The organism is Streptococcus cristatus (genome assembly GCF_003944225.1).
Classification (GTDB): domain Bacteria; phylum Bacillota; class Bacilli; order Lactobacillales; family Streptococcaceae; genus Streptococcus; species Streptococcus cristatus_K.
In genome coordinates, this window is the sequence record NZ_RJPN01000003.1 from 57,672 (window position 1) to 115,342 (window position 57,671).

The 57,671-nt window shown below is 41.3% G+C and carries 58 protein-coding genes and 2 pseudogenes (1 of these 60 only partly in view); 43 read left to right on the forward strand and 17 right to left on the reverse strand.

Annotated features, from left to right (window positions below):
• The 4 genes in view from D8797_RS04715 to D8797_RS04730 are tightly spaced (at most 56 nt apart) and all read left to right on the forward strand, a layout consistent with a single transcriptional unit that may run on beyond the window.
• Nucleotides 1-761, forward strand: partial view of an RluA family pseudouridine synthase gene (locus D8797_RS04715; protein WP_125379458.1) — the 3' portion only. Its footprint begins 133 nt before the window's first position; only the last 761 of its 894 coding nucleotides appear in the window; its start codon lies off the left edge, out of view; it ends in the stop codon at nucleotides 759-761.
• Nucleotides 762-779: 18 nt separating this feature from the next.
• Entirely contained in the window at nucleotides 780-1,754 is a 975-nt protein-coding gene (gene pta / locus D8797_RS04720; RefSeq protein ID WP_125379459.1) for a phosphate acetyltransferase, read from the forward strand.
• A gap of 56 nt (nucleotides 1,755-1,810) precedes the next feature.
• Nucleotides 1,811-2,974 (forward strand): A/G-specific adenine glycosylase, encoded by a 1,164-nt coding sequence (gene mutY / locus D8797_RS04725; RefSeq protein WP_125379460.1) that lies wholly within the window; start codon nucleotides 1,811-1,813, stop codon nucleotides 2,972-2,974.
• A 56-nt stretch (nucleotides 2,975-3,030) separates the two neighbouring features.
• Nucleotides 3,031-3,657, forward strand: a complete 627-nt coding sequence (locus tag D8797_RS04730) for a DUF4014 domain-containing protein (RefSeq protein ID WP_125379461.1) — start codon at nucleotides 3,031-3,033, stop codon at nucleotides 3,655-3,657.
• 107 nt (nucleotides 3,658-3,764) lie between these two features.
• On the opposite strand, the gene D8797_RS04735 is transcribed toward D8797_RS04730, so the two are convergent.
• From D8797_RS04735 to D8797_RS04755, 5 genes are all read right to left on the reverse strand, one after another.
• Nucleotides 3,765-4,112 (reverse strand): DUF6568 family protein, encoded by a 348-nt coding sequence (locus D8797_RS04735; protein WP_062005312.1) that lies wholly within the window; start codon nucleotides 4,110-4,112, stop codon nucleotides 3,765-3,767.
• A gap of 116 nt (nucleotides 4,113-4,228) precedes the next feature.
• Nucleotides 4,229-5,947, reverse strand: a complete 1,719-nt coding sequence (locus D8797_RS04740) for a phospho-sugar mutase (protein ID WP_125379462.1) — start codon at nucleotides 5,945-5,947, stop codon at nucleotides 4,229-4,231.
• A 194-nt stretch (nucleotides 5,948-6,141) separates the two neighbouring features.
• Nucleotides 6,142-6,705, reverse strand: coding sequence for an ECF transporter S component (locus D8797_RS04745; protein WP_125379463.1), 564 nt, complete (start codon nucleotides 6,703-6,705; stop codon nucleotides 6,142-6,144).
• Nucleotides 6,689-7,240, reverse strand: a complete 552-nt coding sequence (gene coaC, locus D8797_RS04750; protein WP_125379464.1) for a phosphopantothenoylcysteine decarboxylase — start codon at nucleotides 7,238-7,240, stop codon at nucleotides 6,689-6,691. Before coaC ends, D8797_RS04745 begins: the two co-directional genes overlap by 17 nt.
• On the reverse strand, nucleotides 7,237-7,929 hold the full coding sequence (locus D8797_RS04755) for a phosphopantothenate--cysteine ligase (RefSeq protein ID WP_125379465.1): 693 nt from the start codon (nucleotides 7,927-7,929) through the stop codon (nucleotides 7,237-7,239). The genes coaC and D8797_RS04755 overlap by 4 nt, the downstream gene beginning before the upstream one ends.
• A 207-nt stretch (nucleotides 7,930-8,136) precedes the next feature.
• On the opposite strand from D8797_RS04755, the gene D8797_RS04760 reads away from it, so the two are divergent.
• The 38 genes and pseudogenes from D8797_RS04760 to D8797_RS04945 all read left to right on the forward strand — a co-directional run bounded on the left by D8797_RS04760 (nucleotide 8,137) and on the right by D8797_RS04945 (nucleotide 45,692).
• Nucleotides 8,137-9,807 (forward strand): formate--tetrahydrofolate ligase, encoded by a 1,671-nt coding sequence (locus tag D8797_RS04760; RefSeq protein ID WP_125379466.1) that lies wholly within the window; start codon nucleotides 8,137-8,139, stop codon nucleotides 9,805-9,807.
• Between the two features lie 133 nt (nucleotides 9,808-9,940).
• Nucleotides 9,941-10,483, forward strand: coding sequence for a hypothetical protein (locus D8797_RS04765; RefSeq protein ID WP_125379467.1), 543 nt, complete (start codon nucleotides 9,941-9,943; stop codon nucleotides 10,481-10,483).
• Nucleotides 10,483-11,091 (forward strand): DUF5052 family protein, encoded by a 609-nt coding sequence (locus D8797_RS04770; protein ID WP_185780842.1) that lies wholly within the window; start codon nucleotides 10,483-10,485, stop codon nucleotides 11,089-11,091. The genes D8797_RS04765 and D8797_RS04770 overlap by 1 nt, the downstream gene beginning before the upstream one ends.
• A 3-nt stretch (nucleotides 11,092-11,094) precedes the next feature.
• Entirely contained in the window at nucleotides 11,095-11,748 is a 654-nt protein-coding gene (locus D8797_RS04775; RefSeq protein WP_125379469.1) for a DNA alkylation repair protein, read from the forward strand.
• Nucleotides 11,745-12,269: a GNAT family N-acetyltransferase gene (locus D8797_RS04780; RefSeq protein ID WP_125379470.1), complete on the forward strand. Its 525-nt coding sequence runs from the start codon at nucleotides 11,745-11,747 to the stop codon at nucleotides 12,267-12,269. Before D8797_RS04775 ends, D8797_RS04780 begins: the two co-directional genes overlap by 4 nt.
• 184 nt (nucleotides 12,270-12,453) lie before the next feature.
• A complete protein-coding gene (locus tag D8797_RS10375; RefSeq protein ID WP_260471209.1) occupies nucleotides 12,454-12,579 on the forward strand; it encodes a hypothetical protein in 126 nt (41 codons plus the stop codon).
• A 242-nt stretch (nucleotides 12,580-12,821) separates the two neighbouring features.
• Nucleotides 12,822-13,898 carry an aspartate-semialdehyde dehydrogenase gene (locus D8797_RS04795; RefSeq protein WP_125379471.1) on the forward strand — a complete coding sequence of 359 codons (1,077 nt, stop codon included), beginning with the start codon at nucleotides 12,822-12,824 and terminating at the stop codon, nucleotides 13,896-13,898.
• Nucleotides 13,899-13,977: 79 nt separating this feature from the next.
• The gene (dapA, locus tag D8797_RS04800; RefSeq protein WP_125379472.1) at nucleotides 13,978-14,913 is read left to right on the forward strand and encodes a 4-hydroxy-tetrahydrodipicolinate synthase; all 936 of its coding nucleotides are present in this window, start codon (nucleotides 13,978-13,980) and stop codon (nucleotides 14,911-14,913) included.
• A 53-nt stretch (nucleotides 14,914-14,966) separates the two neighbouring features.
• Nucleotides 14,967-15,566 (forward strand): hypothetical protein, encoded by a 600-nt coding sequence (locus tag D8797_RS04805; RefSeq protein ID WP_125379473.1) that lies wholly within the window; start codon nucleotides 14,967-14,969, stop codon nucleotides 15,564-15,566.
• Between the two features lie 225 nt (nucleotides 15,567-15,791).
• Nucleotides 15,792-16,028 carry a hypothetical protein gene (locus tag D8797_RS10380; RefSeq protein ID WP_260471210.1) on the forward strand — a complete coding sequence of 79 codons (237 nt, stop codon included), beginning with the start codon at nucleotides 15,792-15,794 and terminating at the stop codon, nucleotides 16,026-16,028.
• Nucleotides 15,977-16,291 carry a GNAT family N-acetyltransferase gene (locus D8797_RS10385; RefSeq protein WP_260471211.1) on the forward strand — a complete coding sequence of 105 codons (315 nt, stop codon included), beginning with the start codon at nucleotides 15,977-15,979 and terminating at the stop codon, nucleotides 16,289-16,291. Before D8797_RS10380 ends, D8797_RS10385 begins: the two co-directional genes overlap by 52 nt.
• Nucleotides 16,292-16,306: 15 nt before the next feature.
• A complete protein-coding gene (locus D8797_RS04815) occupies nucleotides 16,307-16,645 on the forward strand; it encodes an ATP cone domain-containing protein (RefSeq protein ID WP_005590355.1) in 339 nt (112 codons plus the stop codon).
• Between the two features lie 301 nt (nucleotides 16,646-16,946).
• Complete coding sequence (gene fadE / locus D8797_RS04820; RefSeq protein WP_005590354.1) at nucleotides 16,947-18,155, forward strand: acyl-CoA dehydrogenase FadE; 1,209 nt, start codon at nucleotides 16,947-16,949, stop codon at nucleotides 18,153-18,155.
• 94 nt (nucleotides 18,156-18,249) lie between these two features.
• Nucleotides 18,250-19,098: a 3-hydroxybutyryl-CoA dehydrogenase gene (locus D8797_RS04825; RefSeq protein ID WP_061908982.1), complete on the forward strand. Its 849-nt coding sequence runs from the start codon at nucleotides 18,250-18,252 to the stop codon at nucleotides 19,096-19,098.
• Between the two features lie 17 nt (nucleotides 19,099-19,115).
• Nucleotides 19,116-20,294 (forward strand): acetyl-CoA C-acetyltransferase, encoded by a 1,179-nt coding sequence (locus tag D8797_RS04830; RefSeq protein WP_125379474.1) that lies wholly within the window; start codon nucleotides 19,116-19,118, stop codon nucleotides 20,292-20,294.
• Nucleotides 20,295-20,577: 283 nt separating this feature from the next.
• Nucleotides 20,578-21,357 (forward strand): enoyl-CoA hydratase/isomerase family protein, encoded by a 780-nt coding sequence (locus tag D8797_RS04835; RefSeq protein ID WP_125379475.1) that lies wholly within the window; start codon nucleotides 20,578-20,580, stop codon nucleotides 21,355-21,357.
• Nucleotides 21,358-21,373: 16 nt separating this feature from the next.
• Nucleotides 21,374-22,099, forward strand: coding sequence for a CoA transferase subunit A (locus D8797_RS04840; RefSeq protein ID WP_125379476.1), 726 nt, complete (start codon nucleotides 21,374-21,376; stop codon nucleotides 22,097-22,099).
• 1 nt (nucleotide 22,100) lies between these two features.
• Nucleotides 22,101-22,754 (forward strand): 3-oxoacid CoA-transferase subunit B, encoded by a 654-nt coding sequence (locus D8797_RS04845; RefSeq protein ID WP_125371975.1) that lies wholly within the window; start codon nucleotides 22,101-22,103, stop codon nucleotides 22,752-22,754.
• A 184-nt stretch (nucleotides 22,755-22,938) separates the two neighbouring features.
• On the forward strand, nucleotides 22,939-23,853 hold the full coding sequence (locus D8797_RS04850; RefSeq protein ID WP_185780843.1) for a LysR family transcriptional regulator: 915 nt from the start codon (nucleotides 22,939-22,941) through the stop codon (nucleotides 23,851-23,853).
• Between the two features lie 11 nt (nucleotides 23,854-23,864).
• Entirely contained in the window at nucleotides 23,865-24,977 is a 1,113-nt protein-coding gene (locus D8797_RS04855; protein ID WP_125379478.1) for an acyl-CoA dehydrogenase family protein, read from the forward strand.
• Between the two features lie 3 nt (nucleotides 24,978-24,980).
• Nucleotides 24,981-25,895: an MBL fold metallo-hydrolase gene (locus tag D8797_RS04860; RefSeq protein WP_125379479.1), complete on the forward strand. Its 915-nt coding sequence runs from the start codon at nucleotides 24,981-24,983 to the stop codon at nucleotides 25,893-25,895.
• Nucleotides 25,896-26,000: 105 nt separating this feature from the next.
• A complete protein-coding gene (gene ylqF / locus D8797_RS04865) occupies nucleotides 26,001-26,852 on the forward strand; it encodes a ribosome biogenesis GTPase YlqF (protein WP_125379480.1) in 852 nt (283 codons plus the stop codon).
• Entirely contained in the window at nucleotides 26,839-27,606 is a 768-nt protein-coding gene (gene rnhB, locus D8797_RS04870; RefSeq protein WP_125379481.1) for a ribonuclease HII, read from the forward strand. Before ylqF ends, rnhB begins: the two co-directional genes overlap by 14 nt.
• A gap of 28 nt (nucleotides 27,607-27,634) precedes the next feature.
• Nucleotides 27,635-28,198 (forward strand): sugar O-acetyltransferase, encoded by a 564-nt coding sequence (locus D8797_RS04875; RefSeq protein WP_125379482.1) that lies wholly within the window; start codon nucleotides 27,635-27,637, stop codon nucleotides 28,196-28,198.
• A gap of 105 nt (nucleotides 28,199-28,303) precedes the next feature.
• Nucleotides 28,304-29,146 carry a DNA-processing protein DprA gene (gene dprA / locus D8797_RS04880; protein WP_125379483.1) on the forward strand — a complete coding sequence of 281 codons (843 nt, stop codon included), beginning with the start codon at nucleotides 28,304-28,306 and terminating at the stop codon, nucleotides 29,144-29,146.
• A gap of 84 nt (nucleotides 29,147-29,230) precedes the next feature.
• On the forward strand, nucleotides 29,231-31,324 hold the full coding sequence (topA, locus tag D8797_RS04885; RefSeq protein ID WP_125379484.1) for a type I DNA topoisomerase: 2,094 nt from the start codon (nucleotides 29,231-29,233) through the stop codon (nucleotides 31,322-31,324).
• A 70-nt stretch (nucleotides 31,325-31,394) separates the two neighbouring features.
• A complete protein-coding gene (locus tag D8797_RS04890) occupies nucleotides 31,395-31,889 on the forward strand; it encodes a phosphoribosylanthranilate isomerase (RefSeq protein ID WP_125379485.1) in 495 nt (164 codons plus the stop codon).
• A 93-nt stretch (nucleotides 31,890-31,982) separates the two neighbouring features.
• The gene (trmFO, locus tag D8797_RS04895; protein ID WP_125379486.1) at nucleotides 31,983-33,317 is read left to right on the forward strand and encodes a methylenetetrahydrofolate--tRNA-(uracil(54)-C(5))-methyltransferase (FADH(2)-oxidizing) TrmFO; all 1,335 of its coding nucleotides are present in this window, start codon (nucleotides 31,983-31,985) and stop codon (nucleotides 33,315-33,317) included.
• Between the two features lie 115 nt (nucleotides 33,318-33,432).
• Nucleotides 33,433-34,257, forward strand: a complete 825-nt coding sequence (locus tag D8797_RS04900) for an alpha/beta hydrolase (protein WP_125379487.1) — start codon at nucleotides 33,433-33,435, stop codon at nucleotides 34,255-34,257.
• Nucleotides 34,258-34,283: 26 nt separating this feature from the next.
• Nucleotides 34,284-35,024 (forward strand): esterase family protein, encoded by a 741-nt coding sequence (locus D8797_RS04905; protein ID WP_125379488.1) that lies wholly within the window; start codon nucleotides 34,284-34,286, stop codon nucleotides 35,022-35,024.
• A 27-nt stretch (nucleotides 35,025-35,051) separates the two neighbouring features.
• A complete protein-coding gene (locus tag D8797_RS04910; protein WP_125379489.1) occupies nucleotides 35,052-36,218 on the forward strand; it encodes an ATP-grasp domain-containing protein in 1,167 nt (388 codons plus the stop codon).
• A gap of 392 nt (nucleotides 36,219-36,610) precedes the next feature.
• Nucleotides 36,611-37,579 carry a thiamine pyrophosphate-dependent dehydrogenase E1 component subunit alpha gene (locus D8797_RS04915; protein ID WP_125379490.1) on the forward strand — a complete coding sequence of 323 codons (969 nt, stop codon included), beginning with the start codon at nucleotides 36,611-36,613 and terminating at the stop codon, nucleotides 37,577-37,579.
• A 19-nt stretch (nucleotides 37,580-37,598) separates the two neighbouring features.
• Nucleotides 37,599-38,591, forward strand: a complete 993-nt coding sequence (locus D8797_RS04920; protein WP_048764424.1) for an alpha-ketoacid dehydrogenase subunit beta — start codon at nucleotides 37,599-37,601, stop codon at nucleotides 38,589-38,591.
• A 453-nt stretch (nucleotides 38,592-39,044) separates the two neighbouring features.
• Entirely contained in the window at nucleotides 39,045-40,088 is a 1,044-nt protein-coding gene (locus D8797_RS04925; protein ID WP_125379491.1) for a dihydrolipoamide acetyltransferase, read from the forward strand.
• Between the two features lie 46 nt (nucleotides 40,089-40,134).
• Nucleotides 40,135-41,838 (forward strand): dihydrolipoyl dehydrogenase, encoded by a 1,704-nt coding sequence (gene lpdA / locus D8797_RS04930; protein WP_125379492.1) that lies wholly within the window; start codon nucleotides 40,135-40,137, stop codon nucleotides 41,836-41,838.
• 60 nt (nucleotides 41,839-41,898) lie between these two features.
• Nucleotides 41,899-42,888, forward strand: a complete 990-nt coding sequence (lplA, locus tag D8797_RS04935; protein WP_061414054.1) for a lipoate--protein ligase — start codon at nucleotides 41,899-41,901, stop codon at nucleotides 42,886-42,888.
• 159 nt (nucleotides 42,889-43,047) lie between these two features.
• A pseudogene (locus D8797_RS10530) lies at nucleotides 43,048-45,058 on the forward strand (DUF1430 domain-containing protein).
• A gap of 1 nt (nucleotide 45,059) precedes the next feature.
• Nucleotides 45,060-45,692: an ABC transporter ATP-binding protein gene (locus tag D8797_RS04945; protein ID WP_125379493.1), complete on the forward strand. Its 633-nt coding sequence runs from the start codon at nucleotides 45,060-45,062 to the stop codon at nucleotides 45,690-45,692.
• Between the two features lie 77 nt (nucleotides 45,693-45,769).
• On the opposite strand, the gene xerS is transcribed toward D8797_RS04945, so the two are convergent.
• The 6 genes from xerS to D8797_RS04975 all read right to left on the reverse strand — a co-directional run bounded on the left by xerS (nucleotide 45,770) and on the right by D8797_RS04975 (nucleotide 51,143).
• Entirely contained in the window at nucleotides 45,770-46,840 is a 1,071-nt protein-coding gene (xerS, locus tag D8797_RS04950) for a tyrosine recombinase XerS (protein ID WP_125379494.1), read from the reverse strand.
• A gap of 181 nt (nucleotides 46,841-47,021) precedes the next feature.
• Nucleotides 47,022-47,465, reverse strand: a complete 444-nt coding sequence (locus D8797_RS04955; protein WP_125379495.1) for a MepB family protein — start codon at nucleotides 47,463-47,465, stop codon at nucleotides 47,022-47,024.
• A 54-nt stretch (nucleotides 47,466-47,519) separates the two neighbouring features.
• Entirely contained in the window at nucleotides 47,520-48,308 is a 789-nt protein-coding gene (locus D8797_RS04960) for an alpha/beta hydrolase (RefSeq protein ID WP_125379496.1), read from the reverse strand.
• A 60-nt stretch (nucleotides 48,309-48,368) separates the two neighbouring features.
• On the reverse strand, nucleotides 48,369-49,937 hold the full coding sequence (gene ffh / locus D8797_RS04965; protein WP_125379497.1) for a signal recognition particle protein: 1,569 nt from the start codon (nucleotides 49,935-49,937) through the stop codon (nucleotides 48,369-48,371).
• A gap of 55 nt (nucleotides 49,938-49,992) precedes the next feature.
• Nucleotides 49,993-50,325, reverse strand: a complete 333-nt coding sequence (locus D8797_RS04970; RefSeq protein WP_005590307.1) for a putative DNA-binding protein — start codon at nucleotides 50,323-50,325, stop codon at nucleotides 49,993-49,995.
• 119 nt (nucleotides 50,326-50,444) lie between these two features.
• Nucleotides 50,445-51,143, reverse strand: coding sequence for a GntR family transcriptional regulator (locus D8797_RS04975; RefSeq protein WP_061422862.1), 699 nt, complete (start codon nucleotides 51,141-51,143; stop codon nucleotides 50,445-50,447).
• Nucleotides 51,144-51,386: 243 nt separating this feature from the next.
• Between D8797_RS04975 and guaA the strand changes: the two genes are divergently transcribed.
• Complete coding sequence (gene guaA, locus D8797_RS04980; RefSeq protein WP_125379498.1) at nucleotides 51,387-52,946, forward strand: glutamine-hydrolyzing GMP synthase; 1,560 nt, start codon at nucleotides 51,387-51,389, stop codon at nucleotides 52,944-52,946.
• A 61-nt stretch (nucleotides 52,947-53,007) separates the two neighbouring features.
• Here guaA and D8797_RS04985 read toward each other — a convergent pair whose 3' ends face one another.
• The 6 genes and pseudogenes from D8797_RS04985 to D8797_RS05010 all read right to left on the reverse strand — a co-directional run bounded on the left by D8797_RS04985 (nucleotide 53,008) and on the right by D8797_RS05010 (nucleotide 57,633).
• Complete coding sequence (locus D8797_RS04985; RefSeq protein WP_048763876.1) at nucleotides 53,008-53,988, reverse strand: DUF1002 domain-containing protein; 981 nt, start codon at nucleotides 53,986-53,988, stop codon at nucleotides 53,008-53,010.
• 169 nt (nucleotides 53,989-54,157) lie between these two features.
• On the reverse strand, nucleotides 54,158-55,009 hold the full coding sequence (locus tag D8797_RS04990) for an alpha/beta hydrolase (protein WP_125379499.1): 852 nt from the start codon (nucleotides 55,007-55,009) through the stop codon (nucleotides 54,158-54,160).
• 181 nt (nucleotides 55,010-55,190) lie between these two features.
• Nucleotides 55,191-55,772 (reverse strand): GrpB family protein, encoded by a 582-nt coding sequence (locus tag D8797_RS04995; RefSeq protein ID WP_125379500.1) that lies wholly within the window; start codon nucleotides 55,770-55,772, stop codon nucleotides 55,191-55,193.
• Nucleotides 55,773-55,846: 74 nt separating this feature from the next.
• Nucleotides 55,847-56,584: pseudogene (locus tag D8797_RS05000) on the reverse strand (DUF3307 domain-containing protein).
• Nucleotides 56,581-57,246, reverse strand: a complete 666-nt coding sequence (locus D8797_RS05005; RefSeq protein WP_125379501.1) for a SatD family protein — start codon at nucleotides 57,244-57,246, stop codon at nucleotides 56,581-56,583. Before D8797_RS05005 ends, D8797_RS05000 begins: the two are co-directional and overlap by 4 nt.
• Nucleotides 57,247-57,315: 69 nt before the next feature.
• A complete protein-coding gene (locus D8797_RS05010; protein ID WP_125379502.1) occupies nucleotides 57,316-57,633 on the reverse strand; it encodes a TfoX/Sxy family protein in 318 nt (105 codons plus the stop codon).
• Nucleotides 57,634-57,671: the final 38 nt, after the last annotated feature.

Genomic DNA, 57,671 nt, shown 5'->3' on the forward strand with positions numbered 1-57,671 from the left:
ATGCCATTTATTTGCTGGGTATTGGCGATAAGGTGACAGTAGATATCCCTTCTGAGAAAGGATTTGAAAGCCTAGAAGCTGTGGATCGTGATTTGTCGATCTTGTATGAAGATGAGCACTTTCTAGTTTTAGATAAACCTGCCGGAGTAGCTAGTATTCCTAGTGTCAACCATTCGAATACGATGGCAAACTTTGTTAAGGCTTACTATATTCGGCAAGATTATGAAAATCAGCAGGTTCACATTGTAACGAGATTAGATCGCGATACCAGTGGACTCATGCTCTTTGCAAAACATGGCTATGCTCATGCAAGACTGGATAAGCAACTGCAGAAAAAAATGATTGAAAAGCGCTATTACGCGCTTGTTCAGGGGAGCGGTGAGCTTAAACTGGAAGGAGATATAATTGCGCCAATCGGGCGCGATCCTGACAGCATTATTACTAGATGTGTGACAAAGGATGGCAAGTATGCCCATACCAGCTACAAGGTTGTGGAGCAGTTTGGCGATATCTATCTGGTAGATATTCGCTTGCACACTGGACGAACCCATCAAATTCGTGTGCACTTTGCCCATCTTGGATTTCCGCTCCTCGGAGATGATCTTTATGGCGGGACATTGGAAGCGGGAATTACGCGTCAGGCCTTGCATTGCCACTCTTTATCTTTTTATAATCCATTTTTGGAAAAGCAGCTCCAATTGGAATCCCAGTTGCCGATTGATTTCCAAAACACCATTACATCGTTAACAAAAAATAATTAATTTTTAAAGGAGAAACTCATGGAAGTTTTTGAAAGTCTAAGAGACTCAGTTGTTGGTAAAAATGTTCGTATTGTATTGCCAGAAGGACAAGAACCACGTATTCTTCAAGCGGTTAAACGCATAGTAAAAGAATCAGAAGTTACACCAGTTCTTTTGGGAAATCCAGATAAGATCCGTATTTACTTGGAAATCGAAAACATTATGGACGGATATGAAATCATAGATCCTAAAAACTATGACAGAATGGAAGAAATGGTAGCTGCTCTTGTGGAACGTCGTAAGGGCAAAGTCAGTGAAGAAGAAGCTCTTGAGCTTTTAAAAACAGACGTTAACTATTTTGGGGTGATGCTAGTCTATCTCGGTATCGTAGATGGTATGGTTTCCGGCTCTATCCACTCTACAGCTGCTACAGTGCGTCCAGCCTTGCAAATCATTAAAACACGTCCAAATGTAACAAGAACTTCAGGTGCCTTCCTCATGGTGCGTGGTTCAGAACGGTATCTTTTCAGCGACTGTGCCATTAATATCAATCCTGACTCAGAAGCCTTGGCGGAAATCGCGATTAACTCAGCTGTGACAGCTAAAATGTTTGGCATTGATCCTAAGATTGCTATGCTGAGCTATTCAACTAAAGGTTCTGGCTTTGGAGAAAGCGTTGATAAAGTGGTTCAAGCGACTAAGTTGGTCCATGACTTACGCCCAGACTTAGAAGTTGACGGGGAATTGCAATTTGACGCTGCCTTTGTACCAAGCACAGCAGCCTTGAAAGCTCCAGGAAGTAAGGTTGCAGGTAAAGCGACTGTCTTTGTCTTCCCAAGTATTGAAGCTGGAAATATCGGCTATAAAATGGCAGAGCGTTTAGGTGGGTTCTCAGCTGTCGGTCCAGTTCTTCAAGGATTGAATAAGCCAGTAAACGACCTTTCACGCGGATGTAATTCAGATGACGTTTATAACTTAACACTGATTACAGCTGCACAAAGTGTTGACCAATAAAATAACTAAAAAAGATGAGTGATTCATCTTTTTTAGTCTGTTTAAGTATGAGAAAAATGTTAGATTTAAAAAAATTTGGAATTGAAATGTGGGAAGAGGAGAAGATTGCCTCTTTTCGCAAGAAATTATTGACTTGGTATGATGAACATAAACGTGATTTGCCTTGGCGCCGAACAAACAATCCTTATCATATCTGGGTTTCTGAGATTATGTTGCAGCAAACACGTGTGGATACGGTGATTCCTTACTATGAGCGTTTTCTTGACTGGTTTCCAACTGTTGCCGACTTAGCTCAAGTGCCAGAGGAGAGACTGCTCAAAGCTTGGGAAGGTTTGGGCTATTATTCGCGGGTGCGAAATATGCAAAAAGCAGCCCAGCAGATAATGACGGATTTTGCTGGAAAATTTCCTGATAGCTATGAAGGAATTGCTAGCCTCAAAGGGATTGGACCTTATACGGCTGGTGCCATTGCTAGTATTGCCTTTGGTCTAGCTGAGCCTGCGGTAGACGGCAATGTCATGCGGGTGCTGAGTCGATTATTCGAAGTGGATTTAGATATTGGCCAACCAAGCAATCGCAAGGTCTTTCAGGCTATGATGGAGATTTTGATTGATCCAGACAGACCTGGTGATTTCAATCAGGCGTTGATGGATTTGGGATCGGATATTGAAGCTCCTGTTAATCCCCATCCAGAAGACAGTCCTGTAAAGGAGTTCAGTGCAGCCTATTTACATGGAACTATGGATAAATATCCTATTAAAGCGCCTAAAAAGAAGCCTGTTCCGGTCTATCTTCAAGGCTTGATTATCGAAAATGAGCAAGGACAATTCTTGCTTGAAAAAAATGAGGCTGCTGGCTTGTTATCTGGTTTTTGGCATTTTCCCTTGATTGAAGTCGAGGAATTTCAATCAGATAATCAGATGTCTCTCTTTGAGGTGGCTGAAAATCAGCCTAGTCTGGATCTGTCTCCTCAAGAAAGTTTTGAGCAGGATTATGATTTGACTGTCGATTGGCAGCAGCAGTCTTTCCCAAAGGTGCAACATGTCTTCAGCCATTGCAAGTGGCATATCCAGCTAGCTTATGGACGAGTCAAAGATAGTCGGCATGCAGCAGACGGAGAGGTCTTGTGGCTACATCCAGAGGAATTTGAGAAGTACCCCTTTGCCAAGCCCCAGCAGAAGATGTGGGAGGCTTTTAGGAACGTAAAAGATGGAAACTAAGGTCAATAGTCTGTTGTACTCGATTAAATTTACGAAGAATAGGAAATCACTAAAATATGTCCCATACCTCTAGTCCTCCAGATAAAACTTTTATTGGACGTCGTAGCAAACTTGCTGGTGTCATTTATTTTATATTAGGCGCTTTGAATCTCTTACATTGCCTTCTTTATTTTCAGTGGGTATTTTCTCCAACGGTGAAACCTGATTTCGTCATTATTCCAATTTTTATAGGCTTAAATATTTATTTTTTGACTCGCGAGTTCATCTATAAATGCTTCCATTGGTGTGGCTATCATGCCTTACCTGAGTTAGTTGAGTTCGGGAGCGGACGTTATTCCTTTCACTTGCCTGTCTTCGAAAGACATACCGAAAACTATAAAGTCTATTACAGTAAAAGATCGAAGAAACATCAATTTCTCTTCTTAGTGAGCTATATCTTATATGTGAATTTAATTTTAGGAGTTCTTTTGCTCTTCTCATGTGTATACTGGGCTATGTTTATTGAAAGTTCCTCGAAATTTCAAGATTGGCACGCTTTTCTATTTATTTTTTCACTAATCATCCTGTATCTCTGTATTGAAGCTTTATTTAAAAAATATAAACATTGGTTTAAAAATTATTTTAAACTAGATGATGAAATAGTAGAACACGGCTTTCCGATATATACTTTGAAAGAAAAATAAAAGACAAACAATATAGTTTGTCTTTTTTGTTTTTAAAATAGCTTATAGTCCTTCTCGTTTTGTAAGGCGTGAGACAAATAAACTACCCTTTAGATGGAGACTTGTGATTAAATCCCAGCAAAAGCTTTAATTTCATCTGCAGTCATAGAAGAATCACAACGAACAGATACTTGGCCGTCTTGAACATGAACAAAACCAGGGACCGTCGGAATGCTGTATTCAGAGCGGAAGGCTTGCAGTTTCTCTAATTCGCTAGCTTCTTCGCTATTGATAAAGAAAATATGCGCCTTGGTATCAGCGACAACGCCTGCAAGAGTAGCAGCGAATTTACGGCAGTAAGGGCAAGTTTTGCGACCAACGAAGAAAGTTGCTGTCTCTTTGTCAGCAATCGCTTGACGAGCTCGGTCAACAGTTGTGACTTCTAGGTCTTTAATATTTTGAGCAAATTGTTCCATAAATAATCCTCATTTCTTTTGATAAAACTAGTATGCCATAAAAAGTAGAAAAATGCATGATTTGGAAACGAAAAACCAGAGAATCTGAACTTTATTCTCTGGTTAATAAGATTATTTTATTTGATAAAGGCGTTAATTTCTGCTTCAATAGCAGCAATTTTTGCTTGAGAATCCTCATTGCTATCGCCGACAACGGCAATGTAGAACTTGATTTTTGGTTCAGTACCAGAAGGACGAACAGCGATCCATGAACCATCCGCAAGTGTGTATTTCAAGACGTCGCTTGGAGGAGTTGTCAAGTTTGTAACAGTACCATCTGCAGCAGTAGCAGTTTGAGCCTTAAAGTCTTCTACGACAGTAATAGCTGTTGCGTTCCATTCTTTTGGAGCATTGTTACGGAACTTAGCCATGATAGCCTTGATTTGCTCAGCACCGTCAACACCAGACAAGGTTACAGAGATAGTCTTTTCTGCGTAGTAACCATACTCTTTGTAGATTTCTTCGATACCGTCAGCTAATGTCAAACCACGAGAACGATAGTAAGCAGCAAGCTCAGCAACGACAAGAACGGCTTGGATAGCGTCTTTATCACGTACGAATGGTTTAATCAAGTAACCGAAGCTTTCTTCAAATCCCATCATGTAAGTGTGATTGTGTTTTTCTTCGAATTCTTGAATCTTTTCAGCGATAAATTTGAAACCAGTCAAAACATTGAACATGGTTGCGCCGTAGCTTTCAGCAATCTTCGTTACCAAGTCAGTTGATACGATGGATTTGCAGAGAGCTGCATTTTCAGGAAGAGTTCCAGCATTTTTATGGGCTTCCAAGATGTATTTAGCCATGATAGCACCGATTTGGTTACCTGAAAGGTTGAGGTAGCTACCATCTTTTTGAAGCACTTCCACACCAACACGGTCAGCGTCAGGGTCAGTTGCGACAAGAACATCTGCACCAACTTGACGACCAAGTTCTTCAGCAAGGGCAAAGGCTGCTTGGCTTTCTGGGTTTGGAGACTTAACAGTAGAAAAGTCAGGGTCTGGAGTTGCTTGCGCTTCAACAACTTGAACAGAATCAAATCCTGCTTGAGCAAGAGCACGACGAGCCAACATTTCACCCGTACCATGAAGTGGTGTGTAGACAATCTTCATGTCTTTACCAAATTCTTCAATCAAGGTTGGGTTGATGTTAACATCTTTGACTTCTTTGAGGTATTCAACATCGACAGCTTCACCGATCACTTCAATCAAGCCAGAAGCTTTTTCAGCTTCAACATCAGCAACTTCAATAGCAAAAGGATTTTCAATCGCACGGATATAGTCGGTCAATGCATCTGCATCATGTGGAGGCATTTGTCCGCCATCTTCACCATAGACCTTGTAGCCGTTAAATGGAGCAGGGTTGTGGCTGGCTGTAATCATAATACCAGCAAAAGTTCCTAAGTGACGTACCGCAAATGAAAGTTCTGGAGTTGGGCGCAGGCTTTCAAAGACATAAGACTTGATGCCGTGCTTAGCCAAAACAGCAGCAGATTCAAAAGCAAACTCTGGTGAGAAGTGGCGAGAGTCGTAGGCGATTGCTACACCACGTTTTTTGAACTCATCTCCTTTTTCGTCAATCAAACGAGCCAAACCTTCCGTTGCCTGACGGACAACATAAATATTAATACGGTTGGTACCAGCGCCAATTAAACCACGCATACCAGCAGTACCGAATTCAAGGTTTGTATAAAAGGCATCTTCCTTAGTTTTTTCGTCCATACCTTCTAAATCTTTCCGAAGATAATCAGGAAGTTCAGCAAAATCAAGCCATTTTTGGAAGTTATCTTGATAGGTCATAGGTAGAGTCTCCTTTATATTTAAGATAGAAAATCACTGTGTGTTTTTAAGAAAGGGCACAAGATTTCCTTGTTTGTTCAATCGCTTTCATTGTAACATATTTTCATATTTTTTGAAAGTACCGACCTAAAAAATAGTGAAATACTTTGAAAAAATGAACATGCTTGGATCAAAAAAATAATCACGCTAGGTGATTATTTTTTAAGTTTTTCAAGTGCTGGAACGATTGCAACTGTAAGGATAGCAGAAATAATCATTTCTGAGATTGCATTAGCTGAAAAAATCAATGCAAGCATGGCTTTGATATCTCCATTGTAAACAGATGAAAATAGAATGAAAATTCCTCCAAGAACGAAGATGGTGTTGGTCATTGAGCCTACGGCACCAGCTAAAACTAAACCTGGCTTAGTTTTCATCCATTTGTAGACAAAATACGGAGTGATTCCAATTAGAATACGTGGAACCATAGCAATTATCAATGAATTGATACTACCGTTTTCTACAAAAGGACTGAAGAGGTAGCTAGTTGGTAGCAGGACAACGGTGTTGGTCACCACACTGATTACCCCCATCAGAGCGCCAAGAACAGCTCCAATTCGCGGCCCATAGATAATGCTAGCAATAATGACTGGAATATGAATAATGGTCGGTTTAATCGGAACCGGTAGTAGGTTGAAAATAACAGAGCTCAGCAGATGGAGCACTAACATAATAGCAAAAAAGATAGCAATTTGCGCGATACTAGATTGTTTTCTCATTTATAATTTCCTTTACTTTTTCTATAATAATATTGACATCAGCTAGAGCGCCAGCTCCATGGTCTCCGCAAGCTAGAATAGCTTCACGTGGTTCAATAATCTCCCAGCCAAATTTTTTTAATCTTTCCAAATTGTGCTGAGTTAGTGGATTTTCATACATCTTGGTATTCATGGCTGGCGCGATGGCTTTTTTGACATGAGATGGGAGAGCAAGAGCTGTAGCGGTTACCATATTGTCTGCCAGACCATTAGCCAGTTTGGCGATGGTATTGGCTGTAGCAGGAGCGACTAAGAAAAGATTTGTTTCTTTGCCGATTTCAATATGGTTGACCTTGTCTGGCCTCGGCTCGTCCATAAGGTCAAGGGAAACAGGATTCTTTGATAAAACCTGTAAGGTCAGCGGGGTGATAAAGTGACTGGCAGCTTCCGTCATGAGAACAGACACACTGTAGCTTAGCTTACCCAGCTGGCTCGTAATATCTGCTGCTTTATAGGCCGAAATACTGCCCGTGACAGCGAGAGTAACATGGATCATGAACTGTCTCCTTTCTGGATATGGCTTAACAATTGTTCAGCAATTTCTGCCTTGGAGAAAGCTTCTGTGATAGTGACTGCTCCTAGGAGATAGGCGTGGTGTTGCCCGCTAGAAATTTCAGTCAAATCGTTGGCTACAATTAATTCGGCCTGATTTTTTTCAAGGCTAGCTCTAGCAGCAGCCAGCAACTCTTCTTTAGAAACGCCAACCAAGAGCTTGAAGCCAATCAATCGAATATTGGGATTCCATTCCTTGACCTTGCTGATGATTTTAGGATTTTTCTTGAGGAAAAGTACCTGATAGTCATCAGCAGACGAAATCTTACTTTCAGAATTACTTTTTTCCAGAAATTCTGCCAAATCTGAACTGGCAAGAACCTCCTCAAATCCTGCCATATACACTGGTTTATAGTCAGAAACAGCCATTGAATGAATAAGCACATCATGAGCTGGTACCAGCTCTTCCATGGCTATCAGGAGCTGCTCCGTATCTTCGATAATCTTAATCGTTAGGTTGTCATGCGGTGCAGGTTTAACAGCCTTCGCCGTGGTTAGCAGCGTCACGTAGGCACCATTGGTCAAACAATGCTCAGCTATCATTTTTCCGAGTTGGCCTGTCGAATGATTGGTGATAGAGCGAACTTGGTCGATTTTTTCACTCGTTCCGCCAGAAGTAATCAATATGTTCATAGCCTTATTCTACAAGAAAAAATGAATTTAGTAAAATAAAATTAACTTAAGGTTCAATTTAGTCAAACTTATTTTTTCACTAAGGAAGATGTATTATATGAAAAAAATTGAAGTAATTACCGAACATTATGTTGCTATTGGAGTTTAAATGTGCAGTTTTGCATCATATTTGTTATAATAGTTTTATCAAATTAGAGGAGTTCCTTAATGAAAACAGATATCGAAATTGCTCAGAGTGTTGAATTACAGCCTATTGTGGATGTAGTAAAAAAGATTGGCATTGATTATGACGATTTGGAGCTGTACGGAAAGTACAAGGCCAAGCTCAGTTTTGACAAAATTCGTGAGGTAGCGAAAAATCCTGTCGGCAAGCTGATTTTGGTGACGGCAATCAATCCAACTCCAGCTGGAGAAGGTAAGTCTACCATTACCATTGGACTGGCTGATGCACTCAACAAAATTGGTAAGAAAACGATGATTGCCATTCGCGAACCGTCCTTGGGACCAGTGATGGGGATCAAAGGAGGAGCAGCTGGTGGCGGTCACGCGCAGGTTCTACCGATGGAAGACATCAACTTGCATTTTACTGGTGACATGCACGCCATTACGACTGCTAATAATGCTCTGTCTGCTCTTATCGACAATCATCTGCATCAAGGAAATGAGTTGGGAATCGATCAGCGTCGCATTATCTGGAAACGGGTGGTTGACCTGAATGACCGAGCTTTGCGCCATGTGACGATTGGATTGGGAAGTCCAGTCAATGGTATTCCGCGAGAAGATGGCTTTGATATCACGGTGGCTTCTGAAATTATGGCGATTCTTTGCTTAGCTACGGATATTGAAGATTTGAAAAAGCGCTTGGCAAATATTGTCATCGGTTATCGCTATGACCGCACACCAGTCTACGTTCGTGATCTTGAAGTAGAAGGGGCTCTGGCTCTGGTCTTGAAAGATGCGATTAAGCCAAATCTGGTACAGACTATTTACGGGACACCAGCCTTTGTCCACGGCGGACCGTTTGCCAATATCGCCCATGGCTGTAACTCGGTCTTGGCGACTAGTACAGCGTTGCGCTTGGCTGATTATACGGTGACTGAAGCTGGCTTCGGTGCAGACCTTGGCGCTGAGAAATTCCTCGATATCAAGACTCCAAACTTACCAACTTCTCCAGATGCAGTGGTAATTGTCGCAACACTTCGTGCTCTTAAGATGAATGGTGGCGTTGCTAAGGATGCACTTACAGAAGAAAATGTAGAAGCAGTTCGTGCAGGTTTTGCTAACCTTAAACGCCACGTTGAAAATATCCGTAAGTTCGGTATTCCAGCAGTCGTAGCCATCAATGAATTTGTCTCTGACACGGAAGCTGAAATTGCTACACTCAAGGAACTCTGTGCAGAAATCGGGGTACCTGTTGAGCTGGCTAGTGTCTGGGCTGATGGCGCTGAAGGCGGTGTGGCTCTGGCTGAAACTGTTGTCAAAACTATTGACGAAAAACCAGCACACTACACTCGTCTTTATGGTAATGACTCAACTATCGAAGAGAAGATCGAGAAAATTGTCACTGAAATCTATCGCGGTTCAAAAGTAAACTTTGAGAAAAAAGCGCAAACTCAGATTCGAGAAATTGTCAAGAATGGCTGGGACAAGCTGCCAATCTGTATGGCCAAAACACAGTATAGCTTCTCAGATAATCCTGCTGCTTTGGGCGCGCCAGAAAACTTTGAAATTACCATTCGTGAATTGGTACCAAAACTTGGGGCAGGCTTTATCGTGGCTTTGACAGGAGATGTCATGACCATGCCAGGTCTACCAAAACGTCCTGCAGCACTCAATATGGATGTGGCAGCCGATGGTACAGCGATTGGTTTGTTCTAATTGAATTTAAGATATAAGAAGAGGTTGGGCTAAATAGCGCTGGGCCTCTCTTTTTTAGACTTAAATTCCAGATGTTTTGATATAATAAAGCCATATTTCCATCACTTAGTTTTTGCTCATAGGAGGATGAACCTTGAAAAGAAGAAGTCTCAAACAGGAATTAATTTATTTGGCCTCGGGGGAATCGATAAGTGTCGTGTTGTTCTGTATCGTGTATGTTCTGTATACAAAACCAGAGACTCGATTTGCTACATCCAGCGCCGTCCTTTATTTTCCACTGTTAATTCTTAATCTGATATTGGTTCAAGGTTCCCTCTATTGGCTTAACTGTTTAAGACGAATCCAAAAGAAGAAGGCCTTGGAAACTCAACTACTTGCACCTCTTTATAAAGGATTAAAAGTGCTAGATTTTATGATGCTGCTTGCATATATACCGATTTGGATCTGGTCTTTTAGAGTGAGTAGTAGCAGTAATATCATTATTGGAGTTTTACTTTGGTTGTTTTCCATCATTGAATTTGTAAATTATTTTTACTATCGCCTGTCTTACTATGCAATGGATGGCCTAGGACTGCAAGTGATGAGGCCTCTCAAGTTATTATTGACGGGAAAAGCAGCCAAATCACAAATTGCAAAAGAAATTTCCTTATACGAAAAAAATATGGAGCATAAATAATGAAAAAGAAATACCTATTAATATCTCTTTTGAGTATTGGTCTTTTGACCTTGACCGGTTGTCAGGCCGTTGAAAATTGGTTCAAAAATGCCAAGGAGGAATGGCTGGGGCTGGAGATGACGGTTCGCACCTATGATGAGAATTCCCAACTCATCGACCAGATGTCAGGGAAGTCCTTATCCATCTCGCGTAACGAGGAGTTTGATTCAGTTGATGCAGAAGGAAATTCCAAAGAAGACTCATCTGTGCTCAAAATCACCTTGGGTAAGTATGAGATTGATCATGTGGGTTCTTCCTTGATTGCAGAAGAAAAAGGCTTGAAAGATGTCTTTGCTCAATATCAAAAGACTGCAGATGTTGAGGAGAATAGCCATGCAGTCCCTGTTTTAAATCGTATGATTTCTGCTTTTAAAAACGACTTTAACGGCAAGAAGAAGGTCATTCTGATTCGCTCTCAAAATGGCACTCCACTGGCAGCTTATGCTGGGGATCGTGTCTCTCTTGATAAATCTGATGCCCCCAAAACTTCTGAGTTGCTGATTGATGGCAAGCGCCTCGTGATTTACCGCTGCGACTACACTATTTATGACCGTGAATTGCTGGAGTAAGCTATGGATGTAGAGGAATTACTTGAAAATCTGAAAGCAGTAGCTAACCCTGATGATGCAGTTGCTATGAAAGCCTATATGAAAAATAAATTTGACTTTCTAGGAGTCAAGACTCCAGCTAGACGGAAGCTCACAAAGACTTTTTTCAAACAGCAGACTGACTTAGTCATTGACTGGAATTTCATAAATGAAGCTTGGAATTATCCCTATCGAGAACTGCAGTACACTGCGCTAGATTATCTGGAGATTCGCAAGAAACTATTGACACCATCTGACTTGCCACGTTTGAAGAAACTAGCTCAAACTAAGTCTTGGTGGGATACCATTGACTTTTTGGACCGCTTGGTCGGATCTATCATTGCCCGATTTCCAGAAACCAAAGAGATTATTTTATCCTGGAGTTGCGATAAAGATTTTTGGTTGCGGCGATTAGCCATTGATCATCAGCTATTGCGAAAAGAAGAAACAGACACGGAGCTGTTGGAGAAAATTTTAGTGAATAATCTAGGCCAAACAGAATTCTTTATTAACAAGGCCATCGGCTGGGCTCTGAGAGACTATTCAAAAACCAATCCAGACTGGGTCAGAGATTTTATTGAGCGGCATCAGGCAGAAATGGCTGCACTGAGTATTCGAGAGGCAAGTAAGTATTTATGAAACATATTTATTTAAAATATCTGGAAGAGAAGGATTACTTAGTTTGGCTGGAAGGATTTTCAAATAGATTACCATCCCAATCACCATTTGATGATGGACTTTTAGATATGACAATTTGTACAGAAAGTTGGTTTTCGGATTTGGTGGCTAAACACCGCGATTTTCGAGAGAAAGACCAGCAGTATATTTGGGGAATTTATGATGCAAAAAGCGGAAAACATGTAGGTATGGTTAATTTATTTGTGCTAGCTAGAGATGACTTTCAATGGGCGGAAATAGGTTATACGATACATAATCAATTTTGGCGTCAGGGCTACGCCAGAGTTATGCTAGAAGAACTCAAGAAAGTCAGTCGTGAATTAGGATTTCATCGTTTAGAAGCACATGTTGATCTACAGAATATCCCTTCACAAAAATTACTAGAACAAGCTGATTTCTATCTTGAAGGAGTACGGAAACAATTCCAAAAAGAAGGGCAGGAGTGGAAGGATAGACAAGTTTTTGTTTATATTTTAGATTAAATACCTTGACAAAACGGAAAATGATAAGGTAAACTATATTTCGTGCGATGAGTCGATATGCAGATTTTCTGCAAATTGAAGCATGGGAGGTCATAAACGCAGGAGCGGACCTTGATCAGTTGTGTGAACCTGCTGATCACACGAAAGTGCCCTTATCCCCAGTCTACGGATTGGGGATTTTTCTATGTCTCTTAGAGAGGCAAAACAGTTAGTCGTAGCCGAGCTTAGAGACATTGATACTGAGACGGTTGGCGTCGTGAGTGCTATTGCTCTTGATGAAACAACTTCGCAGAAGGCAGTTGAATCTTAGAGCAGTGGATGCAGTTTTGTTCGTGAGAACAAAATCTGTAAACCTTGAAACCTCTCTTAGAGAGGCGAGACCGCTGGTCGAAGCTGAGCTTAGAGCCATTGATATTGAGGAGGTCAGCATTGTGAGAGCTGCATATTTCAACAAAATAAGGACATAATCCTTTAGAAATATTTGCATTTTTCCTTAAAAATAGTATAATACTAGAATATACAAAATTTTTAGAAAATTCAGAGGTGGATTGTATGGGATATACAGTTGCTGTAGTTGGTGCCACTGGTGCTGTTGGCGCTCAAATGATTAAAATGCTGGAAGAATCAACACTTCCAATTGATAAGATCCGTTATTTGGCTTCTGCTCGTTCAGCTGGTAAGGTTCTTCAGTTCAAGGGACAAGATGTCACCATCGAAGAAACAACAGAAACTGCCTTTGAAGGCGTGGATATCGCTCTTTTCTCAGCTGGTGGTTCTACTTCAGCAAAATATGCTCCGTATGCAGTCAAAGCTGGTGCAGTCGTAGTAGACAATACCTCATATTTCCGCCAAAATCCTGATGTGCCTCTGGTTGTTCCAGAAGTAAACGCTCATGCACTAGATCAGCATAAAGGGATTATCGCCTGCCCTAACTGTTCAACAATCCAAATGATGGTAGCTCTTGAGCCTGTTCGTCAAAAATGGGGCTTGGATCGTATCATCGTTTCAACTTACCAAGCCGTTTCAGGTGCTGGTATGGGAGCCATTCTTGAAACGCAACGTGAGCTGCGTGAAGTGTTGAATGATGGTGTGAAACCACGTGATTTGCATGCGGAAATCTTGCCTTCTGGTGGTGACAAGAAACACTATCCTATCGCTTTTAACGCTCTTCCACAAATCGATGTCTTCACTGACAATGACTACACTTACGAAGAGATGAAGATGACCAAGGAAACCAAGAAAATCATGGAAGACGATAGCATCGCTGTGTCTGCCACCTGTGTACGTATTCCAGTCCTGTCAGCTCACTCTGAGTCTGTTTACATCGAAACGAAAGAAGTGGCTCCGATTGAAGAAGTCAAGGCAGCCATTGCAGCTTTCCCAGGTGCTGTTCTTGAAGATGATGTAGCTCATCAAATCTATCCACAAGCCATCAACGCTGTTGGTTCTCGTGATACCTTTGTAGGTCGTATCCGCAAAGACTTGGATGCAGAAAAAGGAATCCATATGTGGGTCGTTTCAGACAATCTCTTGAAGGGGGCTGCTTGGAATTCTGTCCAAATTGCTGAAACTCTTCATGAGCGTGGTTTGGTCCGTCCGACGGAAGAAGTTGTTTTTGAATTAAAATAAACTGTCTGAAAATATGTGACAGGTCGAGGATTGAATATCTGTCATTCAATCCTCTTTTCATACAAAGAGAGGTAAGTCTATGGCATACGCAGATTTGAAGAATTGTAAAATCATCACAGCTTTCATTACGCCTTTTCATGAAGATGGCTCCATCAATTTTGAAGCCATTCCAGATTTGATTGAGCACCTTTTGGCTCACCATACGGATGGGATTTTGCTAGCTGGAACGACTGCAGAGAGTCCAACCTTGACTCACGATGAAGAGTTGGAATTGTTTGCAGCTGTTCAAAAGGTTGTTAAAGGGCGCGTTCCTTTGATAGCTGGTGTCGGTACCAATGAAACGCGCGACTCCATCGAATTTGTCAAAGAAGTAGATGCCTTTGGCGGTTTTGCGGCTGGTTTGGCCATTGTTCCCTATTACAATAAACCGTCTCAAGAAGGCATGTATCAGCACTTTAAAGCCATTGCGGATGCTTCAAACCTGCCGATCATTATCTACAATATCCCAGGACGGGTAGTGGTTGAAATGACGCCTGAGACCATGTTAAGACTGGCAGAACACCCAAATATTATCGGTGTGAAAGAATGTACCAGTCTGGCTAATATGGCCTATTTGATTGAGCATCGTCCAGAGGAGTTCCTGATTTATACGGGTGAGGACGGCGATGCCTTTCATGCTATGAATCTGGGGGCTGATGGAGTTATTTCCGTTGCTTCTCACACAAACGGTGATGAAATGTTTGAAATGATGGATGCTATTGAGCACAATGACATCAAAAAAGCAGCAGCCATCCAACGGAAATTCATCCCTAAAGTCAATGCCCTTTTCTCTTACCCAAGTCCAGCTCCAGTCAAGGCTGTCCTCAATTACATGGGATTTGCAGCAGGTCCAACCCGCTTACCGCTTGTTCCAGCTCCTGAGGAAGATGCTAAGCGAATTATCAAGGTCGTGGTTGATGGCGACTATGAAGCGACGAAAGAGACTGTTAAAGGTGTCTTGAGACCAGATTATTGATCGGCAATTTTGGTTTAGAGCTTATATGGATAAGTAAGGTGTGATGAAATAATATGTCAGAAAAGCATAGTCAACGAATCGAGGAGTATAAGGCAAGGCGCAGTCTGGAAAAGCTTGAGGGGAAGAGAGTTTACGACAAGCCAATTATTCGAACTGGTGATAAGGCAAGTTTTTATGGTGCAGGTCTAATTTTGTTAGGGTTTGGTTTGGGGGCTCTTTATCTACTTCTTACTGTTATAACAGATTGGGATTTAAAACTTTTCTCTCTCATCTGGGAAACACTTGCTGGATTAGGGATTGTTTTCAGTCTTTTTGGAGCGTTTAAAATTGGTCGGTTAGAGTTACATACTGTGTCAATGATAGCAGACAAAGAGAAGAATTTTGACATCGAAAGAGCTTTCAATCTTTATAATGTCATCCACAAACCGACTAAGAAAGTTTTACTTCAATACGATAGTGAGGATGATAGTTTAATTTCTCTAAACGCTGGGGGTGATTTATTAGTTGAGCTCCTAAGGAAAGTTGAAGAAGAGAAATTGCCTTTTAATAAGATTAACAAAACTCTGAAATTAGAAGAAGTATCTGAAAATCATTGGAAAATGCAATATCGTTACCAGAAACAAGACATTGTATTAGAGGAAAGTGGTATATAGTATATGTATTATTAGCTTGATCTAAAAGGACCAGTATTTATAGTTCTCTGAAAAATATTTCAAAAGGATTGCAGTTGAATGGCGCCTCAAACGTTAGATAACATTCTAAGGATTGAGGTTTAGTTCATCTCTGCAGTCCTTTTTCTAAATGTTTCATTCTTTTTGAAAAAAATAAGAAAAAATTGTATAATGATAGGGTAAGTTATTGCTTAAGAGGTGATGATAATGCAGGTTCGTAAGGCAAGCAAGGCTGATTGGCAACTAATCCAAAAGATATGTAGAGAAACTTGGTTGACTACCTATAAAGATATTTACTCATCTTCCTACATAGAGCGAGTCTTTGACATTTTCTATAGCAAGGAACGTCTGCTTAAGGACTTGACTGAACTTTCTCCTGAATGGAATGGCTATTGGCTGTCAGAAGTGAATGGGCAGGTGCTTGGTTGTATTGGTGTGGAATGAGTGAGGACGGCAGAGCCAATGTCTACGTTCTCTATGTCTTGCCGCAGGCTCAACGTTTGGGAATCGGTCATGCATTACTGGAGACTTTGACAAGTTATCAAAAATCACAATATCAGGCCAGAGAGCAAGCTGTTACAGTAACGGAAGGAAATGCTATTGGTCTTCCTTTTTATGAAAAAGAGGGCTTTGTCTTTGAGTCTGCTACTGAAAATTGGCTTGATAGCAGTCAAGCCAGAGATTTACATTACATCAGAAATATATAAATAAAGGAGTATTTTATGAAAGTTATTAAACGCAGTGGGGAAGTCGTTGATTTTGACCCAGATAAAATCTATCAAGCGGTATTAAAAGCGGCTCAAACCGTTTATGTCTTGACAGACGACCTCCGCCAAAATCTAGCCTTGGTGACAAAAAAAGTCGCGTTAGATTTGGAAGAAGCTAAGGTTGAGCGTGCCACTATCAGTATGATTCAGTCTATGGTTGAAAATCGTCTCTTGGGAGCAGGCTATATCACTATTGCTGAGCATTATATTTCCTACCGCTTGCAGCGTGATTTGGAACGCAGTGGTTACGGTGACCATATCGCTGTCCATTTGCATTTTGAGCAAATTCGATAAAAATGCTGAAAAGCCCAGATGGGCTTTTTCTTTTGCAAAACTCAATTTATAAAGTCAGTTCAAAGGAGATTTTTCTTCAAAAGTTGTAATCGCATTCAAAATTTTTCCTTGTATTTATTAGAAAAAGGCCTTTTAAAGCCAGTTAAATCAATATGTATAATCTGGACTTATGCTCTTCTTAATCTTTCTTAAGTAGACACTAGGACATATTAGATATAAAATGAAAGCGTCAACAAATACTGAGCTGCAAAAATGTAAGCGCTCTTATACCAATAAAAACAATACAAAAGGAGTCAATAAAATGGCAACTAAAGAAGAAATTTTACGTGAACTATACCCTGAGGATCTTTTCCACTATGCCGATGGCTTGACATTGGGAGAAGCGGAAGTATTACAAGAAACTCGTCGTTTGATTGAAAAGCATCTTCGTCCAGTCATTAATGAATATTGGGAAGCGCCTGATTTCCCATTTGAAGAATTCTATGCAGTTGCTAAAGGCGCTCAAATCATGAACAACCCTAAATTGTTCGAAGGTCGCGAAGGCAACTACAAACCATCAGAACTTTACATCGCATTCTTGTATTTGGAATTAGGCCGTTTCGATGCGTCTATAGCGACTTTCTTCACAGTTCATGGTGGACTTTGCTACAACACAGTTTTGCTTGGTGGTGACGAGCGTCAACAAAAAGAATTCCTTCCTAAGTTAGCTGCATTTGACTGGCAAGGATGTTTCGCATTGACTGAGCCGTTATCAGGTTCTGACATTGCTGGAGGTCTTGCGACAACAGCTGAGCGCGTTGGCGATAAATGGATCTTGAACGGAGAAAAACGTTGGATCGGTGGATCAGATACAGCTGATGTTGTTCCAGTATTTGCCCGCGACGTTGAAGATGGAAAAGTAAAATGTTTCATCGTTCGTAAAGGCGCTCCTGGATATCATGCAGAACCAATCCCTCACAAAACAGCTCTTCGTTGCGTACGTAATGGCCACATTACTATGAAGAATGTGGAAGTTCCAGATTCAGACCGTTTGGTAAACATCAATGGATTTGGAGATGTAGCTCGCATCTTGACATTCACTCGTGCTGACGTTGCTCACATTGCAACTGCTATCACTTGTGGTTCATACGTAGCAGCTCTTAAATATGCTAAAGATCGTCAACAATTCAAACGTCCAATTGCTGCATTCCAAATCGTACAAGAAAAATTGGCTAGAATGCAAGCTAACGCAGTGGCAGTACTTTCATATTCAGCTCGTATTGCTGAAATGCAAGAAGCAGGTAACGAATTGATGCTGAACTCTGCACTTGCTAAAATGCATAACTCATTGGTAATGCGCGAAACAGTTGCACTTGCACGTGAAACATGTGGTGGTAACGGAATCACTCTTGAAACTGATGTAGCTCGTTTCTTTGCAGATGCTGAAGCAATCTACACATATGAAGGTTCTCATGAAGTGAATGCTTTGATTGTAGGCCGTGAAATTACTGGTATTGGAGCATTTGTATAATAATGAATTTGGAACGATTGCTCAGCATTTGCTAGTAATCGTTCCGATTCTTTCTTTTTGAAGTTTATATTTTGATAGTAAATAGGAGAAAAAAATGAGTATTTCAAAAGTGATGATTATCGGATCAGGTCAAATGGGAAGCGGTATTGCACAAGTCTTTGCTCAATCAGGTTTCACAGTTTATCTCAATGATATCAAGGAAGAGTTTGTTCAAAGAGGGCTAGATGGTATTACTAAGCAATTGTCTCGTTCTGTTGAAAAAGGTCGTTTGTCAGAAGAAGATAAAAACAGCATTTTGGCAAATCTGATTCCTTCTACATCTTATGAAGATGCTAAACATGTTCAATTGGTTATTGAAGCGGCTACTGAAAATCGCGACATCAAATTGAGCATTTTTAAACAGTTGGATGAGTTGACTGACCCTCAAACTATTTTGGCTTCAAACACTTCATCTCTATCTATTACTGATATTGCAGCTGCGACAGTTCACCAAGAACGCGTTATTGGTATGCACTTCTTTAACCCAGCACCAGTTATGAAATTGGTTGAAGTTATTCGTGCGCTTCAAACGTCAGATGAAGTTGTGAAAGCTGTTCGTGAATTGACTGAAAAAATCGGTAAAACAGCTGTAGATGTGAAAGATTCTTATGGTTTTGTTGTGAACCGCGTCTTGATTCCAATGATCAATGAGGCTATTTTCATCTTAGGAGAAGGAATTGCTTCAGCAGAAGAAATTGACGAAGCAATGAAACTAGGTGCTAATCACCCAATTGGCCCATTGGCATTGGCTGACTTGATCGGTCTTGATGTCTGCTTGGCTATCATGGGAGTGTTAAACAATGGATTTGGAGATCCTAAGTATCGTCCTGCTCCACTTCTGAAGAAGATGGTTGAAGCTGGTAAGCTTGGTCGCAAGACTAAAGAAGGATTCTTTAAATATTAAGATATAAGGAGCAAGAAATGAAAGAAGCAGTTATTGTAGCAGCAGTCCGTACACCTTTAGGTTCTTTTGGTGGAACTTTAAAAAATGTTTCGGCTGTTGAACTAGGCAGTTTGGTTATTAAAAGTGCTATTGAACGAGCAAATTTGAAGCCCGAACAAGTTGATGAAGTTATCATGGGGAATGTTCTGGGGGCAGGTCTTGGTCAAAACGTAGCTCGTCAAATGAGTGTTAACGCAGGTGTCCCAGTAGCTTCTCCAGCTTTCACTATTAACAAAGTTTGTGGCTCTGGTTTGAAAGCAGTTCAATTGGCGGCTCAAGCTGTATTGTGTGGAGATGCTGATATCGTTGTAGCTGGAGGGGCTGAAAACATGAGCCAAGCTCCTTATGTCCTTCAAAACCAACGTTGGGGTGCCCGTATGGGAGACTCTCAAGTAGTAGACACTATGCTCCGAGATGGCTTGACAGATGCCTTTGAATCCTTCCATATGGGAATTACAGCTGAAAACGTTGCTGAACAATATGGCATTACACGTGAAGACCAAGATAACTTTGCTGTGCAATCTCAAAAACGTGCTGTTGCAGCGATCGAAGCTGGTCGTTTCAAAGAAGAAATTGTTCCTGTTGAAATTCCACAACGTAAAGGTGATCCTATCGTATTTGATACAGATGAATTTCCAAGAAAAGATGCTTCTCTTGAAGGATTGGGAAAATTGCGTCCAGTGTTCAAGAAGGATGGTACCGTAACTGCTGGTAATGCTTCAGGTATCAACGACGGTGCAGCAGCAGTGGTTGTTATGAGTGCTGATAAGGCTAAAGAATTGGGCGTTCCAGTTTTGGCAACGATCAAATCTTACGCAAGCGCTGGACTAGATCCAAAAATTATGGGTTGTGGCCCGATTTACGCATCTCGCAAAGCCCTTGAAAAAGGCGGATTTACAGTGGAAGATTTAGATTTGGTTGAATCCAATGAAGCATTTGCAGCGCAAGCATGTGCCGTTGGTAAAGAACTGAATCTTGATCCTGAAAAAGTCAATGTAAATGGTGGTGCGATTGCTCTTGGTCACCCAATCGGTGCTTCAGGCTGCCGTATTTTGGTAACACTTTTGCACGAAATGCAAAAACGTGATGTTAAACGTGGCCTTGCTACACTATGTATTGGTGGCGGAATGGGTACAGCGGTCATCGTAGAACGCTAAAACCTAGTTCATTTTTGAAGTTTTCCATTTGCTTCTACTATATAAACAAGTCCTATCGATGAGCTGTTTTTTGCAAGCAAGCCTTGATAGGGCTTGTTTTATTTTTCAAAAAAATAATTTGAATATCAAAACTATAAGCTTAGCTTATCGATGTATAAATGATGATTAAGTAGACGAAGTGTGAGAAATGGTATATCATAAGAATGTAAGCTCTTACATTTGTGGTTTAAGTATTTGTTGACAGCATACTTAGTCATTCAATTTTATAAGTAGGAGCATAAAAATGAGTAAAACTGTTTTATTAGAAGTTAAAAACGGGATTGGATATATCACTATCAACCGTCCTGAAGCTTTGAACGCCTTGAGTTCTCAAGTTTTGGCTGATTTGAATGAAGTTCTTGATCAAGTTGAGAAAAGCGAGGAAATTCGCGTTGTCATCGTAACTGGAGCAGGAGAAAAAGCATTCGTCGCCGGAGCAGACATCAAGGAAATGGATTTGATGTCACCTATTCAAGCATTTGAATACATGACATTTGCAAATGATACATTTACTCGCCTTTCAGATTTACGCCAACCAACGATTGCAGTCATCAATGGTTATGCACTCGGTGGTGGTATGGAGCTAGCACTTTCAACAGATATCCGTATTGGATTTGAAAAAACAGTGGTTGGCTTCCCAGAAGTTGGCTTGGGTATTATTCCAGGATTTGCTGGTACTCAACGGATGTCTCGCTTGATTGGAACTAGCCGTGCCAAAGAACTTATCTTCACTGCTCGTACAGTGAAAGGTCAAGAAGCCTATGACTTAGGTATTCTTAACAAACTGGTTCCTGCTGAAGAATTGTTGTCTTCAGCTGAAGAATTAGCCGCAGCCATCATGAAGAATGCACCGTTAGCTGTTGAAAAAGCGAAACATGTCATTCAAGTTGGTGCGGAACTTCCTCTTAAAAATGCAATCCGTCTGGAAACAGAAGCAGAAGGCTTGCTCTTCTCTACAGAAGACAAACTAGAAGGAATGCGTGCTTTTGTTGAAAAACGCAAAGCTGTTTTCAATCGTAAGTAAAAGAGGAGGTATCAGCATGAAATCAGTTGTATCATTATCAGACGCTATTTCTAAGGTCAAATCGGGTGATATCGTTGGAATTTCTGGATTCCTCGGTGTCGGTGAACCTTTTGAATTGATTGAAGAATTAGTAAAACAAAACCAGCAAGACTTGACTTTGGTATCGGTGGTAACATCTCATCCTGGTAAAGAAGTTGGGGTTGGACGACTTTGTGAAAATCACCAAGTGAAAAAATATATTGCAGCCCACGTAGGAACATCTGCAGCAGCTCAACGTGAGTATTTTGAAAAGAAGATGGAAGTCGAATTTACACCGATGGGAACTGTTGTCGAGCGTCTCCATGCAGCTGGAGCTGGCTTAGGAGCTGTCTTGACCCCGACAGGAGTCGGAACAATCTTAGAAAAAGATTATGAAAAAGTAGAACGTAATGGCCGTGAATACTTGGTTTATGATCCACTTAAAATTGATGTTGCCTTAATCAAAGCGACTAAAGCTGATAAATACGGCAACTTGTATATAGATGGTACTACGAAAAACATTTCCTTGCAATTAGCTCTCGCAGCAGATATTGTCATTGTTGAAGCGAATGAAATTGTTGAAGCTGGCGAAATTCATCCGAATGATATTTATATTCCGGGCATCCTTGTTGACTATGTCGTCCAAAGCTTGACTCCAGAAGAACACCATAAAATGATGGGTGATCTTTGGACAGAGACTAAAAAATTGGCGGGGGTGAACTAATATGAAAGCAAAAGAAATTATTGCAAGACGTGTTGCACAAGAATTTAAAGATGGAGATGTTGTCAATCTAGGATTTGGTATTCCAAACGCATCTGCTGACTATATTCCTGACGGAGTAAACGTTATTCTTCAGGCTGAAAATGGAGCGCTTCGCTTTGGTGAAACACCAACGAAAGATACTTACAATCCAAACCTGGCAAACTCTGGTGGAGCGCCAATCACTCTCTTGCCTGGAGCAGCATTATTTGACTTACAGACTTCCTTCGCGATCATCCGTGGTGGACACGTTGATGCGACCGTGCTAGGAGCTTTGGAAGTCAGTCAAGATGGTAGTATTGCTAACTGGATTATTCCAGGGAAGTTTGCCCCAGGAATGGGTGGAGCGATGGACTTGTTGGTTGGAGCGAAGCGTGTTATCGGTGCAATCCAGCATACTACTGCCGATGGCCAATCTAAACTTCTACCAGAGTGTACTTTACCACTTTCTGCTAAAGGAGTTCTTGATTTAGTCATTACAGAGTTGGCTGTCTTTGGTTTCCAAGATGGTAAGTTCCTCTTGAAAGAGCTTGCTCCCGGCGTTACCCTAGAGGAAGTTCTTGAAAAGACAGCAGGAGAAGTAATTGTTTCAGAAGACTTGAAAACGATGTCAATCTAATAAGGTTAGTAAGCAATTAATCTCCTCTTTCTCTGAAAGTGTGTTACTATGTGTTTATAACAACTTGAGCGATGATTAGTTTTTAATCAGAATACTAGCAACTGGTCATCATGGTTTCGAGGACCAGTTGCTGTTTTATTTATGGCAAATTACCTCGTGAAATTTGAAAGATGGGAGACGAAAAGTGGATATAATTCAAATGACTTACTTTATCAATATCGTCGAATGTGGATGCAATCTTTCTATCGCAGCTAAGAAAATTCATATCAGCCAGTCAGCCTTGAGTCAGTTTGTCACAAATTTTGAATCAACGGAAGGAGTCCAGCTCTTCAATCGCAGAAATGGAAGATTAGAGAGTCTGACGGAAGCTGGTGGTAAGATTTACCGCTTTGCCACAGAGATTGTCAACCGGCATGAAGAGATGCAATCAATGATTCATATGGAAGCTCTTAAACAAAAAGGTACCTTTAACTTGGGAATTCCGTCATTGATTTTACGTGTATATTTTTCTAGTATTTTACCAAAGTTTTTACAAGACAATCCGCAAGTCAACATTCAGGTTACTGAGGATGGAAGTAATGAATTACGTCAAAAGCTGGTTGCAGGGGATCTGAATTTTGCAGTATTAATCGAACCTACCAATCTGGATCCTAAAAAATATGAACAGTATATCATTCAAGTTGATGAATACGTGGCCTATATAGATAAGAATCATCCCTTGGCAAACAAAGAATTGTTGAAATGGAAAGATATCGCTCAGTACGGTTTAGCAACCTTTAATAAATCATTTACAACCTACGATTTAATCACTGAAAAATTAAAGAGTAAAAAGATAAAAGCAAATTTTGCCTATTTATCATCGACATGGGATTTCTTGATAGAGTCAACTTATCAAAACGATATGATTGCACTGTTACCTCGTCCTTTAGAATATTTTGTCGATAAGAATAAATTCAAGGTTGTGCGCTTTAAGGACCCGGTGCCTTTCAATATTTGGTTCTGCCGGCCTTATAAAGCAAGCTACAATGAGGTAGAAGCATACGTATATGAAGAGCTTTTAAAAGGTTATTATCAGCCTCTTTCTGAGCCACATCCATAGGGGGGGAATTGATGATGAAGTCCAGTACTAAAACAGCAGCATTGAGTTCATATGTAAATAGAGCTATTAGAGACTACATGAAAAATCATGATGAGTCAGTTGAATTTCCTCAGGAGATTTGGGAAGTAATGACGACGGATTTGGATATTTTTTCACCGATTTTGTCAGAAGATGACCAGGCATTGGCTTCTGATTTTATCAGCTCTATTCGAATCACTTCGAATGAATTTCCAGCTCTTTCAACTATATTGCTGACCCAAGGTTGTTATGGTGTTTATCCTATTTTGAAGTTTGGTACAGGGCAACAGAAAGAGCGTTATCTGGACAAGTTGGTAAAGGGAACTTGTATAGCAGGTCTTGGATTTTCTGAGTCTAAGCATCTAAATAGTTTAGCAGATTTGGAGACCTATGCGATTAAGACAGAGACAGGTTGGCAACTTTCGGGAGAAAAAGCTAAGGTGTCAAATAGCAGCATTGCGGATATTCTCTTGGTCTTAGCCAAAGTAAGAGAGGCTGGAAAGCCCGATTCCTACGGATTCTTCATTGTGGAGACGACTGCTTCGGGTGTGCTCATTGGTGAGCAGATAGAAAAGCAAGGTTTACTAGGACTTCCACTAAGTTCTGTTACCTTGGACAAGGTAAACCTTCCAGAAACTGCCTTGTTAGGCGGAGTCTTGGCTGGAAATGAACAATTTAATAACATTATAAAAAATATGCAACTCGGCTTGAGTGCGGTTGCTTTAGGAGTTGCTGAGGGCGCCTTTAATAAGGGCCTTGAGTTTGCACGTGTAAAAAGAGGATTTGGCAAGCGACTGATGGATGTTGAGTTGCATCAGTATAAGTTCGCAGATTTGTACAATAAAATTTGTGCTGCAGATGCTTATTTTTCGTCCTATCCCAATCAAATAGAAGAAGATTCGAAGTTTGTTGCACGGATAAAGCTATATATGACTAAGGTAGCGCTAGAGGTTACGGATGAAATCCTCCGTCTTATCGGACCTTTACAGAAATTTGACCACGTGAACATTAAACGCTATTTTAAAGATGCTGAAATTATTGAAAATTATGGACGGTCAGGGAATTCGATCAGAAAAGAGATTGCAGAGAGATGGTTAAAGGAGTAAAAAATGACAGAACTCAAATTACAAGAGTATCAGTTTGGGGAAATGAAGCTGACTTGGTTGCGTGGAGCGGATAAGCTCACAGATGCAGGTACCTTATTTGGTCCTGTACCCAAGGTTGTTTGGTCGCGTTATTATCCAACAACTGAAGAAAATATGATGGCTGAATTGACAGATCCGATTTTGATTCAATACAAGGGGCAAAATTATTTAATTGATGCGAGTTTTGATACGGCTAAGCTTTCTGATAAACAACGTCGCAATCTAGGTATTCTTTCTGAGAGCCGTGTTGAAGAAAGCTTGGCACTTATGGGATTAAAAACAGAAGATATTTCCCATATTTTAATGACGCACATGCACCATGATCACTCTGGCGGTTTGACTAGACTAGATGAAAACAATCAGCTTGTTTCAAAATTCCCAAATGCAAAGATTTTTGTAAATGAGGTGGAATGGTACGAAATGCGAAATCCCAATAGTCGGACAAGGGGAACTTATCTGAAGGAAAATTGGGAGCCAATCCAAGATCAGGTTGAAACCTTTACTGAATATCTGAACGTCATTCCAGAAATTCAAATGGTTCATACAGGCGGTCACAGTAACGGCCATAGCATCATCTTACTGAAACAGGGCGAGGAAACCATGATTCATATGGCTGATTTGGTGCTGACTCATGCTCATCGGAAACCTCTGTGGGTTGCTGCGGTAGATGATTATCCAATGCGTTCAATCGTAGCTAAGGACAAATGGCTCAACGAAGCTTTTGAAAACCACTATAAGTTTTTCTTTTACCACGATCAATTTTTCGCAGTTGCTGAGTTTGATCAGACTGGCGAGGAGTTTGTTGATTATGTGACTAGAATCCGTGAACCACGAGTTCCATTCACAGATAAACAGGATCGCAAACCGTCATTTTTATAAGAATAGAGAATCGCTTCTATCAGCTCGAGGGAGCGATTTTACTATTTTATTCTCTATTTTTTTGGTATAATGAGATACTAGAAGATTGTAAGAAAGAGGTTTTTAATGGCAACGATTCAATGGTTTCCGGGGCACATGTCCAAGGCTCGGAGACAGGTTCAAGAAAGTATTAAATTTGTAGATTTTGTGACGATTTTGGTGGATGCGAGATTGCCTTTGTCCAGTCAAAATCCCATGTTGACCAAAATTGTTGGAGATAAGCCCAAGTTGTTGATTTTAAATAAAGCTGACCTAGCGGATCCAAACTTAACAAAGGAATGGCAGGCCTATTTTGAAAGTCAGGGAATCAAAACCTTGGCTATTAACTCTAAGGAACAATCTGCAGTTAAAAAAGTGACCGAAGCGGCTAAGAAATTAATGGCTGATAAGCTAACTCGCCAGCGGGAAAGAGGAATTCAAATCGAAACCTTGCGGACCATGATTATCGGGATTCCCAATGCTGGAAAGTCAACGCTGATGAACCGACTGGCTGGTAAGAAAATCGCGATAGTCGGCAATAAACCAGGGGTCACCAAAGGTCAGCAGTGGCTCAAGTCCAATAAGGATTTGGAAATTCTAGATACACCGGGGATTCTTTGGCCAAAATTTGAAGATGAAATGGTAGCTTTGAAGCTCGCTTTGACGGGTGCTATCAAGGACAATTTGCTGCCCATGGACGAAGTTACTATTTTTGGACTCAATTATTTCAAAGAGCATTATCCTAAGGCACTGCAGGAGCGCTTTAAGCAGCTAGATTTAGAGCTGGAAGCGCCAGAGATGATCATGGATATGACGCAGAAATTGGGCTTCAGAGAGGACTATGATCGTTTTTACAGTCTCTTTGTCAAGGAAGTGCGTGATGGCCGCTTAGGTCGCTATACACTGGATACATTGGAGGAATTGGATGGCCACGATTAAGGAAATCCAAGAGCAACTGGCTCAAGTTTCTGACTTGCAGGATCCGCTTTTTCAAGAATTGAAGCAGGATGAGCGAAGCGGTGTTCAAAAACTCTTACTCAAGCGCCAAAAAGAAATCCAAGCAGAGCTAGATGAAGACTTACGTCTAGAGTACATGCTGCGCTATGAAAAAGAACTCTACAGTCAAGGATTTCAGATGATTGCTGGCATTGATGAAGTCGGACGAGGTCCCTTAGCTGGTCCAGTGGTTGCAGCAGCAGTCATTCTGCCTCCTAACTGCAAAATAAAAGGGCTGAATGACAGTAAAAAGATTCCTAAGAAAAAACATGAGGAAATTTATCAATCAGTCCTAGATCAGGCTTTAGCCGTTGGATTAGGCATTATGGACAATCAAACGATTGACCGAGTCAATATCTATGAAGCGACCAAGTTAGCCATGATAGAAGCTGTAGCCCAGCTAAAAATTAAGCCGGATTGCCTCTTGATTGACGCGATGAAGTTAGACTTGCCCTTGCCCCAGCAGTCCATTATCAAGGGTGATGCTAATTCTCTGTCCATCGCTGCGGCTTCTATCGTAGCCAAGGTGACGAGGGACAAGATGATGGCGGAATTTGATCAGGTTTATCCAGGATATGACTTTGCTCAAAATGCTGGCTATGGCACCAAGCTACATCTGGAAGGACTGGACAAATACGGTATCACACCAATTCACCGTAGAAGCTTTGAACCGATCAAATCTATGACAAATTTATAAGATATCCTAATCTTTTGAGGAGACAAGTATGACTAGCGAATACCAAAAAATGATTGCAGGAGAGAACTACAGCCCTCAAGATCCTGAATTGAGAGCATTGGCTGCTCGCTCGAGAGAGTTTCAGTATCGTTTTAACCAAGAACGAGATGTTGAAAAACGCAGCGCTATCGTCAAGGAGTGGTTCGGCAGTACAGGGGAGAATCTGTGGTTGCATCCAGATTTGGTCTGTGATTATGGAGTAAACATTCACTTGGGGGAGAATTTTTATTCCAACTGGAATTTGACCATGCTGGATGTCTGTCCTATTACCATTGGAAAGAATGCCATGCTGGGGCCCAATTGCCAGTTTTTGACGCCGCTACATCCGCTTGACCCTGTGGAAAGAAATTCCGGTATTGAATACGGGGCGCCGATTAAGATTGGTGACAATTTCTGGGCTGGTGGTGGTGTAACCATTCTGCCAGGCGTGACGCTAGGAGATAATGTGGTAGTCGGAGCTGGTGCAGTGGTGACTAAATCATTCGGCGATAACGTAGTCCTAGCCGGCAATCCTGCTAAGATTATTAAGGAAATTCCTGTTCATGAAGAATAGAAGAACTCAACCATTTTCTCAAGCATTAATCGAATAAGAAACAAGGAACTGTATTGCAGTTCTTTTTTTGAACTTTTTTACGAATAAGAAAGTGAGGTGATAAAAATGAATAATTTTGAAATTTATAAAATGAAAAAAGCTGGCTTGACCAATCAACAGGTCTTAAATATTTTGAGATATGCAGAAAATAAAGAGGGAGAGCTATCTTTGCGAGATAAGGCAGTTGTCTCTGAATGCCGCAATCCCGCACTCTTTATGGAAAAGTACAAGCGACTTGATTTACCAGCTTTGAAAGAAGAATTTGAACGTTTTCCGTCCTTTTCAATCTTGGATGATGTGTATCCTTGGGATCTATGCGAGATTTACGATGCACCGACTTTGCTATTTTATCAAGGAAACTTAAATTTGCTAGAAATGCCTAAGATAGCGGTTGTTGGCAGTCGAGACAGCAGTAAGCAGGGCAATGCTGCTGTGCAGAAAATCATCAAGGAATTGAATAATGAACTGGTTATCGTTAGCGGGCTGGCTCGTGGGATTGATACTGTGGCTCATATGGCTGCCCTGCAAAATGGTGGCCGAACAATTGCTGTCATTGGGACGGGACTAGATGTCTTCTATCCCAAGGCCAATCAAAAACTGCAGGCTTATATTGGCAAAAATCATTTATTGCTGACAGAGCATGGGCCTGGTGAACAGCCCCTGAAATTCCATTTTCCAGAGCGAAATCGCATCATCGCTGGTCTTTGTCGTGGCGTTATCGTGGCAGAAGCCAAGATGCGCTCAGGCAGTCTGATTACTTGTGAGCGGGCAATGGAAGAGGGGCGGGATGTTTTTGCTATTCCGGGGTCTATTTTGGATGGAAAATCTGACGGTTGTCATCATTTGATTCAAGAGGGCGCAAAGTGCATCACATCAGGCTCTGACGTTCTATCTGAGTTCCAATTCTAAAACAAGTTTTCCTATAGAGAATGTTGTGAGTTGACATCTATCAAAAAATAGTTTACACTCTATGAGATTTATTTCTTATAGAAGGTGTCTAATTTGGTAACAAAAACAAAGAAAAAATCTACGACCAAGAAAAATCTTGTCATCGTAGAGTCGCCTGCCAAGGCAAAAACAATAGAAAAATATCTGGGAAGAAATTATAAGGTTCTGGCCAGTGTCGGGCATATTCGTGATCTGAAAAAGTCCACTATGTCCATTGATTTTGAGAATAACTATGAACCACAATACATTAATATTCGTGGTAAGGGGTCTTTGATTAATGACTTGAAAAAAGAAGCTAAGAAAGCTAAGCAAGTCTTTCTTGCAAGTGACCCGGACCGTGAAGGAGAAGCTATTTCTTGGCATCTGGCCCACATTCTTAATCTGGATGAGAAAGAGAAAAACCGTGTCGTCTTTAATGAAATCACCAAGGATGCGGTCAAGAATGCTTTTAAAGAGCCGCGCCAGATTGATATGGATTTGGTAAATGCCCAACAGGCTCGTCGGGTTCTGGACCGCTTGGTTGGTTATTCTATTTCTCCTATTCTTTGGAAGAAAGTCAAAAAAGGCCTGTCAGCTGGTCGGGTGCAGTCCGTTGCTCTCAAGCTGATTATCGATCGTGAAAATGAAATCAACGCCTTCAAACCGGAAGAATATTGGACAATTGACGGAACCTTCAAGAAAGGTTCTCGTCAGTTTCAAGCCAGTTTCTACGGTATGAATGGTAAAAAGATGAAGCTGACTAACAACGAGGATGTCAAAGAAGTCTTGTCTCACCTCAAGGGTGATGACTTTACAGTCTACAGTGTTGAAAAGAAAGAGCGCCGACGCAATGCTCCGCTGCCCTACACGACTTCCTCTATGCAGCAGGATGCCGCTAATAAGATTAATTTCCGGACTCGTAAGACTATGATGGTAGCTCAGCAGCTCTATGAGGGGATTAATATCGGCTCTGGCGTGCAAGGTCTGATCACGTATATGCGTACCGACTCGACTCGGATCAGCCCAGTAGCGCAGAATGAAGCGGCTAGCTTTATTACGGATAAATTTGGTGCTAAATATTCTAAACATGGCAGTAAGGTGAAAAATGCTTCAGGAGCTCAAGATGCCCATGAGTCCATTCGCCCTTCCAGTGTCTTCAATACACCAGAAAGCATTGCAAAATATCTGGATAAGGATCAGCTTAAGCTCTATACGCTAATCTGGAATCGCTTTGTAGCCAGCCAAATGACAGCAGCGGTCTTTGATACAATGAATGTTAAGCTGGGGCAAAATGGTGTCCAATTTGCTGCCAACGGCAGTCAGGTTAAGTTTGATGGATATCTGGCTATCTATAATGACTCTGACAAGAATAAAATGCTGCCGGACATGGAAAAAGGTGATACCGTCAAGCGTGTCAATACCAATCCAGAACAACACTTTACCCAGCCGCCAGCTCGCTATTCTGAAGCAACGCTCATCAAGACTTTGGAAGAAAATGGCGTTGGTCGTCCATCTACCTATGCACCGACTATTGAAACCATTCAGAAACGCTACTATGTTAAACTGGTTTCCAAGCGCTTTGAACCGACAGAATTGGGTGAAATAGTCAACGCGCTGATTGTCGAATTCTTCCCAGGCATCGTAAATGTGAAATTTACAGCCGAAATGGAAGCAAAACTGGATGATGTAGAAGTTGGAAAAGAACAGTGGCAGAAGATCATTGACGAGTTTTACAAGCCTTTTGAAAAGGAAGTAGCTAAAGCTGAGTCTGAGATGGAGAAAATCCAAATCAAGGATGAACCAGCTGGCTTTGATTGTGAGGTCTGTGGCAGTCCAATGGTCATCAAGTTGGGTCGATTTGGCAAGTTCTATGCCTGCAGCAATTTCCCAGACTGTCGTCATACCCAAGCTATTGTCAAGGAAATCGGCGTGACCTGCCCACAGTGTCAGAAAGGGCAAGTTATCGAGCGTAAGACTAAGCGAAATCGCATTTTCTATGGCTGTGATCGTTATCCAGACTGTGATTTCACATCTTGGGACAAGCCTGTTGGGCGTAACTGTCCAAAATGTGACCATTATCTAGTTGAAAAGAAAGTCCGTGGTGGCGGCAAGCAAGTGGTCTGCAGCAATGGCGACTATCAAGAAGAAAAAGTGAAATAATTAGCTTAGTAATCTTTTTGCATAATTTATATTATGTAAAAAGATTTTTTTATAAAAGGTAGGTACCTTTATGAAAGATAAATTTGCAGAATTTCTAAAAATCGCGTCTCAACTGAACAAGATGGGAATCGTTCCACTGCTGATGGGTTCTCTAGGTCTGGAGCAGGTTACTGGTCAGGACTGGCAGGCGCGTGATATTGATATTCATGTTCATGGTGATGAGCGTGGCTGGGAAGCACCAGACGAAGAGCGTATTTATGATATGGATAAGATTGAACCAATGATGGACCGCTTGGGCTATCGTTTAGTCGATTTGCACGAGCATGAATTTCAAAAAGAAGATTTGTCTATTGAATTTGGTGTCATGGAAACGCTAGAGGCATTTTCAGGTGTGCCGTTAGAGAAGCTGACTCGAAAAGAAGATGAAGGTGTCAAGTTTTTGCTGCCAACTGCAGAGCAATTTTTAGCTATCTACCGAGCTTCTTCACAAGATTCTTACCGAAATGAAAATAACAATCATAAGGATTTTGCTAAGATTGCTTATTTGGAAAAAATGATAAAATGAGAGACTTTCAGGAATCCTCCTGTCTGTCTTTTTTACTATCTTTTTGTTATAATGGTCAGAGTGAAAATCTAGAAATATCCAAGGGAGAGTATCATGTCATCATCCTATATAAATGTTATCGGTGCTGGTCTTGCTGGTAGTGAAGCGGCTTACCAGATTGCCAAGCGTGGAATTCCAGTTAAACTCTATGAAATGCGGGGTGTCAAGTCGACGCCTCAACACAAAACTGCGGACTTTGCAGAACTGGTCTGCTCTAACTCCCTGCGAGGAGATGCCTTGACCAATGCAGTCGGCCTACTCAAAGAAGAAATGCGGCGGCTGGACTCGGTCATTTTAAGAGCTGCAGAAGCGACTCGGGTACCGGCTGGTGGCGCTCTAGCAGTTGATAGAGAAGGCTTTTCGCAGATGGTGACGGAGCAAGTGACCAATCATCCATTGATTGAAGTCATGCGCGAGGAAATCACCGAAATTCCTGAGGATGTCATTACAGTCATTGCGACAGGACCCTTGACCAGCGATGCTTTGGCAGAAAAAATCCACGCGCTCAATGGCGGCGACGGTTTTTATTTCTACGACGCAGCAGCGCCTATTATCGATGTCAATACCATTGATATGACCAAGGTCTATCTCAAATCCCGCTATGATAAGGGCGAAGCTGCCTATCTCAATGCGCCAATGACCAAGCAAGAGTTTATGGATTTCCATGATGCTTTGGTCAATGCCGAAGAAGCACCGCTCAATTCCTTTGAAAAAGAAAAATACTTTGAAGGCTGTATGCCTATTGAAGTAATGGCCAAACGCGGCATTAAAACCATGCTTTATGGACCGATGAAGCCAGTTGGTTTAGAATATCCCGATGACTACCAGGGACCTCGAGATGGAGATTTTAAGACGCCATACGCTGTGGTGCAGCTTCGTCAGGATAATGCAGCAGGTAGCCTTTACAACATTGTCGGCTTCCAGACTCATCTCAAGTGGGGCGAGCAAAAGCGGGTCTTTCAGATGATTCCTGGTCTTGAAGATGCAGAATTTGTCCGCTATGGCGTCATGCATCGCAACTCCTATATGGATTCTCCAAATCTGCTGGAACAGACTTTCCGCTCTAAGAAACAGCCAAATCTTTTCTTTGCAGGTCAAATGACGGGGGTCGAAGGCTATGTTGAATCAGCAGCTTCTGGGCTGGTTGCTGGTATCAATGCCGCTCGACTCTTCAATGGAGAAGAAGCACTTGTTTTTCCAGAAACAACAGCAATCGGCAGTCTGCCGCATTATATCACTCACGCTGATAGCAAGCACTTCCAACCGATGAATGTCAATTTTGGTATTATCAAAGAGCTAGATGGCCCTCGGATTCGTGATAAGAAAGAGCGCTATGAGAAGATTGCTGAGCGTGCCTTGCAGGATTTACAGCCTTATTTGGATAAATAATCTATTTTCTATCATTATCTAATAAAAATCATTAAAAAGTTAGGAAATTCCTAACTTTTTTGCTTAATTTGTGTTATAATAAATAAAAATTTTGAAAATAGAAAGTTTTCTGAAAATGAATAAATCCTATTTCTATCTTGATATGAAAACTCATGAGTTGGTGGTTCCTTACACCAAACAAAAGCGGCGCGTGCGAGTGCTGCTCCCTAAAAATTATGAACAAGATACTAAAAAGACCTATCCTGTCGTCTATTTTCATGATGGACAAAATGTCCTCTATAGCAAGGAGTCTTTCAGTGGGCATTCTTGGAAAGTGATTCCGACAATCAAGCGCAATCCTGATATTGAAAAAATGATAGTCGTAGCAATTGACAATGATGGACCACGACGGATGGATGAGTATTCCGCTTGGAAGTTTCAGGAGTCCAATATTCCTGGTGTCCAATTTGGCGGCAAGGGCACAGAGTACGCAGAGTTTGTCATGGATATCGTCAAACCTTTTATTGACGAAAACTATCGGACTAAGCCTGACCGCCATCATACGGCTATGATTGGTTCTTCATTGGGGGGCAATATTACCCAATTTATCGGCATTGAATATCAGGATCAGGTCGGCTGTCTAGGTGTTTTTTCATCGGCCAACTGGCTCCACCAAGAAGCTTTTGACCGCTACATAGAGCGTCAGAAGTTACATCCAGACCAGCGAGTTTTCATCTATGTTGGAACAGAGGAAGCTGATGATACAGATAAGACTCTCATGGCAGGCAATATCAAGCAAGCCTATATTGATTCTTCGCTCAGTTATTACCGCCAGCTGATCGCTGCTGGTGTGGAGCTGGACAATCTGCACATCAAAATCCAATCTGGAGCGATTCACAATGAAATGGACTGGGCGGAAAATCTGCCTGACTGTTTCCGCTTTATCAGTGAAAAGTGGTAAGAAAAGAAGCTAAAAGGAGAAAACAAATGCATGTAGAATTTTTAAGTCATTGGAGCGGTCATTTGAACCGTGAAATGTATGTCAATCGTTACGGTCATGCTGGCATTCCAGTGGTAGTCTTTGCCTCGTCAGGCGGTTCTCACAATGAATATGCTGATTTCGGCATGATTGAAGCCTGCTCTTGGTTCATCGAGACAGGGAAGGTACAATTTTTCACCTTGAGCAGCGTCGATAGCGAAAGCTGGCTAGCGGACTGGAAACATCCCCATGACCGTGCTGAGATGCACCGTGCTTATGAGCGTTATGTTATTGAAGAAGCAATTCCCTTTATCAAACACAAGACAGGCTGGTTTGACCCAATGATGACGACAGGTTGCTCTATGGGCGCTTATCATGCCGTCAATTTCTTCCTCCAACATCCAGATGTTTTCAATAAAGTAATCGCCCTCAGTGGTGTCTATGATGCACGTTTCTTTGTCGGTGACAATTTGAACGACGAAGCCATTTATCAAAACTCACCCGCTGACTATATCTGGAACCAAAATGATGGTTGGTTTATTGACCTCTATCGACAAGCTGATATTATTGTTTGTACCGGTTTGGGAGACTGGGAGCAGGATGGCCTTCCTTCATTTTACACACTGAAAGAAGCCTGCGAGCACAAAAATATCCCAGCCTGGTTTGCTGAATGGGGACATGATGTGTCTCATGATTGGATTTGGTGGCGCAAGCAGATGCCATATTTCTTGAGCCAGTTAAATCTCTAAAATGTTAAGTAGAAAGGAAGTCTTACTATGAATTATATTGTTATTTCACCTTATTATCCAGAAAATTTCCAGCAGTTTACGATTGAGCTGGCTAACAAGGGTATTACAGTGCTTGGTATCGGACAGGAGCCCTATGAGCAGTTGGGCCCAGGTCTCCAGAACGCTTTGACAGAGTATTTCCGTGTTGACAATTTGGAAAATTTGGACGAAGTTAAACGTGCGGTAGCCTTCCTTTTCTACAAACATGGACCGATTGACCGCATTGAATCCCATAATGAATACTGGCTGGAGCAAGATGCCCAGTTGCGGGAACAATTTAACGTTTTTGGAGCTAAGCCGGATGACCTGAAAAAGACCAAATTTAAGTCTGAAATGAAGAAGCTCTTCAAGAAAGCCGGTGTGCCAGTCGTTCCAGGTCAGGTTGTCAAAAAACTATCGGATGTAGATCAGGCTGTCAAAAAAATCGGCCTGCCTCTGATTGCCAAGCCAGATAATGGAGTAGGAGCAGCAGCCACGTTTAAAATTGAAACAGCTGCAGATGTCGAGCATTTTAAAGAAGAATGGGATCAGGAGACTGTCTATTTCTTTGAAAAATTTGTGACTTCTAGCGAGATCTGTACGTTTGATGGCCTGATTGATTCCGAAGGAAATATAGTCTTTTCAACGACTTTTGACTACGCCTACACACCGCTTGACCTCATGCTTTATAAAATGGATAATTCTTACTATGTCCTCAAGGAGATGGATCCAAAACTTCGTGCTTATGGGGAAGCTATCGTTCAAGCATTTGGCATGAAAGAGCGATTTTTCCATATCGAATTTTTCCGCAAAGACGATGATTACATAGCTATCGAATACAATAATCGTCCAGCAGGTGGATTCACCATCGATGTTTATAATTACGCTCACTCAATCGATCTCTATCGTGGATACGCGAATATTGTTGCGGGGGAACCTTTCCCCGAATCAGACATGGAGCCATTATTCTGCTTGGCAACGTCTCGTCGCGCAAGCTCACATTATGCTTATTCAGAGGCAGAGTTGTTAGAGAAGTATCGGGATAACTTTAAAGTCAAAAAAGACATGCCAGCAGCCTTCGCAGAGTTGCAAGGTGATTACCTCTACATGCTGACCACCCCAAGTCGGGAGCAGATGGAAGAGATGATTACTGACTTTGGAAAGAAAGCAGAATAATTTTTTATAGTAAATAGCTTCCTTACAACGGTGAACATCCAGTCAGCATATATAATAGTGTTGCGGAAATAGAATGAGAATATAGTTTTGAATCTATTGAACCATTCAAAAAATCTAAGAATGATAGTTTGTGAAATATTTATTTTTGATTTATCAATCAGCCTATCCATGCGATATGCTGATTTTTCTTTGTGAAAAAATTTGAGCAAAAACTTTGACAGTGCTTTCAATATTCGCTAGAATAGAAGAGAAATAAATAATGCTTATACCCTGTATCATTCGGAATAATAGGACAGTTAGAACGCTTGGGATATTCATAATATCCTAGTACAACTTAAACAGTTGCAGCTGCCTGTACATACGATTGAATGGGGTTTTAGAAAGGCAAAGAAATGGCAACCTTAGATAAATCTCTCTTATTAGAGATGTTTCGTAAGATGGAAGAAATCCGTCGTATGGACTTGAAAATTGCACAACTTGTAAAAAAAGGGCAAGTTCCAGGCATGACTCACTTTTCAGTGGGTGAGGAAGCGGCCAACGTTGGTGCAATGTTAGCTTTGAATCCGGATGATTTAATCACTTCTAATCACCGTGGACATGGTCAAGCCATTGCCAAAGGCATTGACCTGAATGGTATGATGGCCGAGATCCTTGGTAAGTACAATGGTACTTGTAAAGGGAAAGGCGGCTCTATGCATATTGCCGATCTGGATGCTGGAAACCTTGGTGCTAATGGTATCGTAGGTGGCGGTATGGGGATTGCTGTCGGTGCGGCTCTTACTCAGCAAATGCAGAAGACAGGCAAGATTGTTGTCTGCTTCTTTGGTGACGGTGCGACTAACGAAGGTGTTTTCCACGAAGCAGTTAACATGGCTTCTATCTGGAATCTCCCAGTTATTTTCTACTGCATTAACAATGGTTATGGAATCTCTGCGGATATCAAGAAAATGACCAATGTGGAACACATCCACGAGCGCAGCGCAGCCTATGGAATCCCAGGCATGTTCATCGAAGACGGAAATAATGTTCTGGATGTCTATGAAGGCTTCCAAAAGGCTGTCGAGCACGTTCGTAGTGGTAAAGGACCAGTCTTGATCGAAAGTGTAACCTATCGTTGGTTAGGACATTCATCTTCTGATCCGGGTAAATATCGCACTCGTGAAGAAGTAGACGAATGGAAGAAAAAAGATCCCATTGAAAATCTTCGCAACTACTTGCTAGAAAATGACATTGCAAGCGAGGAGGAGCTAGAAGCTATTCAAGCTAGTGTCAAAGAAGCGGTAGAAGCATCTGTGAAGTTTGCAGAAGAAAGCCCATTCCCACCGCTTGAATCTGCTTTTGAAGATATTTACGCAGACTAAAGAGAGGAGAAAAAAGAAAATGGAAACTAAAACAATGTCATTTCGTGACACCATTATCCTCGCTATGTCTGAGGAAATGCGTCGCGATGAAAATGTACTCTTGATGGGAGAGGATGTCGGAGTTTTCGGTGGAGATTTCGGAACATCTGTTGGTATGCTGGAAGAATTTGGACCTGAGCGTGTACGCGACTGTCCGATTTCTGAAGCTGCCATCTCTGGAGCAGCAGCAGGAGCAGCCATGACAGGACTTCGCCCGATTGTTGATATGACCTTCATGGACTTCGCTGTAATTGCTATGGATAATATCGTCAACCAAGCCGCTAAAACACGTTATATGTTTGGTGGTAAAGGGCAAGTTCCGATGACCATTCGCTGTGCAGCTGGTAATGGAGTAGGTTCTGCAGCTCAGCACTCACAATCTCTAGAGTCTTGGTTTACGCATATCCCTGGACTTAAGGTTGTGGCACCAGGTACACCTGCGGATATGAAAGGACTGCTCAAGTCTTCTATCCGTGATAACAACCCAGTCATCATTCTTGAATACAAATCAGAATTTAACCAAAAAGGGGAAGTGCCAGTTGATCCTGAGTATGTTATTCCGCTTGGCGTTGGCGAAATCAAAAAAGAAGGTACTGATGTAACAGTTGTTACCTACGGAAAAATGCTACGCCGTGTCATGCAGGCAGCTGAAGAATTGGCAGAAGAAGGTATCTCTGTAGAAGTCGTTGACCCACGTACATTGGTGCCACTTGATAAGGATATTATCATCAATTCTGTTAAGAAGACTGGTAAAGTCGTTCTGGTCAATGATGCCCACAAAACTAGCGGTTTCATTGGTGAAATTTCAGCGATTATTGCTGAATCTGAAGCTTTTGATTATCTAGATGCACCAATCCGCCGTTGTGCTGGAGAAGATGTACCAATGCCATATGCACAAAACTTGGAAAATGCAATGATTCCGACTGTTGAAAGCATCAAAGACGCTATTCGGAAGACATATCATAAAGAATAAGGTATAATAAAGAAAAGGCTCTCTCATGGATTGGATTACATAGATTATTTTATGTAATCTAATCTAATCTTGTGTAGAGGTCCTAATAAGTACTTTTGATATTTATATTTAGTGTGGGCTAAGAGCTCAGAAAAAAGATAATTTACCTTGGTTTCATCGAAGCCAGTGTCGATTTCCTATTTTTCAATCGCTTTTAATGCCCTTTGTATCATGTAATTGAATTCGGACGGAGGTCTGCGAAAAAAAGATAGATTTCCTTGTGTTCATCGAACACATCGTCAATCTCCTATTTTTTCCTTGCCTTCTTCGTCCTTAATATCTTATATTCGAACACGGGCTAAAGTCTGTGTGAAAAAGATAAACTTTCCTAGAAACTAAAATTTCTTCGTCAAGTTTCCTATTTTCACTTTGACTTTTTACGCCCTTAGTATCATAATTAGAATTGGAGAGGTCATGGCTGATGACAAGCTAAGAGCGACTCCTGCGGCTAGAAAGTTAGCGGATGATCTAGGGATCAACCTCTATGACGTTTCTGGCTCAGGTGCAAACGGTCGTGTCCACAAAGAAGACGTGGAAACTTATAAAGACACAAACGTGGTTCGCATTTCGCCACTTGCAAAACGAATTGCCCTCGAACATAACATTGCTTGGCAGGAAATCCAAGGAACAGGTCATCGTGGTAAGATTATGAAGAAGGACGTTTTGGCCTTGCTTCCTGAAAATATCGAAAATGATACCATCAAGTCTCCTGCTCAGATCGAAAAAGTGGAAGAAGTTCCAGACAATATTACTCCTTATGGTGAGATTGAGCGTATCCCAATGACACCAATGCGTAAGGTTATCGCCCAACGTATGGTTGAATCTTACTTAACTGCGCCAACCTTCACGCTCAACTACGATGTCGATATGTCTGAAATGCTAGCTCTTCGTAAGAAGGTTCTTGATCCAATCATGGAAGCAACTGGAAAGAAAGTCACGGTTACAGATCTTCTTTCACTCGCTGTTGTGAAGACACTGATGAAGCACCCATACATCAACGCTTCATTGACCGAAGATGGCAAGACCATTATCACTCACAACTATGTCAACCTTGCTATGGCTGTGGGAATGGATAATGGCTTGATGACACCTGTTGTTTACAATGCTGAAAAAATGAGCTTGTCAGAGTTGGTTGTAGCCTTCAAGGATGTGATTGGCCGTACCTTGGATGGTAAGTTGTCTCCAAGTGAACTTCAAAATTCAACATTCACAATCAGTAACTTGGGAATGTTTGGTGTTCAGTCCTTTGGTCCAATCATTAACCAACCCAACTCAGCTATCCTTGGTGTAAGTTCAACAGTTGAAAAACCTGTAGTTGTCAATGGTGAGATTGTCATTCGTCCAATTATGAGCCTAGGATTAACTATTGACCACCGTGTCGTAGATGGTATGGCTGGTGCTAAGTTTATGAAAGACTTGAAAGCCTTGATTGAGAACCCAATCTCAATGTTGGTTTAAATAATACAGTATTTATTTTTAGAGATATAGATAAAGGAAGTAAGACATGGCCTTAGAAGTAATTATGCCAAAAGCCGGCGTGGATATGACAGAAGGACAAATCGTCCAATGGAATAAAAAAGTCGGAGAATTTGTAAAAGAAGGAGAAATCCTTTTGGAAATCATGACTGACAAAGTCAGCATGGAATTGGAAGCCGAAGAAGACGGCTACTTGATTGCCATCCTCAAAGGAGATGGTGAAACTGTCCCAGTAACGGAAGTCATTGGCTACCTTGGTGAAGAAGGGGAGAACATCCCAACAGCTGGAGCGGCTGCGCCAGAATCAAAACCTGCACCTGCAGCTAGTGCTTCAAACGACGACGGTAAGAGTGATGATGCCTTTGATATCGTTGTGATTGGTGGTGGTCCTGCTGGTTATGTGGCAGCCATTAAAGCAGCCCAACTCGGTGGTAAGGTTGCCCTTGTTGAGAAATCTGAACTCGGTGGAACCTGCTTGAACCGTGGCTGTATCCCAACTAAGACCTACCTTCACAACGCTGAAATCATCGAAAACATCGGTCATGCAGCAAACCGTGGTATCGTCATCGAAAATCCAAACTTCACTGTAGATATGGATAAACTTTTAGAAACTAAATCTAAAGTTGTCAATACCTTGGTAGGTGGTGTTGCAGGACTCCTTCGTAGCTACGGAGTTACTGTTCATAAGGGTGTTGGTACCATCACTAAAGACAAGAATGTCTTGGTAAATGGTACAGAATTGCTTGAAACCAAGAAAATTATCCTTGCTGGTGGTTCAAAAGTCAGCAAGATTAACGTTCCTGGTATGGAATCATCACTTGTAATGACCAGTGATGACATTCTTGAAATGAACGAAGTACCAGAAAGCCTCGTAATCATCGGTGGTGGAGTTGTCGGTATCGAACTCGGTCAAGCCTTTATGACATTTGGCTCGAAAGTGACTGTTATCGAAATGATGGACCGTATCGTTCCAGCTATGGATGCGGAAGTGTCTAAGAATCTTCGCTTGATTCTTGAGCGCAAAGGCATGACCATCTTAACTGACACTAAACTCCAAGAAATCATCGAAGAAGATGGTCAACTTCGTATCAAGGTTGAAGGAAAAGACGATATCATCGCAAGCAAAGCCCTTCTTTCAATCGGTCGTGTGCCAGACCTTGAAGGTATTGGCGATGTTGAGTTTGAATTGGATCGTGGACGTATCAAGGTCAACGAATACATGGAAACTTCAGTTCCAGGCATCTACGCACCAGGTGACATAAACGGTACCAAGATGTTAGCGCACGCAGCCTTCCGTATGGGTGAAGTTGCTGCTGAAAATGCCCTCAAAGGAAATCATGCTGTTGCTAAATTGAACTTGACTCCAGCAGCTATCTACACTCTTCCTGAAGTAGCAGCAGTAGGTCTCACAGAAGAACAAGCTCGTGAGAAATACGATGTTGCCATCGGTAAATTCAACTTTGCAGCTAACGGACGTGCTATTGCATCGGATGCTGCTCAAGGCTTCGTTAAAGTTATTGCAGATAAGAAATACGGAGAAATCCTTGGTGTTCACATCATCGGTCCTGCAGCTGCAGAATTGATCAACGAGGCATCAAGCATCATCGAAATGGAAATCACTGTTGAAGAAATGCTGAAGACTATCCACGGACACCCAACCTACTCTGAAGTGATGTACGAAGCATTTGCGGATGTTCTAGGAATGGCTATCCATTCACCTAAGAAAAAATAAATTGAAGATAGAATAGACTGGGAAGATATTTTCCAGTCTCTATCGTATAAAAGGGATATCATGAAATATATTATCAATCATTCAAACGACACTGCCTTTAATATCGCTTTGGAAGAATATGCCTTTAAACACCTTTTAGATGAGGATCAAATCTTCCTTCTTTGGATTAACAAACCATCTATCATTGTCGGGCGTCACCAGAATACTATTGAAGAAATTAACCGTGATTATGTTCGAGAAAATGGTATTGAGGTAGTCCGCCGTATCAGTGGTGGTGGAGCTGTTTACCACGATTTAAACAACCTCAACTACACTATTATCTCAAAAGAAGATGAAAACAAGGCCTTTGACTTCAAGAGCTTCTCAACTCCCGTTATCAACACCTTGGCTCAACTCGGTGTTAAAGCTGAGTTTACAGGCCGTAACGACCTTGAGATTGATGGCAAGAAATTCTGTGGAAATGCCCAAGCTTATATCAACGGCCGTATCATGCACCACGGATGCTTGCTCTTTGACGTTGATTTGTCAGTCCTAGCAAATGCCCTCAAGGTTTCAAAAGATAAATTTGAATCAAAAGGCGTGAAATCCGTCCGTGCCCGTGTAACCAATATTGTCAATGAATTACCAGAAAAAATTACAGTTGAAGAATTCCGTGATTTGCTATTGGAATACATGAAAAAAGAATATCCAGAGATGACTGAATACGTCTTCTCAGAGGAAGAATTGGCGGAAATTAACCGCATCAAGGATACCAAGTTTGGTACTTGGGACTGGAACTACGGTAAATCACCTGAATTTAACGTCCGTCGAGGAACAAAATTCACTAGCGGTAAGGTTGAAGTTTTTGCCAACGTCATTGAATCAAAAATCCAAGATATCAAAATCTATGGTGACTTCTTTGGTATTGAGGACGTTGCAGCTGTAGAAGATGTCCTTCGTGGAGTAAAATATGAACGTGAAGATGTCCTCAAAGCACTGGAAACAATTGACATTACACGCTACTTTGCTGGCATTAGCCGTGAAGAAATCGCTGAAGCAGTGGTGGGATAAAATCATAAGAGATTCGCTTTTGCGGATCTCTTTTTTGGACTCAGTTTTACCTATAAATAGTTTCTAATATATTACTTTTATGGTATTATATAGATGGATAAAGTCGTTTGAAAAACTTGAAGTATCTCTCTTCAATCTCTCTTTAGAAAGTGTGGTCTTATGAAACGAGTCTTTATTATCTTTTCTAATCTTTTTGTCACCAGCTTTCTTCTTTGGATTGCCTTTATTTCCCCAAATACGCTCATCTATCGAAGCCTCCCTGTGGTAGGAGTTCTTAAACAAAAAAGAGCTGTCACCTATGAGGAGCTTTCAGCCAACTTAGATCAGTTAGTAAGGGAAAGAAATAGTGTAATTGCTCGCCAGATTCAACAAACGGATTCGCAAGGTCAGGTCAAGTTCTCCTATGATCTCTACGGAGAAGGAGAGCTTCCAAAGGGCATCAAAAAAGCAGATAAAGAAGTCGCTTCTAAGGAAAGCTTACTTACCAATTACTATATCCTATCAGGGAAGTTACCACTCGAAAAGTTGGATCAAAAACTACACGAACTTGGTTTCTCAAAGACTTTCATGAATAAGCCTAATCTCTTGCAGAATTTTATGGCATTTTTTGGTTCCGGTTCCCAATCCTTAGCCTTGGTTATTTTTATTCTTAGCTTTAGTGCATTGGCCATTATTCAAAAAACACTTGAATTGAGGAGTGCAGGGATTCGTTATATTGCAGGGATGAGACGGTACCAACTCTTTGGACGTTCTCTCATGGAAGACAGCAGAGAGCTGCTTTTAGGATGTATTGGAGCCAGTGCCTTAGGATCCATTTTGATTTATTGCTTACAATTAACCCCCTTTGCCTATTCCTTCATTATTTCAAGTAGTATCATTTATAATACGCTCTTGCTCATTGTATCGGCTCTCCTGTCCTTTCTTTTTGCCTTCAGCATCCAGACGGTACACTTGGTTAGCCTTTTAAAAGGGAAAATTCCAGTAAAAAGGATTTTAGTTTTTCTCTTTACCTGTCAATTTCTCGCTGTTGCTCTCATTGGCCTTGCTATTCATCGAGTCAGTATCTATGGTTCTAGCTGGCAGACTTACCAAGAGGGGAAAGTAGCTTGGTCTAAAGAGACGAATTGGGTTCAAATTGGTGTAAATCGGGAGGCTATTTCACAGAATACAAACAAAGAGATGCAAATTGAAAACAGAGCCAAATGGTCTAAGTTAATCGAGTCTGGCATTGAAAAAGGTGGTCTCTTGGTCTATCATCAGCTCGCATCTTTTGATTCAAAAGGCTTCATGAATGATCCTAGAACAGGGAGAGATCTTTCGATCACAGATTACGATCCTCTTGCCAATACCCTGTATGTCACTCCAAATTACCTTGATATCCAAAGGATCTCAGTTTCCCCCCGAGGAAAAAGAGCGCTTGAATCACTTGCAAGCTGGAGAATTTGGCCTCTTGCTCCCTGAAAAGTTGAAGGGTCAAGAAGAGGAGTTGAAAAAACGCTATGAAGATTATCTGACTCCTAGAGATGAACAAGGAAAGAGCCAGTTGCCTATGAAAGCACGGGTGACCTATCTTCCTAACAACCAAAAACGCTTTATTTATAACAATACACCTATGAACTATCAGCAATTCTTGACCGATCCGATTTTGGTTGTTGTTCGACCTAAAAGCTTTGGTGGCTACGACAATCCTTATTTCTCTCAACTCAATTCTTATCTGTATTTTGATGGACTTGAAAAAAGCAAGAAGCTAGTAGCTGAGAATGGGCTCGAAAAAAATGTGAGTCAATACGACTATGCAGCAGCTGTCTATCAGCAGATGGTGCAATCCATCCAATTAGAGAACCTCATGGCCATTGCTGGCGGTATCTTAGGAATGGCGACCTCCATTCTACTCTTTAACACCATGAATTTCCTCTATTTTGAAGAGTTTAGAAGACCGATCTTTCTGAAGAAGATTGCGGGTATGGACTTTTTGAAAATTCACAAAAGTATGCTCATATCAGAGATTGCTATGCTGCTATTAGGTAGTGTCCTGATTTTCTTTCTCACACAGGAATGGTGGATCGCTCTCGTCACGCTCTTATTATTTGCAACCAATGCATGGCTGATTCTCCTTTACCGCTCGCATAAAGAAGAGTATTTCTTGCCCATTATTCTGAAAGGAGCCTAATATGATCAAAATAGAACACCTGGCAAAATCATTTGGAGAACGGACTGTCTTTCAGGATATCAATCTGCAATTTGCAGCAGGAAAGGTCTACGCCCTAATCGGAAATAGTGGTTGCGGCAAAACAACCCTACTCAATATCCTGGCTAAGCTAGAACCTTATGATAAGGGAAGCATCAGCTACCGAGGGCAAGAGCTTAAGCAAATCAAATCTCATCACTTTTTCAAAAATGAATTAGGCTATCTCTTTCAAAACTTTGGTCTTCTTGAAAACGAAACCGTAGCTGCCAATTTAGAACTTGGATTGATTGGTCAAAAATGGACTAAACAAGAGAAGAAGCAGCGAGAAGAAGAAGTCTTAGAAAAGGTGGGATTGGATTATCTCGCACTCAATCAAAAAGTCTATGAATTATCAGGCGGGGAAGCGCAGCGTGTCGCCTTGGCCAAAGTCATCCTCAAGGATCCTCCCTTGATTTTGGCGGATGAACTGACTGCAGCACTCGATCCCGAAACTTCACAAGAAATTATGAACTTGCTGTTATCATTGAAAAAGCCAGACCGTTTGATGATTATTGCAACGCATAACCCAGCGATTTGGGAAAAGGCCGATGAAGTGATTCGGTTAAATACTATTTAAGTTAAGTAAAAATGCTCTATGAACAAAACATCATAGAGCATTTACTGTTGCATGTGTCATAATTTTAGTTCTGTAAACTATAGTTTGTCCAAAGCATTCTTTTGCTCGTCATTGACGATATGAGTATAGAGGTCAGTGACTTGTGTACTGGCGTGTCCTAGCTGGTGGCTGACAAGAACTTGAGATTTAGTTGCATCATACAAACGTGTAGCAAGTGTATGGCGGAGTTTGTGAGGAGTCACCCGCACCTTGAAGTCCTCAGAATACTTGGCTACCATTTTTTCGACACTGGAAGCATCAATTCGATTAGGAGTGCCACGGTATTCAGTCAAAAAGAAGGCTGTATCCGTCTTTTCGGCCTTGTATCGCTTGCTCCGAATGCTCAGATACTCTTCTAAATAAGGCTTAGCAAAAGCAGCAACATTGACAGAGTCCCTTTTTCCGCCTTTTCTTGTTACTTCAATGACCATCATTTTGAGATTGATGTCTTTAAGGTCCAGATTGACAGCTTCAGACAGACGAACACCAGAGGCTAGCAGCAAGGCAATGATGGCTAAATCTCGTTCTTTATTTTTGTTAAAAGAGGACAGAGCTCGATTAGAGAGGTTCTTAGGGTACTCCGTATCGATATATTGGAGAAATTCTTCCGTCTCATCCCCTAAAAAGAGCTTCTGCTTAATATTCTCTGCACGGGCTGCCAGAGTTTCCTTTTTCTTCTTAGTAGCAACTTTTTTCATCACATTTCGATAGAAGTAGGGTTCGCCCTGCTCATTTTCCACTTCCTCAGTCAAATATTTGTAGAGGCTGGACAAGGCCGACAGAGTCCGGTTGATAGTTGTCTGGGAAACACCGTTTTGGGTCGAATTAGCATTGAGGAGCGGACGCTCTCGCAGATATAGAATGAAGGCCTCCATATCTTTCTTGCTCATATTTTCCAAGACCGAGAGAGGAATCTCAGCAATTTCTGAAGCGTCAGATATACCAGAGTCTAAAATCCAGCGGAAAAATCGATCGTATTCTTTGAGATATTCATACAAGGTTGTAAAACTATAAGGCACTGCCAGCTTAGATTGGTAATATTCTAGAACGTACCAGGGCATGATTTGCTTCAGTTTATCAATTCGTTCCAATAAAATCTCGCGTTTCATTCCATCTTCCTCATGATTTTTCTATAAAAGAAGTATAGCATATCTAGACATATTTTTCAAGAAAATTATAGTTTTTCGGAAAGACATTAGAGGGAGGTAAGCAACCTAACTTTACTACAAAACAGATAATAAAAACAAGACAGTATTGAGAAACTAAACTCTGTCTTGTTTTACCTAAAATTTATTCTTCTAATTCGATTTTTTGAAAATAATCCAGTTGCCATTTTTGTGTTGCTCGAGCTGCTTTATTTAAATTGCTGCACCAGGACGGATAAAAACGCATGGCCATCTTTCCTTTACAATCCTTTGTAGAAAGAATTTTTTTACTGATAGCCACCTCTTTGGGAATGATAAATATACCGCAATGACGGTCGTCAATGACGACAATAACCAGTTCATCACCCAAGTCTTCATCTGTATAAGGGATATTCTTGTTGTCTTGGTCTTTTTTCCAAAATACTGTAAAGTAGCCTTCTTTTTTAGGTGTTTTCTTTGCCAAACGGCATCTTTTGTATTCTTGATTATCCTTTGGCTTAATCAAAATGCTTTCATAGTCTTCATTCCATCTTTCATTTATCAGATCAAAGTCACCATAATACGTATGAAGAATGTCTGTCATTTTCATTGTTTTATTGTCTTTCTAAATTTTTTACCAAAATAAAATTATGTAATATAATTATTAGAATAAAAACTCCCTAATTAAATCAATGGCTTGATCATTTTGCGGCAGAGAGGAATGATGGGCAGCCTTGCCTATGACGATAGCCTCTCTGTATGAAGCAATTTTGCCTTTGTAAATCAGGCTCCCTGCTTCTACACTGCTTCTATGGACAATTCCGTCACCATCCCGGAAAAATATTCCTAAAATCGATAGATGCTGCAGCTTCTTAGGCAGTTTTTCCTGATTGGCTACAAAGTCATCTAACATTGGGACTCGACGATTAAGATTTTTCTTGTTCAGATTATAAGGACTGCCAATAGTCAGGAGCTTTTCCATCTCCAATCCAGAATGGTTTGCTAGGTATTGCTGCAGGAAAGCTGTATATACTAGGCCTCCGTTAGAATGTCCCAACCCTTTAAAGCTGGTAAAAGCATATTTCTCTCGTAAAACAGTTATGGCAGCGTTGAACATAGCAGCCTGCTTCTTGATATTTTTGTAACCATCGCAATTATTCTGAAAACCAATCACAAAAATGGGGGTTCTGTCCTTTCGCTTCAAATGCCCACGATAAGTCATGTGGCCGTCATTCCAGACTTTTATACGAATGAGACTATGGTGAGGATGCTGGCCGTGATTGAGCTTTCTAACCATTTTGTTAAAACGATTCTCTGTTGCTGAACTGCCCGGAATCATGATAATTGGCTGAATATCAACTTTGCTAAAGGGCAGATGGCTGATGGGATGGGAAGTGAGCTTCGCTTGTATGTCGTTATAAAATCGAATTAGGTACTTAATAAACTTTTTCATTTCTTTTTCCTAAATGTACAAAACAAGTTACATAAAATAAATTATGTAACTTGTTTGCAATTACTTTCGCTTCTTCTTGTTTTTCTTCATTTGCTTGGCCATTTTATTCATGCTGCGGCGCATGAGGAATTCTCCAGCTTTTCCTTTGAGGCCACCGCCAAAAAGTTGGCTCATGTCTGGCATCCCTGCTCCGCCTAGGGCAGATAAATCAGGCATGCCTCCTTGACCCATCATGCCTTCTAAAGCTGACATATCAGGCATGCCGCTCGGCATATTTTTAGGCAGATTGTTAGGATTGAGCCCCATCTGTTTCATCATTTTGTTCATATCTCCAGATAGGACACCTTGCATCATCTGTTTGGCTTGGTTAAAGTCCTTGATAAACTTATTGACTTCGACAAAGCTATTACCAGACCCAGCCGCAATCCGACGGCGACGACTTGGGTTAAGCAGATCTGGATTTTCCCGCTCAGCTGGCGTCATAGAAGATACGATGGCACGTTTACGGGCAATTTCTTTTTCATCCACTTTGATGTTTTTAAGAGCAGGATTATTGGCCATACCTGGCAGCATCTTGAGCAATTCTTCCATAGGCCCCATGTTCTGCACTTGGTCCAACTGGTCGATGAAATCATTGAAATCAAAGGTGTTTTCCCGCATTTTTTCAGCCATTTCAAGAGATTTCTTCTCATCGTACTCTTGAGCGGCCTTTTCAATCAGGGTCAGCATATCCCCCATACCGAGGATACGGCCAGACATACGGTCTGGGTGGAAGGTTTCGATATCAGTAATCTTTTCACCGGTACCAGTGAACTTGATTGGTTTGCCAGTAATCTGACGGACTGACAGAGCTGCACCACCACGGGTATCCCCATCAATCTTGGTCAGGATAACCCCGGTCACTTCGAGTTGATTGTTAAATTCACGGGCTACATTTGCTGCTTCCTGACCGATCATAGCATCGACAACCAGCAGAATTTCATTTGGCTGTGCTAAAGCCTTGACATCAGCCAGCTCCTGCATGAGTTTCTCGTCAATTTGTAGGCGACCAGCCGTATCAATCAAGACATAGTCATTGTGATTAGCCTTGGCTTGCTCTAAACCTTGACGGACAATCTCTACTGCTGGAAACTCAGTACCCAAGGCAAAGACTGGCACATCAATCTGTTGGCCCAGTGTTTTCAGCTGATCAATAGCCGCTGGACGGTAAATGTCAGCCGCAATCATCAAAGGACGAGCATTTTCTTCTTTCTTGAGTTTATTGGCCAATTTACCTGCAAAGGTCGTTTTACCAGCCCCTTGCAAACCGACCATCATGATAACAGTCGGAATCTTTGGTGACTTGATAATCTCGGCAGTGTCAGAACCCAGAATTGCTGTTAGCTCTTCATCTACGATTTTGATGATTTGTTGAGCTGGATTGAGCGTGTCAATAACTTCGTGTCCAATAGCTCGCTCACGAATCTTTTTAATAAAGTCTTTAACAACAGGCAGGGCAACGTCAGCCTCCAAGAGAGCAAGACGGATCTCTTTGGTCGCTTCCTGAATATCACTCTCAGAAATTTTTCCCTTTCTGCGTAGATTTTTAAAGACGTTCTGTAAGCGTTCAGTTAAATTTTCAAAAGCCATAAATCTTTCTCCTCTTAATTATCAAATGATGGAAATGGACAGGTTTCTATCCGCTCTATTCTCGGTTATCAATACTGGACAAAACCGCAAGCTGCTCCTGCAAATAGGGATCATCAGGGTATTTTTCCATAATCTGATCGAAAATCTGACTTCTAACGATATAGTCAGAGTACATGTGCAGTTTCATTTCGTAGTCTTCCAGAATTTTCTCTGTCCGCTTGATATTGTCATAGACAGCTTGGCGGCTCACATTAAACTCCTCGGCAATCTCAGCAAGGCTGTAGTCATCCGCATAGTAGAGCTCAATATAGTTCATCTGCTTGTCAGTCAGCAAAGCCGCGTAAAACTCAAACAGAGCATTCATTCGATTTGTTTTTTCAATTTCCATAAAGAATATTATACCAAATAATCCCTTTAAACTCCACTCTTTCGATAGGTTTGAAAATGGAGAATTATTAAAAAACTGCCGGTTGACAGTTTTTTCGTTACATAATTTAAGTTATGTAATTATGTGTTTTCTAAATAGAATTCAAAGCGTTCGCCAACATACTGGCTTTTTACATACTCAAAGGCCGTTCCATCATCAAAATAAGAAACTTGTGTCAAGCCTAAAATGGCATGACCACGGGGGATTCCCAAGTATTTAGCGATTTTCTCCTTGGCCAAACGGGCGTAAATGGTCTGTTGGGACTTGCCAATTTTATAGCCGTGCTCTTGTAAAGTTTGAAAGAAATGGCTGGTCACTTCTTCTTTTTTGAAATTTTTTATAAATTTCTCTGGGATCGAGGCGACCTCATAGACTACGGGGATATCGTCAGCGTAGCGAACCCGTTCCATGCGGATGATGTTCTCTGTCTTATGAATGCCCAGCTTTTCGACTTCTCGCTCGCTAGGCAGCGTCCGACGGTAGGAAATCAGCTGGCTGGACGGTATTTTCCCTTGAGACTTCATAATTTCTGTAAAACTAGTCGTTCCACGCATCTTTTCCTGAACGCGTGTACTTGCAACATAAGTCCCGCTACCGACTCGACGCTCTAGCACTCCTTCCTCCACCAGAAGCGTAATAGCTTGGCGCAGGGTCATTCTGCTGACCTCGAAAGTTTCAGCAAGATCACGTTCGCTTGGCAAACGCTCGCCAATCTCCCAAATACCCTCGTCAATATCTTTTTTTATTTGATCATGTATTTTCACATAAGCAGGTAACATCAATAGCCCTCTTTTCTGATTTTAAGCAGCTTTTTTATACATTTATTGTATTATCAATTAGTTTAAAAGTCAAACTAAATATCAATCAATGTGGGGAAACCCTATTTTATTATTATTTTTTAGACAAAAATCCTCTCACTTTTCAGTTATTTTTACTTGCAGCTAGTCCTATTACCTTGGAAAAATCCGTTTTTTGTGATAAAATGAGGGGAAAAAGATTACTTCTTTTAAGAAAGGGAAAAGATGACAACTACAACTGAATTGCAAGATGTTGAAAAAATCATCGTGCTTGATTACGGCAGCCAGTACAACCAGCTGATTTCACGTCGTATCCGTGAAATTGGTGTATTTTCTGAGCTCAAGAGCCATAAGATTACAGCGGATGAAGTCCGTGCTATCCGTCCTGTTGGGATTATCCTTTCAGGTGGGCCTAACTCAGTTTATGAAGAAGGTTCATTTGATATTGATCCAGAAATCTTTGAGTTGGGGATTCCAATTTTAGGGATTTGCTACGGTATGCAGCTTTTGACTCATAAATTAGGCGGGAAAGTATTGCCAGCAGGTGATGCCGGCAATCGTGAATATGGTCAATCCAAACTAACACGTACTACTTCTCCTCTTTTTGAAGGCACACCAGATGAGCAGCTTGTCCTGATGAGCCACGGTGATGCGGTGACAGAGATTCCTGCAGACTTTGTCCGCACTGGTACATCTGCTGACTGTCCTTTTGCATCTATTGAAAATCCTGACAAGAAAATCTACGGAATCCAGTTCCACCCTGAGGTTCGTCATTCTGAGTACGGTTACGATATTCTGCGCAATTTTGCTCTCAATATCTGTGGCGCTAAGGGCGACTGGTCTATGGATAACTTCATTGATATGCAGATTCAAAAGATCCGTGAAACAGTTGGTGACAAACGTGTTCTGCTCGGCCTATCAGGTGGTGTTGACTCTTCTGTTGTAGGTGTCCTCTTGCAGAAAGCTATCGGCGATCAATTGATCTGTATCTTTGTAGATCACGGTCTTTTGCGTAAAGGCGAAGCTGATCAAGTTATGGAGATGCTGGGCGGAAAATTTGGTTTGAATATCGTTAAAGCGGACGCAGCGAAGCGTTTCCTTGACAAACTTGCTGGTGTATCTGATCCAGAGCAAAAACGTAAAATCATCGGAAACGAGTTTGTTTATGTCTTTGACGATGAAGCTAGCAAACTGAAAGATGTGAAATTCTTGGCTCAAGGTACACTTTATACCGACGTTATCGAATCTGGTACTGATACTGCTCAAACTATCAAGTCTCACCACAATGTTGGTGGTCTGCCAGAGGATATGCAGTTTGAGTTGATTGAACCTCTAAATACACTTTACAAGGATGAAGTGCGTGCTTTGGGTACAGAGCTTGGCATGCCTGATGAAATTGTCTGGCGCCAGCCATTCCCAGGCCCTGGTCTTGCTATCCGTGTCATGGGTGAAATCACAGAAGAAAAATTGGAAACTGTCCGCGAATCAGACGCTATTCTCCGCGAAGAAATCGCCAAGGCTGGTCTTGACCGCGATATCTGGCAATACTTCACTGTCAACACTGGCGTTCGTTCAGTAGGTGTAATGGGCGACGGTCGGACTTATGACTACACAATTGCCATTCGCGCTATTACTTCTATCGATGGGATGACGGCTGACTTTGCCAAGATTCCTTGGGATGTTCTGCAAAAAATCTCTGTTCGTATCGTCAATGAAGTTGACCATGTTAACCGCATCGTCTACGATATCACCAGCAAACCACCTGCAACTGTGGAGTGGGAATAAGAACTATGCAAAAACCAGCTAGAATCTAGCTGGTTTTTTAGTTACATTTTTGAAGATAGTCTTATTGACCTAGCAGGCCCTTAAAGAAATTAACGATTGCATTCCAGATATTGCTAAAGAAATTACCGCCATCTTCAAGAAGTCCGTTTGCATCAAAGTTAAGGTTGATATTATTGAATGTGTCACCAGCCTTTGAAACAATACTATTTTTCAGGTCGGTGAGCGTCTTTGTGAAATCAGAATTTGTGATGACCCCGCTATTTGAAAGATTGACAGCAAAGTTAATAATCAGATTGATTTGGTCAGCTGTGACGGAACTGCTAAGACCGTAGTTTTTCAGTGTTTCTTCAACGATTTTACGGACATCAGCTTCTGTCAAGTTGCTGTTATTCTTTTTAGCATTAGCAACAGCTGTTTTTATATCTGTCAGAGCCACATTCAGCTTATCAGCATCGTAACCTTCCTTGCCCTGGTTCTCAGCATTGATATTTGAAAGTGCGGATAATTCTTCCTGAGCCAGATCTTTATTTTCCTGGGGAACGCTTGCTCCATTTTCCTCCAGCGAGTAATAAATACCAGCTAGGGCGCTTTCCCCAGTTACAGGGATCGGTGCTGCTACTGTGATTTCTGCATGCTGTACGCCCAAGGTGACTGCCGCATTGCGATACATATCCTCTGTAACCTTGGTGATGTTTTGCGGCGTGACAATCTTAACTTGAAGCGGCTTCTTGTTGCCCAACTTCTTAATCTTAACAGAAGAATAAAGCTGCAAACTAGGATCATTTGCCACATTCATAATTTTTGAATAGACATCAGGTGTCATTGTTTTCAAAGGTTTAGAATCGCTCGATGCATTGTAGCCTAAGAGCTGAAGCGTTTGCTCTTTTTGACTATCATCCAAGGAATAGCCTAATACATACTCAGGCTGAACATAGGTTTCGTCAATGACTTTTTGAACGTTTGTGTCAGCAGTTACTGTGGATACGGTAAAGAGCGTAGCTAGAAAAGCTCCTGCCGTTAGTAATGTTTTCTTAAATTTCATTTTACTCCTCAATCTATCTCTAAACAATAAGGTTTTAGAGAAGCTTCGATTATAATCAGCGGATTGCGCTGTCACATTAAATTAGGAAAGGAAAACTTTCTATAGAACAAAATAGTATAAAATGCTTAAAGTTTTCTTATAGACAAAGAATAGCCTGCATTTCTTAAAATTATTTGCCCCAAAGAAAGTCAATCAATAATCTATCTACTTCTGGATTTTCATGCAGCTGGCTATGCTGAGCCAGAGGGCCAGTCACTCGTTTTTCCTGATAGGACTTGGCATTGTCAATTACAAGATACTTGAGACTGCGAGAAGAAACGTTTAAGACGGAACCATCCGATTGATTTTTAAAATCTCCATAGATATTAAGCACATCCACTTGATCTTGCGGATAAATTTCGCGCAAGCCCAGAAGTTTTTGATAACTATCACTCATGGCGCTAGGTTCCCCTGTTTTGGAATCTAGAATGGTCAAATTAGCCGGAAGATCCATGCCCTCCAAACCATTGACATGATTGGCAATATTTACCTGCTTTTGTAGTTGTGGAAATTCTTCATTTTGAGCGTGCTCTAATAGGTAAAATAAGATAGACATATTTCCCATAGAATGTGCAACAAAATTCATCTTTTTAAAGCTATACCTTGCTTGCAACTCTCTAATAACTGCTGCCGCATACTCTCCATCCTGAGCATAGTTGGCATTTCGATTGTCCTCGAACTCAACCATAACAATTTGATTAACAGCATCTTTCGGAATATCTCCTTTAAGAGTTACTTGAGCGTGACTATCAACTGTAGCAGTGACGATTGTTTGAGTAACCCCAGCTTGTCTGGCTGCCTCCACCATATGCTTTTCAGCATTAGCACTTGAGCCATAACCGTGGAAAAACAAGGTCGGAGCCCTTGACTGAATATAGTCACTACTATTTAATTCTTTGGTTTGCCGATTGTAGATTAGAAATAAGCTAACAAGAGCAATGAACAGAAAAGATGATAGTGCTATGATAGACCGCTTTTCCATTTTCCACCTCCTATCTTGTATGGATTAGTATTATAACATATATAATAATCTTAAACAACTAAAGAAAACAACATTCTATTTAAAAAGAATTGTTAAGAAGTAAATATGTATTAAATCGTATTTATCTTGTTTTTATTCGTATTAACTTGAACAGATAATCATCGCACCAAGAACTACCATGCTATTCAATTTTATCGTCATACCTTCTCTTATAAAGCTTTTGGGCTTTTTGTGTGTACTGCCTGATGAAATCAGTTTTAGCTTCTGTGTATGCATCTCGATTGTACTCGTACTTTTTCCATAAGATTAATTTTAACTCCTCGTAGTCCTTCGCGACATCTGGATGAGCTTTCAGATAGTCTCGGAAATAGAGTTCATCATTGTCTCCATAGTAGCGCAAATGCAAGTGAAAAACGCGTTCAGCAAAACCTTGCAGTGTATAGCCCTTGTTAAAAGACATGCGGCCTTCTGACTCTGACATAAGCAGGTAGCCATGCTCCAGCAATTCTCTCTTGATGCTCCCCATATCTTCACTTCGAGGAATTTCTAAAAGAATGTCAATAATCGGCTTAGCCCATATCCCCTTAATCGATGTGGAACCAATATGATGCATTTTATACAATTGATTTTCTGGCAAAAAATTTACTATTCTTCTGCTTTCCTCCTTATACCAAGCTGCCCAATCCTTATTGTGCTCCTCTAAGAAAATCGGGAATAGCTGCCATAATTCTTCTAAAGACATATCTTCTAGGGCTTTTGCCATGTGACTTCTCCTTACCTTGTATCAAATGAGAATTAGAGTAAAGACTGGGAATCCTATCCCAGCCTCAGTTTTTATTACCAATAAAGCAAGCCATAAGTCAGTAAAACGCTGATCATGCTAAAAAGTGAACCGATCAGATAGTATTCTGCAAAGGACTGGCTTTCAGAAATTTTATTATAGCGGGCGATGGACTTAGCCGTAAAAACTAGCCCAATAGCAGTAAACTGCCCGAAAATAAGGGAAATTCCCATAATTAAACGCTACAAAATCCCAATCATGGCACCAGCTCCTGCGATAGTCTCTCCGCTGTCTTCTCCTGCCTGATACTTGCTGAAGAAGAGTTTAAAGAGGATATTAACTGGCTTACCGGTAAGGGCGAAGAAAAAGAGAGCCTGCAGCATGAGGTAGCGCTCAGACAGCCAATTAGGAGCTGGAATTTGCTGCTGCCCTAAGAGAAAATAAAGAGCAAAAATACTAATTAAATGCAAGATCTGATCCAGTATAAAGGCAAACTTTTGAGCATGCTGCTGGACAATCAATGAATTCAGCCTATTCTTTAAGAAGTCAATAAGCGCATGACTGAGCCAGACCAAGACGAAATATAGCAGATACTTAGGTAGGACTAGCCCTAAGAGCAACAAGGGCAAGAGAACAATTCCCAAATGGAGAATTAAGAAATTCATCCTCCGGCTTTTAAGGTCGGCCATTTTCTGACTTTGAAGCTGAAAATCAGCTAGTACATGGGCCAGCAAAGTCAATACAAGAATCGGATTCTGCATGAAAAATTTTGAAAATCCCATAAAATTTGTCATTGTTCAGCCTCCTTTGCTGCCTGTAGAATCATTCTCATAGCTAAACGGCGATTTCTCAGATAAATCTTCAAACCAGACGACTTGAGCCGCTTACTAAGCGCACTGGGACTAATTTGCAGCAGCTCTGCTATTTCCCCGTGAGAAAAATTCTCGTCATAGATGTATTCTATGAGCATCCGCTCCAGCACCTCTCTCTGGCTAGCATTCCACTTACTCTGGATAAAGGACGTAGCCGCCAGCACCGTATTGACCGCCTGACTGAGTTCTTCATCTCCCAAGAATACAGCTATACGGCTGCTGCCATAATCATTTTTTTCGTGGACTGCGTTAATAGCTGCGCGTGCCCTCCAGTAGGCTGGACCGTCCGAGCCAATACTTTGCTCGCAATTGATATCCGTCACAATCTCACCCAGACCAAGACCAAAGCGAATCGGGTGAGGAAAGCCCAAGGCAATCTGATCAAGGAGCTGCATGACTTCAGGATTAGGGCGCAACAAAGCTTGAAACTCATCTCCTGTCGTAATGGTAAAGGGCGATACTAGGTAAGTCTGATAATCCTGGTTCAAGACTGCCATCAATTTCTGCAGGTCTTGCTGCGCCTGCTTGCGGTTTTTTAGCTGTTTGGATTCGATCAAATCTCCAATAAGAGCAATATAAAGCATACCTGATCAAACCTCCTTTAAGTCTATTATAACGGAAAATTTTAAAAAATATTCATTATAATAGCTCGACTATTTTTTCTTTTTAGGTGCTAGTAAGGCAGGATAGACAGCTTCAATTAGATTGCAGAGAAAGGAAGCATCTTCTACTTCTTCTATATGAAGCATTGGCTTTGCACCTGGATAAGGGAGTTCATAGACTGGATTCTCTAAGAGAGTCAGAGCAGGCTGGACTGGCTTGAGCAGCAAGCGATTGTCATAAATCCCGCCAAATAAGCGACCTCGATAATAGAGCAAATATTCCCCCATCATCTTGCGAAAACTGATTTCTTGACCTAAGCCTTGCAGCTGCTTCAGGATAAAATCCAAATATTCTTGACTAGATGCCATCGGAACACCTCCATGAATTGATACTTTATTATACCAAA

Bases quoted from the DNA above. Each gene is read 5' to 3' on its own strand.
- lpdA (WP_125379492.1), top strand. From the start codon at position 40,135: ATGGCCTTAGAAGTAATTATGCCAAAAGCCGGCGTGGATATGACAGAA.
- D8797_RS04960 (WP_125379496.1), bottom strand. From the start codon at position 48,308: ATGAAAAAGTTTATTAAGTACCTAATTCGATTTTATAACGACATACAA.
- dprA (WP_125379483.1), top strand. From the start codon at position 28,304: ATGAATAATTTTGAAATTTATAAAATGAAAAAAGCTGGCTTGACCAAT.
- D8797_RS04910 (WP_125379489.1), top strand. From the start codon at position 35,052: ATGAATTATATTGTTATTTCACCTTATTATCCAGAAAATTTCCAGCAG.
- D8797_RS04900 (WP_125379487.1), top strand. From the start codon at position 33,433: ATGAATAAATCCTATTTCTATCTTGATATGAAAACTCATGAGTTGGTG.
- D8797_RS04905 (WP_125379488.1), top strand. From the start codon at position 34,284: ATGCATGTAGAATTTTTAAGTCATTGGAGCGGTCATTTGAACCGTGAA.
- coaC (WP_125379464.1), bottom strand. From the start codon at position 7,240: ATGATCCATGTTACTCTCGCTGTCACGGGCAGTATTTCGGCCTATAAA.
- D8797_RS04925 (WP_125379491.1), top strand. From the start codon at position 39,045: ATGGCTGATGACAAGCTAAGAGCGACTCCTGCGGCTAGAAAGTTAGCG.
- D8797_RS04780 (WP_125379470.1), top strand. From the start codon at position 11,745: ATGAAACATATTTATTTAAAATATCTGGAAGAGAAGGATTACTTAGTT.
- xerS (WP_125379494.1), bottom strand. From the start codon at position 46,840: ATGAAACGCGAGATTTTATTGGAACGAATTGATAAACTGAAGCAAATC.
- guaA (WP_125379498.1), top strand. From the start codon at position 51,387: ATGACAACTACAACTGAATTGCAAGATGTTGAAAAAATCATCGTGCTT.
- fadE (WP_005590354.1), top strand. From the start codon at position 16,947: ATGGCAACTAAAGAAGAAATTTTACGTGAACTATACCCTGAGGATCTT.
- D8797_RS04920 (WP_048764424.1), top strand. From the start codon at position 37,599: ATGGAAACTAAAACAATGTCATTTCGTGACACCATTATCCTCGCTATG.
- D8797_RS04745 (WP_125379463.1), bottom strand. From the start codon at position 6,705: ATGAGAAAACAATCTAGTATCGCGCAAATTGCTATCTTTTTTGCTATT.
- trmFO (WP_125379486.1), top strand. From the start codon at position 31,983: ATGTCATCATCCTATATAAATGTTATCGGTGCTGGTCTTGCTGGTAGT.
- D8797_RS04955 (WP_125379495.1), bottom strand. From the start codon at position 47,465: ATGAAAATGACAGACATTCTTCATACGTATTATGGTGACTTTGATCTG.
- D8797_RS04890 (WP_125379485.1), top strand. From the start codon at position 31,395: ATGAAAGATAAATTTGCAGAATTTCTAAAAATCGCGTCTCAACTGAAC.
- D8797_RS04875 (WP_125379482.1), top strand. From the start codon at position 27,635: ATGACTAGCGAATACCAAAAAATGATTGCAGGAGAGAACTACAGCCCT.
- D8797_RS05010 (WP_125379502.1), bottom strand. From the start codon at position 57,633: ATGGCATCTAGTCAAGAATATTTGGATTTTATCCTGAAGCAGCTGCAA.
- D8797_RS10380 (WP_260471210.1), top strand. From the start codon at position 15,792: ATGCAGGTTCGTAAGGCAAGCAAGGCTGATTGGCAACTAATCCAAAAG.
- D8797_RS04770 (WP_185780842.1), top strand. From the start codon at position 10,483: ATGAAAAAGAAATACCTATTAATATCTCTTTTGAGTATTGGTCTTTTG.
- D8797_RS04760 (WP_125379466.1), top strand. From the start codon at position 8,137: ATGAAAACAGATATCGAAATTGCTCAGAGTGTTGAATTACAGCCTATT.
- D8797_RS04730 (WP_125379461.1), top strand. From the start codon at position 3,031: ATGTCCCATACCTCTAGTCCTCCAGATAAAACTTTTATTGGACGTCGT.
- D8797_RS04985 (WP_048763876.1), bottom strand. From the start codon at position 53,988: ATGAAATTTAAGAAAACATTACTAACGGCAGGAGCTTTTCTAGCTACG.
- D8797_RS04835 (WP_125379475.1), top strand. From the start codon at position 20,578: ATGAGTAAAACTGTTTTATTAGAAGTTAAAAACGGGATTGGATATATC.
- D8797_RS04735 (WP_062005312.1), bottom strand. From the start codon at position 4,112: ATGGAACAATTTGCTCAAAATATTAAAGACCTAGAAGTCACAACTGTT.
- D8797_RS10375 (WP_260471209.1), top strand. From the start codon at position 12,454: ATGTCTCTTAGAGAGGCAAAACAGTTAGTCGTAGCCGAGCTTAGAGAC.
- D8797_RS04915 (WP_125379490.1), top strand. From the start codon at position 36,611: ATGGCAACCTTAGATAAATCTCTCTTATTAGAGATGTTTCGTAAGATG.
- D8797_RS04795 (WP_125379471.1), top strand. From the start codon at position 12,822: ATGGGATATACAGTTGCTGTAGTTGGTGCCACTGGTGCTGTTGGCGCT.
- D8797_RS04855 (WP_125379478.1), top strand. From the start codon at position 23,865: ATGATGAAGTCCAGTACTAAAACAGCAGCATTGAGTTCATATGTAAAT.
- ffh (WP_125379497.1), bottom strand. From the start codon at position 49,937: ATGGCTTTTGAAAATTTAACTGAACGCTTACAGAACGTCTTTAAAAAT.
- rnhB (WP_125379481.1), top strand. From the start codon at position 26,839: ATGGCCACGATTAAGGAAATCCAAGAGCAACTGGCTCAAGTTTCTGAC.
- D8797_RS04995 (WP_125379500.1), bottom strand. From the start codon at position 55,772: ATGGCAAAAGCCCTAGAAGATATGTCTTTAGAAGAATTATGGCAGCTA.
- D8797_RS04990 (WP_125379499.1), bottom strand. From the start codon at position 55,009: ATGGAAAAGCGGTCTATCATAGCACTATCATCTTTTCTGTTCATTGCT.
- D8797_RS04970 (WP_005590307.1), bottom strand. From the start codon at position 50,325: ATGGAAATTGAAAAAACAAATCGAATGAATGCTCTGTTTGAGTTTTAC.
- D8797_RS05005 (WP_125379501.1), bottom strand. From the start codon at position 57,246: ATGCTTTATATTGCTCTTATTGGAGATTTGATCGAATCCAAACAGCTA.
- D8797_RS04805 (WP_125379473.1), top strand. From the start codon at position 14,967: ATGTCAGAAAAGCATAGTCAACGAATCGAGGAGTATAAGGCAAGGCGC.
- D8797_RS04825 (WP_061908982.1), top strand. From the start codon at position 18,250: ATGAGTATTTCAAAAGTGATGATTATCGGATCAGGTCAAATGGGAAGC.
- D8797_RS04755 (WP_125379465.1), bottom strand. From the start codon at position 7,929: ATGAACATATTGATTACTTCTGGCGGAACGAGTGAAAAAATCGACCAA.
- pta (WP_125379459.1), top strand. From the start codon at position 780: ATGGAAGTTTTTGAAAGTCTAAGAGACTCAGTTGTTGGTAAAAATGTT.
- D8797_RS04830 (WP_125379474.1), top strand. From the start codon at position 19,116: ATGAAAGAAGCAGTTATTGTAGCAGCAGTCCGTACACCTTTAGGTTCT.
- D8797_RS04815 (WP_005590355.1), top strand. From the start codon at position 16,307: ATGAAAGTTATTAAACGCAGTGGGGAAGTCGTTGATTTTGACCCAGAT.
- D8797_RS04860 (WP_125379479.1), top strand. From the start codon at position 24,981: ATGACAGAACTCAAATTACAAGAGTATCAGTTTGGGGAAATGAAGCTG.
- D8797_RS04840 (WP_125379476.1), top strand. From the start codon at position 21,374: ATGAAATCAGTTGTATCATTATCAGACGCTATTTCTAAGGTCAAATCG.
- D8797_RS04975 (WP_061422862.1), bottom strand. From the start codon at position 51,143: ATGTTACCTGCTTATGTGAAAATACATGATCAAATAAAAAAAGATATT.
- mutY (WP_125379460.1), top strand. From the start codon at position 1,811: ATGTTAGATTTAAAAAAATTTGGAATTGAAATGTGGGAAGAGGAGAAG.
- D8797_RS04845 (WP_125371975.1), top strand. From the start codon at position 22,101: ATGAAAGCAAAAGAAATTATTGCAAGACGTGTTGCACAAGAATTTAAA.
- D8797_RS04775 (WP_125379469.1), top strand. From the start codon at position 11,095: ATGGATGTAGAGGAATTACTTGAAAATCTGAAAGCAGTAGCTAACCCT.
- ylqF (WP_125379480.1), top strand. From the start codon at position 26,001: ATGGCAACGATTCAATGGTTTCCGGGGCACATGTCCAAGGCTCGGAGA.
- D8797_RS04740 (WP_125379462.1), bottom strand. From the start codon at position 5,947: ATGACCTATCAAGATAACTTCCAAAAATGGCTTGATTTTGCTGAACTT.
- dapA (WP_125379472.1), top strand. From the start codon at position 13,978: ATGGCATACGCAGATTTGAAGAATTGTAAAATCATCACAGCTTTCATT.
- D8797_RS04945 (WP_125379493.1), top strand. From the start codon at position 45,060: ATGATCAAAATAGAACACCTGGCAAAATCATTTGGAGAACGGACTGTC.
- lplA (WP_061414054.1), top strand. From the start codon at position 41,899: ATGAAATATATTATCAATCATTCAAACGACACTGCCTTTAATATCGCT.